54 protein-coding genes, 1 tRNA gene and 3 rRNA genes (1 of these 58 running past the window's edge) are annotated in these 57,671 nt (G+C 35.8%); 53 read left to right on the top strand and 5 right to left on the bottom strand.

Annotated features, from left to right (window positions below; translation table 11 throughout):
- Positions 1–448: 448 nt before the first annotated feature.
- From ahpC to alr, 15 genes are all read left to right on the top strand, one after another.
- Positions 449–1,012, top strand: coding sequence for an alkyl hydroperoxide reductase subunit C (ahpC, locus tag AACH31_RS10130; protein ID WP_161832663.1), 564 nt, complete (start codon positions 449–451; stop codon positions 1,010–1,012).
- Positions 1,013–1,251: 239 nt separating this feature from the next.
- Positions 1,252–1,617, top strand: coding sequence for a NusG domain II-containing protein (locus tag AACH31_RS10125; protein WP_161832664.1), 366 nt, complete (start codon positions 1,252–1,254; stop codon positions 1,615–1,617).
- A gap of 39 nt (positions 1,618–1,656) precedes the next feature.
- Positions 1,657–2,487: an energy-coupling factor transporter ATPase gene (locus tag AACH31_RS10120; RefSeq protein ID WP_161832665.1), complete on the top strand. Its 831-nt coding sequence runs from the start codon at positions 1,657–1,659 to the stop codon at positions 2,485–2,487.
- Positions 2,463–3,326 carry an energy-coupling factor ABC transporter ATP-binding protein gene (locus tag AACH31_RS10115; RefSeq protein WP_161832666.1) on the top strand — a complete coding sequence of 288 codons (864 nt, stop codon included), beginning with the start codon at positions 2,463–2,465 and terminating at the stop codon, positions 3,324–3,326. Before AACH31_RS10120 ends, AACH31_RS10115 begins: the two co-directional genes overlap by 25 nt.
- Before the next feature lie 3 nt (positions 3,327–3,329).
- Positions 3,330–4,118: an energy-coupling factor transporter transmembrane component T family protein gene (locus AACH31_RS10110; RefSeq protein WP_161832667.1), complete on the top strand. Its 789-nt coding sequence runs from the start codon at positions 3,330–3,332 to the stop codon at positions 4,116–4,118.
- An 11-nt stretch (positions 4,119–4,129) separates the two neighbouring features.
- Positions 4,130–4,897: a tRNA pseudouridine(38-40) synthase TruA gene (gene truA, locus AACH31_RS10105; RefSeq protein WP_161832668.1), complete on the top strand. Its 768-nt coding sequence runs from the start codon at positions 4,130–4,132 to the stop codon at positions 4,895–4,897.
- Positions 4,898–5,065: 168 nt separating this feature from the next.
- Positions 5,066–5,404, top strand: coding sequence for a YolD-like family protein (locus AACH31_RS10100; protein WP_161832669.1), 339 nt, complete (start codon positions 5,066–5,068; stop codon positions 5,402–5,404).
- A gap of 319 nt (positions 5,405–5,723) precedes the next feature.
- On the top strand, positions 5,724–6,353 hold the full coding sequence (tmk, locus tag AACH31_RS10095) for a dTMP kinase (RefSeq protein ID WP_161832670.1): 630 nt from the start codon (positions 5,724–5,726) through the stop codon (positions 6,351–6,353).
- 29 nt (positions 6,354–6,382) lie between these two features.
- Positions 6,383–7,381: a DNA polymerase III subunit delta' gene (gene holB / locus AACH31_RS10090; protein ID WP_161832671.1), complete on the top strand. Its 999-nt coding sequence runs from the start codon at positions 6,383–6,385 to the stop codon at positions 7,379–7,381.
- On the top strand, positions 7,366–8,226 hold the full coding sequence (locus AACH31_RS10085; RefSeq protein ID WP_161832672.1) for a PSP1 domain-containing protein: 861 nt from the start codon (positions 7,366–7,368) through the stop codon (positions 8,224–8,226). The genes holB and AACH31_RS10085 overlap by 16 nt, the downstream gene beginning before the upstream one ends.
- 118 nt (positions 8,227–8,344) lie before the next feature.
- Positions 8,345–9,133, top strand: coding sequence for a tRNA1(Val) (adenine(37)-N6)-methyltransferase (locus AACH31_RS10080; RefSeq protein WP_161832673.1), 789 nt, complete (start codon positions 8,345–8,347; stop codon positions 9,131–9,133).
- Between the two features lie 77 nt (positions 9,134–9,210).
- A complete protein-coding gene (gene cls, locus AACH31_RS10075) occupies positions 9,211–10,731 on the top strand; it encodes a cardiolipin synthase (RefSeq protein WP_262951088.1) in 1,521 nt (506 codons plus the stop codon).
- A 16-nt stretch (positions 10,732–10,747) separates the two neighbouring features.
- A complete protein-coding gene (locus AACH31_RS10070; protein ID WP_161832675.1) occupies positions 10,748–11,341 on the top strand; it encodes a zinc dependent phospholipase C family protein in 594 nt (197 codons plus the stop codon).
- 39 nt (positions 11,342–11,380) lie between these two features.
- The gene (rsmI, locus tag AACH31_RS10065) at positions 11,381–12,235 is read left to right on the top strand and encodes a 16S rRNA (cytidine(1402)-2'-O)-methyltransferase (protein WP_161832676.1); all 855 of its coding nucleotides are present in this window, start codon (positions 11,381–11,383) and stop codon (positions 12,233–12,235) included.
- A 28-nt stretch (positions 12,236–12,263) separates the two neighbouring features.
- A complete protein-coding gene (alr, locus tag AACH31_RS10060; protein WP_161832677.1) occupies positions 12,264–13,394 on the top strand; it encodes an alanine racemase in 1,131 nt (376 codons plus the stop codon).
- A gap of 463 nt (positions 13,395–13,857) precedes the next feature.
- Here the strand turns inward: alr and AACH31_RS10055 are convergent, their stop codons facing one another.
- Positions 13,858–14,262, bottom strand: a complete 405-nt coding sequence (locus AACH31_RS10055) for a hypothetical protein (RefSeq protein WP_161832678.1) — start codon at positions 14,260–14,262, stop codon at positions 13,858–13,860.
- A 280-nt stretch (positions 14,263–14,542) separates the two neighbouring features.
- Between AACH31_RS10055 and metG the strand changes: the two genes are divergently transcribed.
- From metG to AACH31_RS10020, 7 genes are all read left to right on the top strand, one after another.
- Positions 14,543–16,510, top strand: a complete 1,968-nt coding sequence (gene metG / locus AACH31_RS10050; RefSeq protein WP_338617578.1) for a methionine--tRNA ligase — start codon at positions 14,543–14,545, stop codon at positions 16,508–16,510.
- Positions 16,511–16,930: 420 nt separating this feature from the next.
- Positions 16,931–18,447, top strand: a 16S ribosomal RNA gene (locus AACH31_RS10045).
- A gap of 92 nt (positions 18,448–18,539) precedes the next feature.
- A 23S ribosomal RNA gene (locus tag AACH31_RS10040) occupies positions 18,540–21,434 on the top strand.
- A gap of 57 nt (positions 21,435–21,491) precedes the next feature.
- A 5S ribosomal RNA gene (gene rrf / locus AACH31_RS10035) occupies positions 21,492–21,600 on the top strand.
- The 16S, 23S and 5S rRNA genes sit together here with 1 tRNA gene alongside, the layout of an rRNA operon.
- A gap of 11 nt (positions 21,601–21,611) precedes the next feature.
- Positions 21,612–21,685, top strand: a tRNA-Gly gene (locus AACH31_RS10030).
- A gap of 317 nt (positions 21,686–22,002) precedes the next feature.
- The gene (locus AACH31_RS10025; RefSeq protein ID WP_262951221.1) at positions 22,003–22,770 is read left to right on the top strand and encodes a TatD family hydrolase; all 768 of its coding nucleotides are present in this window, start codon (positions 22,003–22,005) and stop codon (positions 22,768–22,770) included.
- 20 nt (positions 22,771–22,790) lie between these two features.
- Positions 22,791–23,969 (top strand): S1C family serine protease, encoded by a 1,179-nt coding sequence (locus tag AACH31_RS10020; RefSeq protein WP_161832850.1) that lies wholly within the window; start codon positions 22,791–22,793, stop codon positions 23,967–23,969.
- 480 nt (positions 23,970–24,449) lie between these two features.
- Here the strand turns inward: AACH31_RS10020 and AACH31_RS10015 are convergent, their stop codons facing one another.
- Complete coding sequence (locus tag AACH31_RS10015; protein WP_161832851.1) at positions 24,450–26,447, bottom strand: transglycosylase domain-containing protein; 1,998 nt, start codon at positions 26,445–26,447, stop codon at positions 24,450–24,452.
- Positions 26,448–26,583: 136 nt separating this feature from the next.
- Here AACH31_RS10015 and AACH31_RS10010 point away from each other — a divergent pair, with 136 nt between their 5' ends.
- Positions 26,584–27,357: a prepilin peptidase gene (locus AACH31_RS10010; protein ID WP_262951223.1), complete on the top strand. Its 774-nt coding sequence runs from the start codon at positions 26,584–26,586 to the stop codon at positions 27,355–27,357.
- 13 nt (positions 27,358–27,370) lie between these two features.
- Here the strand turns inward: AACH31_RS10010 and AACH31_RS10005 are convergent, their stop codons facing one another.
- The gene (locus AACH31_RS10005) at positions 27,371–27,775 is read right to left on the bottom strand and encodes an NUDIX hydrolase (protein WP_161832853.1); all 405 of its coding nucleotides are present in this window, start codon (positions 27,773–27,775) and stop codon (positions 27,371–27,373) included.
- A gap of 149 nt (positions 27,776–27,924) precedes the next feature.
- Here AACH31_RS10005 and ychF point away from each other — a divergent pair, with 149 nt between their 5' ends.
- From ychF to rpsR, 4 genes are all read left to right on the top strand, one after another.
- Positions 27,925–29,025, top strand: a complete 1,101-nt coding sequence (ychF, locus tag AACH31_RS10000; RefSeq protein ID WP_161832854.1) for a redox-regulated ATPase YchF — start codon at positions 27,925–27,927, stop codon at positions 29,023–29,025.
- Between the two features lie 316 nt (positions 29,026–29,341).
- Complete coding sequence (rpsF, locus tag AACH31_RS09995; protein ID WP_161832855.1) at positions 29,342–29,629, top strand: 30S ribosomal protein S6; 288 nt, start codon at positions 29,342–29,344, stop codon at positions 29,627–29,629.
- A gap of 31 nt (positions 29,630–29,660) precedes the next feature.
- Positions 29,661–30,236 carry a single-stranded DNA-binding protein gene (locus AACH31_RS09990; RefSeq protein ID WP_161832856.1) on the top strand — a complete coding sequence of 192 codons (576 nt, stop codon included), beginning with the start codon at positions 29,661–29,663 and terminating at the stop codon, positions 30,234–30,236.
- Positions 30,237–30,282: 46 nt separating this feature from the next.
- Complete coding sequence (gene rpsR, locus AACH31_RS09985) at positions 30,283–30,516, top strand: 30S ribosomal protein S18 (protein ID WP_006784586.1); 234 nt, start codon at positions 30,283–30,285, stop codon at positions 30,514–30,516.
- A 228-nt stretch (positions 30,517–30,744) separates the two neighbouring features.
- On the opposite strand, the gene AACH31_RS09980 is transcribed toward rpsR, so the two are convergent.
- Positions 30,745–30,912: a hypothetical protein gene (locus AACH31_RS09980; RefSeq protein ID WP_202618810.1), complete on the bottom strand. Its 168-nt coding sequence runs from the start codon at positions 30,910–30,912 to the stop codon at positions 30,745–30,747.
- 2,188 nt (positions 30,913–33,100) lie between these two features.
- Between AACH31_RS09980 and AACH31_RS09975 the strand changes: the two genes are divergently transcribed.
- The 25 genes from AACH31_RS09975 to AACH31_RS09855 all read left to right on the top strand — a co-directional run bounded on the left by AACH31_RS09975 (position 33,101) and on the right by AACH31_RS09855 (position 56,247).
- Positions 33,101–34,018 (top strand): YybS family protein, encoded by a 918-nt coding sequence (locus tag AACH31_RS09975; RefSeq protein ID WP_262950844.1) that lies wholly within the window; start codon positions 33,101–33,103, stop codon positions 34,016–34,018.
- 21 nt (positions 34,019–34,039) lie between these two features.
- Entirely contained in the window at positions 34,040–36,025 is a 1,986-nt protein-coding gene (locus tag AACH31_RS09970; protein WP_161832454.1) for a DHH family phosphoesterase, read from the top strand.
- A complete protein-coding gene (gene rplI, locus AACH31_RS09965; protein ID WP_161832453.1) occupies positions 36,022–36,465 on the top strand; it encodes a 50S ribosomal protein L9 in 444 nt (147 codons plus the stop codon). The genes AACH31_RS09970 and rplI overlap by 4 nt, the downstream gene beginning before the upstream one ends.
- Positions 36,466–36,512: 47 nt before the next feature.
- Positions 36,513–37,874, top strand: a complete 1,362-nt coding sequence (dnaB, locus tag AACH31_RS09960) for a replicative DNA helicase (RefSeq protein ID WP_161832452.1) — start codon at positions 36,513–36,515, stop codon at positions 37,872–37,874.
- Between the two features lie 102 nt (positions 37,875–37,976).
- Positions 37,977–39,041 carry a peptide chain release factor 1 gene (gene prfA / locus AACH31_RS09955; RefSeq protein ID WP_161832451.1) on the top strand — a complete coding sequence of 355 codons (1,065 nt, stop codon included), beginning with the start codon at positions 37,977–37,979 and terminating at the stop codon, positions 39,039–39,041.
- A 798-nt stretch (positions 39,042–39,839) separates the two neighbouring features.
- Positions 39,840–40,691: a peptide chain release factor N(5)-glutamine methyltransferase gene (gene prmC, locus AACH31_RS09950; protein WP_262950854.1), complete on the top strand. Its 852-nt coding sequence runs from the start codon at positions 39,840–39,842 to the stop codon at positions 40,689–40,691.
- Between the two features lie 97 nt (positions 40,692–40,788).
- The gene (locus tag AACH31_RS09945; RefSeq protein ID WP_262950852.1) at positions 40,789–41,394 is read left to right on the top strand and encodes an L-threonylcarbamoyladenylate synthase; all 606 of its coding nucleotides are present in this window, start codon (positions 40,789–40,791) and stop codon (positions 41,392–41,394) included.
- A gap of 76 nt (positions 41,395–41,470) precedes the next feature.
- A complete protein-coding gene (locus tag AACH31_RS09940; protein WP_161832448.1) occupies positions 41,471–42,166 on the top strand; it encodes a stage II sporulation protein R in 696 nt (231 codons plus the stop codon).
- Positions 42,167–42,279: 113 nt separating this feature from the next.
- Positions 42,280–42,708, top strand: coding sequence for a hypothetical protein (locus tag AACH31_RS09935; protein ID WP_161832447.1), 429 nt, complete (start codon positions 42,280–42,282; stop codon positions 42,706–42,708).
- A gap of 162 nt (positions 42,709–42,870) precedes the next feature.
- On the top strand, positions 42,871–43,311 hold the full coding sequence (rpiB, locus tag AACH31_RS09930; protein ID WP_161832446.1) for a ribose 5-phosphate isomerase B: 441 nt from the start codon (positions 42,871–42,873) through the stop codon (positions 43,309–43,311).
- 203 nt (positions 43,312–43,514) lie between these two features.
- Complete coding sequence (gene upp / locus AACH31_RS09925) at positions 43,515–44,144, top strand: uracil phosphoribosyltransferase (RefSeq protein ID WP_161832445.1); 630 nt, start codon at positions 43,515–43,517, stop codon at positions 44,142–44,144.
- A 29-nt stretch (positions 44,145–44,173) separates the two neighbouring features.
- Positions 44,174–44,377, top strand: coding sequence for an AtpZ/AtpI family protein (locus tag AACH31_RS09920; protein WP_237658963.1), 204 nt, complete (start codon positions 44,174–44,176; stop codon positions 44,375–44,377).
- The gene (locus AACH31_RS09915) at positions 44,374–44,778 is read left to right on the top strand and encodes a hypothetical protein (RefSeq protein ID WP_161832443.1); all 405 of its coding nucleotides are present in this window, start codon (positions 44,374–44,376) and stop codon (positions 44,776–44,778) included. Before AACH31_RS09920 ends, AACH31_RS09915 begins: the two co-directional genes overlap by 4 nt.
- A gap of 129 nt (positions 44,779–44,907) precedes the next feature.
- Positions 44,908–45,630, top strand: coding sequence for a F0F1 ATP synthase subunit A (gene atpB, locus AACH31_RS09910; protein ID WP_161832442.1), 723 nt, complete (start codon positions 44,908–44,910; stop codon positions 45,628–45,630).
- A 45-nt stretch (positions 45,631–45,675) separates the two neighbouring features.
- Positions 45,676–45,960 (top strand): ATP synthase F0 subunit C, encoded by a 285-nt coding sequence (gene atpE / locus AACH31_RS09905; RefSeq protein ID WP_161832441.1) that lies wholly within the window; start codon positions 45,676–45,678, stop codon positions 45,958–45,960.
- Between the two features lie 63 nt (positions 45,961–46,023).
- Complete coding sequence (atpF, locus tag AACH31_RS09900; protein WP_161832440.1) at positions 46,024–46,524, top strand: F0F1 ATP synthase subunit B; 501 nt, start codon at positions 46,024–46,026, stop codon at positions 46,522–46,524.
- On the top strand, positions 46,517–47,059 hold the full coding sequence (locus AACH31_RS09895; RefSeq protein ID WP_161832439.1) for a F0F1 ATP synthase subunit delta: 543 nt from the start codon (positions 46,517–46,519) through the stop codon (positions 47,057–47,059). The genes atpF and AACH31_RS09895 overlap by 8 nt, the downstream gene beginning before the upstream one ends.
- Positions 47,060–47,076: 17 nt before the next feature.
- A complete protein-coding gene (atpA, locus tag AACH31_RS09890) occupies positions 47,077–48,576 on the top strand; it encodes a F0F1 ATP synthase subunit alpha (protein WP_161832438.1) in 1,500 nt (499 codons plus the stop codon).
- Positions 48,577–48,596: 20 nt separating this feature from the next.
- Positions 48,597–49,454 carry an ATP synthase F1 subunit gamma gene (gene atpG / locus AACH31_RS09885; protein WP_161832437.1) on the top strand — a complete coding sequence of 286 codons (858 nt, stop codon included), beginning with the start codon at positions 48,597–48,599 and terminating at the stop codon, positions 49,452–49,454.
- A gap of 16 nt (positions 49,455–49,470) precedes the next feature.
- The gene (gene atpD / locus AACH31_RS09880) at positions 49,471–50,874 is read left to right on the top strand and encodes a F0F1 ATP synthase subunit beta (RefSeq protein WP_161832436.1); all 1,404 of its coding nucleotides are present in this window, start codon (positions 49,471–49,473) and stop codon (positions 50,872–50,874) included.
- Between the two features lie 14 nt (positions 50,875–50,888).
- Complete coding sequence (gene atpC / locus AACH31_RS09875) at positions 50,889–51,290, top strand: ATP synthase F1 subunit epsilon (RefSeq protein WP_161832435.1); 402 nt, start codon at positions 50,889–50,891, stop codon at positions 51,288–51,290.
- Between the two features lie 581 nt (positions 51,291–51,871).
- Positions 51,872–52,870, top strand: coding sequence for a stage II sporulation protein D (spoIID, locus tag AACH31_RS09870; protein WP_161832434.1), 999 nt, complete (start codon positions 51,872–51,874; stop codon positions 52,868–52,870).
- A 53-nt stretch (positions 52,871–52,923) separates the two neighbouring features.
- Entirely contained in the window at positions 52,924–53,646 is a 723-nt protein-coding gene (locus AACH31_RS09865) for a M23 family metallopeptidase (RefSeq protein ID WP_338617564.1), read from the top strand.
- 246 nt (positions 53,647–53,892) lie between these two features.
- On the top strand, positions 53,893–54,888 hold the full coding sequence (mreB, locus tag AACH31_RS09860; protein ID WP_161832432.1) for a rod shape-determining protein MreB: 996 nt from the start codon (positions 53,893–53,895) through the stop codon (positions 54,886–54,888).
- Positions 54,889–54,978: 90 nt separating this feature from the next.
- Positions 54,979–56,247 (top strand): replication-associated recombination protein A, encoded by a 1,269-nt coding sequence (locus tag AACH31_RS09855; protein WP_161832431.1) that lies wholly within the window; start codon positions 54,979–54,981, stop codon positions 56,245–56,247.
- A gap of 88 nt (positions 56,248–56,335) precedes the next feature.
- On the opposite strand, the gene AACH31_RS09850 is transcribed toward AACH31_RS09855, so the two are convergent.
- The gene (locus tag AACH31_RS09850; protein WP_161832430.1) at positions 56,336–56,971 is read right to left on the bottom strand and encodes a YigZ family protein; all 636 of its coding nucleotides are present in this window, start codon (positions 56,969–56,971) and stop codon (positions 56,336–56,338) included.
- Between the two features lie 372 nt (positions 56,972–57,343).
- On the opposite strand from AACH31_RS09850, the gene AACH31_RS09845 reads away from it, so the two are divergent.
- Positions 57,344–57,671: the 5' end (the start) of a DegV family protein gene (locus tag AACH31_RS09845; RefSeq protein WP_161832429.1), read on the top strand. The gene runs 539 nt beyond the window's last position; only the first 328 of its 867 coding nucleotides appear in the window; the start codon lies at positions 57,344–57,346; its stop codon lies beyond the right edge, outside the window.

The raw sequence follows: 57,671 nt of genomic DNA, 5'->3' as shown, positions 1-57,671 counted from the left end.
TTTTAAAACACTCAATAAAAGTTAGATTATTGTAAAAGTCTTTTCTAATCCTATACCAGTGTATAACCCAAAAGATCAGAATTGATTTATATCGTCTAGGGGGTCAGGATTATATGAAGATACAGTTCTGTTTCGGAATAATGTCTTTGATTAAATCACGCGTATTAGAATGCAAAGCTTTTTTCTTCTTGTAAGTCCTCTCAAAAATAAGGGTTAATTTTTATTTAATTAATTGAGGCGAGTATGATGCTAGTCATGAAAAGTAGTATATAATATATACATTTAAGTAATAATATGTAGGATTTCTTTTTTCATCACATTGTTATGATAAAATTTATTATATTACTTTGATTAACTTAAAATTTAATATTATTTGTATTGACTTTCTTTTATTTTAACTATATAATGATATTAGTAATTATTACTGATAATAAAGGAGGAAATAAGAATGTCTTTAATCAATACTCAAGTTAAAGAATTTGCAGTACAAGCATATCATAATGGGGAATTCAAAGAGGTAACTTCTGAATCAATTAAAGGAAAATGGTCAGTATTTTTCTTCTATCCAGCAGACTTTACATTTGTATGTCCAACTGAATTAGGAGATTTAGCAGATAGCTATGCTAAATTCCAAGAAATCGGATGTGAAATTTATTCAGTATCAACAGATACTCATTTCGTACATAAAGCATGGGCAGATGCTACAGAAACAATCGGTAAAATTAAATACCCTATGTTAGCTGACCCAACAGGAACTTTAACTCGTAACTTTGAAGTTATGATCGAAGAAGAAGGATTAGCATTACGTGGAAGCTTTGTAGTAAATCCAGAAGGTGTAATCAAAGCGTATGAAATCCATGACAATGGAATTGGACGTAACGCGGAAGAGTTATTACGTAAAGTTCAAGCTGCTCAATTCGTTGCTGAACATGGTGATCAAGTATGTCCTGCAAAATGGCAACCAGGTGCAGAAACATTAACTCCAAGCTTAGACTTAGTAGGTAAATTATAAGATATAATTTCAAAATAAAAAGAGAGCATTATGCTCTCTTTTTATTTTGAAAATTAATATATAATGAATAAGATGACTAAATTTTCTTGTTATACGTTAGTGTGTTTAAGTTTAGAGTTGATAAAGAGAATCGTAACATAATATATAATTACGATAATTTAATTTTTATTTTTATAACAATTGATACTTAATCTTGTTATAATGTTAGGTGTAATTATTTTATTTCGGAGGATGAATTTGTGAAACGTTTGGATATATATTTAATTATTGCAGTTGTTGCAATTACCAGTTTTTTGTTTATACAATTTACATTACAATCAGAGGATAATCAGGAAGTGATCATTTCCGTAAAGGGAGAAGAATATGGTCGTTTTAAGCTAGATGGCAAACACACTGTTTTAGATATTGAAACAGAATTGGGATATAATAAGGTCATTCTAGATGATAATGGAGTTCGTATTGAAGAGGCTGACTGTCCTGATCATGATTGTGTAGAAATTGGTTTTATTCATCGTTCGGGTCAAAGTATTATCTGTGCACCGCATCAATTAGTAATAGAGATTGTAGGGAGTAGCGATGCAGATTTAGATGGAATTTCGATTTAGGGACATATATCTTAACATGAATAAAGGGCGGTGTATTAGGTGAACAATGTTGTCAAATTAGAAAATGTATGTTTTGGTTATGAGGACGGCAATGAAGTATTAAAGAATTTTAATTTAACTATTAATGAGGGGGAGTTTGTTACTATTTTAGGCCATAATGGATCAGGTAAATCGACACTATCTAAATTATTGGTAGGATTACATGAGATTCAAGGGGGGAAAATAATAATTGATGGACAGCCCTTAACGGAAAGTAGTGTTTTTGATATTCGTCAAAAGGTTGGGATTGTTTTTCAAAACCCAGATAATCAATTTGTTGGTTGTACGGTCCGTGATGATATCGCATTTGGGTTAGAAAATAAATGTGTACCCTATGAGGAAATGGACAATTTGGTTAACAAATATGCTCAAGAGGTAGGTATGGGGGACTTTTTAAATTTTGAACCGCATTATTTGAGCGGGGGGGAAAAACAGAGGGTAGCTATTGCAGGGGTTTTAGCATTAGGGGCTAAAATTATTATTTTAGATGAAGCGACAGCAATGTTAGATCCTCAAGGACGTGAGGATATGATGAAATTGATTCACGAATTAGTAAAGAATCGTGATAAGACGATAATTATGATTACTCACTATTTAGACGAGGCTATTCATAGCGATCGGATCATTGTCATGAATGAAGGAAAAATAATTTTAGAAGGGAAACCTAAGGACGTATTTAAGGAAAAGGAACTATTAGAGTCGGTTAAGTTAGACGTTCCGTTTGCAGTAAAGGTATCTTATGAGTTAACAAAAAGGGGAGTTTTGAGCGAGATTGTTACAAGTGATGAGGAGTTGATGAATGAGTTATGCAAATTAAATTTGAATCTGTAAATCATATATACAATGCAAATACTCCTATGGAGCGTAGAGCGTTATATAATATTGAATTTGATGTACCTAAGGGACAATTTTTAGCTATTATTGGACATACAGGATCAGGAAAATCGACACTTATTCAACACATGAATGGGTTATTAAAACCTAGCAGTGGAAACATCAAGGTCGGGGATAAAGTTATTAAATCTGATGACAAGAATAGAGACTTAAGGGAAATAAGGCAGCATGTAGGTTTGGTTTTTCAGTTTCCAGAGTATCAGTTATTTGAAGAAACAATTGAACGGGATATTATATTTGGTCCGATGAACTATGGGGTATCTGAGGAAGAAGCTATACGACGTGCTCATGATGTTATACAGATGGTTGGACTAGATATAGAGATGTTAGGGAGGTCGCCGTTTAATTTGAGTGGCGGACAAATGCGGCGAGTGGCCATTGCTGGAATACTTGCCATGGATCCAGATATCCTAGTTCTAGATGAACCTACTGCTGGGCTTGATCCACGAGGGCAATTTGAGATAATGGAGATGTTTTATAAATTGAACAAAGAATATGGGAAAACAATTGTATTAGTTACCCATGATATGGATTTGGTTGCAAAATATGCGGAAGAGGTAATCGTTATGAATAAGGGGGTACTAACGATAAAAGGTACTCCAAAAAATGTTTTTAAACAAGTGGATTTATTAAGAACGTGTGGAATAACGTTACCTATTCCATCCCAAAATTATTATAAATTATTAGAGCGCTTGAATGTAGATGTAGATAATTTACCATTAACTGAAGAAGAGTTTATTGGACAAGTTGAAAGCTTGTTAGGTGGGGGGGAATAGTTGTTGAATAGTATTGTGATAGGGAGGTATTTCCCCGGATATTCATTGTGGCATAGACTAGATGCTCGTTCTAAAATTTTAGCTACTTCATTTTTCGTCCTTTCATGTTTTTTTACAGATAACTGGTTATTTATGATTTTATTGTGTGGTTTAGAGTTATTGGTCATGAGGTTAACAAAAATACCAATAAATTACTTTATTAAAAGTTTAAAACCAATTATTTTCTTTATTGTATTGACATTTTTTTTACAAGTATTTTTTAATCATCAAGGAAATGTTATATTTTCATTAGGGCCGCTTAAGATTTATGATAAAGGGTTGAATCTAGGTCTTTATATGAGTATAAGATTAATAATTGTAGTAATTATTTCAACTCTTTTAACTTTAACTACGCGACCGTCTGATTTAACCTTAGCCTTAGAATCATTATTTAAGCCGTTAGGAAGGATTGGAATTCCCGTAGCCGAAATTGCATTAATGATTTCGATTGCTTTAAGGTTTATCCCTACTTTATTTGAGGAGACACAAAAGATATTAAAAGCACAGGCATCACGAGGTGTAGATATTAGTGAAGGAAACTTTAAAGATAAAGTAATACAATTAATTTCTTTATTGGTACCCTTATTTATCTTATCGTTTAAACGAGCTGATGAATTGGCAAATGCTATGGAAGTGAGAGGGTATGTTCCGGGTCGTCCACGTACGAGCATTAATCAATTAAGATGGAGGATACCGGATACAATATTAATTTTAATTTCTATTGGTTTATTTTTAGGAGCAATTATTTTTTAAGGTGGAATTTTATGAAGAGAATTAAATGCACAGTATCTTATGATGGTACGTTATTTAATGGTTATCAGAGACAACCAGGACAAAGGACGGTACAAGGTGAGATTGAATCAGCTCTTAATAAGATCTGTAAACAATCAGTAACAATTCATAGTTCCGGAAGAACCGATGCAGGGGTTCATGCTTATGGACAAGTTTTTCATTTTGATAGTGATCTTAGCATGGATGGGGGGCGTTACGCTAAAGCGTTGAACTCGATTTTACCTGAAGATATTTATGTATTAGATAGTCAGGAGGTTCATCCAGATTTCCATTCTCGTTACCACGGTAAGGTAAAGGAGTATAGATATAAGATGTCTTTAAACGAATATAATCCGTTAAACCGTCATTATGTCTATTATCATCGCCGTCCACTAGATGTGGAGAGAATGAGAGAGGCCATGGGATATTTATTGGGAACACATGATTTTACTTCTTTTTGTGGAAATTTGGACGAGGTAAATAAAGAGCGAACAATTTATAAAGCAGAGCTATTAGATGATGAGGGTGAGCTAACCTTTATCTTTGTTGGTAATGGTTTTTTACGCTATATGATTCGTATTATGGTTGGGACAATGATTCAAGTTGGTGAGGGACGTAAACTTCCAAACGATATAAAACATATCCTAAGCATGAAGGATCGTCGTTTAGCTGGTCATACGGCAAAGCCACAGGGACTTTATTTACACCGTGTTGAGTATCCGGAGGAGGTTTTAGTTGTTCCGTCGAAAAAAATAGAATAAAAATTATCTAAGTAGAAAAATGTATGAGATGTCGATAAATAGGGTAAAATGAAAACATAAATATTAGGTCTTTGTTTGTTTATCAAAGAGTTTATGTTATAATTTATAGTAGATAGGGTGAGAAAAGGGGAGCAACGAGTTATTTGTTGAATTATACAGGAGGCAAATATGGCACTAAAATTCATAAATAAATTATTTAGTCGGCAAAATCATCCGACTCAAAGCATGATTCAACCGAACGATGCTTTAAATCTAGAGGATTTATCGAAATATATGCAAGTCATTACAAATAAAGAGACGACAGGATACAAGGGGTTAAGAAGAGCATTTGAGGAAAAATTACCTGTTCAATTGACAGTAGCTGATGATAATGGTGATTCATTTGAAGTTGCAGGAACGATTTCTCATTATGATGAGCATTACGAACAACTCTTGGTTATTACGGACTCTACATTAAAACGGGTAGTATTTAATCAAATTTTAGATGTTAAAATTTCAGAAGAATAGTTAGTGGTTATCCTTATTCGCTAACTATTCTAAAGATAAAAAAGGAGTTCATAGGTTACATGACTCTTTTTTTTTATCATTATAGGGGAGTAAAAGAAGAGAGGAAGACGCGAATGTTTATTCAAAAGGGGATTTAGGACTGTAAAAAGTAGGATTAAATGAAAAGGAAAATAAAGCGGTTACGACGAATATTAGATGGTTCATTAATTTTTTAATAAAAAGCGTTCATTTTAAGAAAGAGACAAATTTCTTTAAAATTATAGTCATCTATGAGATAATGTTGATTGATATTTATTCATTTAGAAAAGGAGCATAGACGATGAGCGGATTATTTATTACGTTAGAAGGCGGGGAAGGTGCCGGAAAGACTACAGTTGCATATTCAGTAATTGAAAAATTATCTTCGGTTGGAATCAAGGCTATTTATACACGCGAGCCTGGGGGAATTAAAATTGCTGAAAAAATTCGTGAGATTATTTTAGATCCTAATCATACGGAGATGGATTGTCGTACAGAGGCTTTACTTTACGCTGCTGCGCGTCGTCAACATCTGGTAGAAAAGGTTAAACCGGCAATGGAAAATGGATATGTTGTATTATGCGATCGTTTTGTGGATAGTTCTATTGTATATCAGGGGTATGCACGTGGAATAGGTATGGAAGAAGTACTTAAAATGAATGAGTTTGCAATTGAAGGGTTTATGCCTAATTTAACTATATTCTTTGATATTGAGCCAGAAGAAGGACTAAAACGTATTGCTAGAAACCATCAAAGAGAGGTTAATCGTTTGGATTTAGAAGACTTATCGTTTCACCGACTAGTTTATAATGGGTATAAAAAACGGGCGGTAATGGATTCGAATCGTATCGTATCAATAGATGCTACGCAGTCAGTTGATGAAGTATCCAATGAGGTATTTAATTTAATTATTGGACAGCTGAAAGATTAGATAAATTCACATGAAAAGGGATGGTCTCTGTGCATGGATGGGAAAGATTTTTAGAGGATCAATCAAAGATAACGCGTTTTATTGTTAATAGTTATCTAAAAAATCGTCTGGTACATGCATACATTTTAGAAGGGGCAAAAGGGATAGGAAAGTTGTCGTTCGCTAAAAATTTTGCTAAAATGTTATTATGTGAATCAGATGATAGAATTTGTGGTAGTTGTAGAAGCTGCCAATTGATTGAAAGCGAAAAACATGTGAATGTTTACATGATTCGTCCTGAGGGAAATAGTATAAAGAAGGAACAAATACAGGCTTTACAAGCTGAGTTTTCGAAGAAGGCTGCGGAAAATGCTCCTAAGGTATATATTATTGAAGATGCTGAAAAAATGTCCGTTAGTGCCGCGAATAGTTTATTGAAGTTTTTAGAGGAGCCGATGAAAAACACTTATGCGCTTTTATTAACGGAGAATAAGGAGATGCTCTTACCGACTATACGTTCGAGAGCCGTCGTTTTAACATTTACGCCAATGTCGCGCGAAAAATTGATTGAACAGTATAAATCTGTCGGAATTCACCAATACGCATCTATTTTGGCCTCGTTAACTCAAAGTTTGAATGAAGGGATTAGATGGTCCGAATCTGAACAATTCAGTTCTGTCGTTAGTCTTGTTCTAAAAACTGAAGAGTGCCTTTTAAAGATGAAGATGGATCCCTCGATTATATTGATTCAAAATCCAGAGATATTTAAGAATAGAGAATTTCAATTACTATATTTAAATCTTTTAATCATTTATTATAAGGATGTATTAAAAATCAAGCTAGGCAAGAATGATGACTTATCATTTGAAGCCTATAAGACATCCTTATGTGAGAGTTCCGAGGTAAACACGATAAGCGACTGTTTAAGAAAGATACAGATTATTTTAGATACAGAGAAACGATTAAGAGCAAATGCGAATGTAGTGCTTTGCTTTGATCAATTATTTTTGAGAATGAAGGGAGGAATTGAAGGATGCAATATGCCGTAGTAGGAGTACAGTTTAAACAAGTAGGAAAGAAATATTTTTTTGATCCTAATGGATTCTCTCCACAAAAAGGGGATTACGTATTGGTTGAGACTATCCGCGGAATGGAATTTGGAACAGTGGTGATTGAACCAAGGCTGGTTGATGAAGAGGATGTATTTTTACCTTTAAAACCTGTATTACGAATTGCAACCGAAGAGGATATTCAAAAACATAAACAGAATAAGGCGGATGAATCTTATGCGATGGAGGTTTGTAATCAATTGATTACAAAGAATAAGCTAGAAATGCAACTCTTAGGGTGCGAGTATACGTTTGATCGCACAAAGTTAATTTTTTATTTTACAGCTGAGGGAAGAGTCGACTTTAGACAATTAGTGAAGGATTTGGCCTATACATTTCGTTTGCGGATTGAACTTCGTCAAATTGGTGTGCGTGATGCCGCGAAAATGATTGGAGGACTAGGACCTTGTGGTCGTGTTTTATGTTGTACATCCTTTTTAGGTGAATTTGCGACGGTGACTATCAAAATGGCTAAAAATCAACAGTTATCGCTTAATCCATCTAAGATTTCAGGTATCTGCGGAAAACTTCTATGTTGCCTAAAGTATGAGAATGAAACTTATGTTGAATTAATGAAAAGATTACCTGATGTAGGAAATAGAGTTTTAACGGAGCTAGGCGAGGGACGAGTACGTTCTATTAATATGATTGCCGAAACTGTTATTGTGGAATATAAAGATACAATTAGAAAGCATGATGCATCAGAAATATTAAAAATATTAGATCGCAAAGTAAAGAAAGATGATCATAAAATTGATCCAGAATTAAAACAGTTAATGGATTAAGTTGGCTATGTAATGTAAGAAAAAGATTTAGATGAAGGGCTTATCGAGGGGGAAATTCTTCTATAGAATAGAGAATTTCCCTTTATAAGTATAATAAATATGTTGGAGGGTATTTAAGATGTCAGGTAAAGAGTACTTGTTAAAAGAAAATGAAGTTTTAAATGATTTATTAGGGTACGATGGTTTAAAGATTATCCAACATCCTGAAATGTTTAATTTTTCATTAGATTCGACCCTTTTAGGAAATTATGCCACATTAAATAAAAATGCTCATAAGGTTGTTGATTTGTGCACAGGTAATGCCCCGATTCCTTTATTTTTATCCCTTCGTAATTCAAACATTAAAATTATAGGGGTTGAAATTCAGGATGTTTCCCACGATTTAGCTAGTCGTAATGTGGCCGTTAACGGTTTAGAGAATCAAATTGAAATTATAAAAGGTGATTTAAAAGGGATTAATGAGAAAATCGGAAGATTTTCTTATGATGTTGTAACGTGTAATCCTCCTTATTTTAAGGTCAATCCCGATAGTAATTTGAATAAAAATGATTACTTAACTATTGCCCGTCATGAGGTATTAGCCACACTCGATGATGTAGTGAAGGAGGCCTCATTGTTGCTTAAACAAGGGGGGAGATTTGCAATGGTTCATCGCCCAGATAGATTGATTGATATTATAGAAACATTTAGAAAATATAAAATTGAACCCAAACGAATGAGATTAGTATATCCGCGTATTCATCGGGAAGCAAACGTACTTTTAATCGAGGGAATTAAAGGGGGAAAGGCCGGAAACCTTCGAATTGAAAATCCTTTATTCGTTTATGAAAATGAAACAAGTGTTAATTACAGTCAAGAAATTTTAGATTTATTTATGTTGGGTAAGAAAGAAGAGGCGTCTCAATAAAGGGCGCTTCTTTTTTATGGTAAAAAATTAGTTATAAACTCTTAATAGATGGATAAACTATCAGTAGGTGATAGAATGTGAAACGATCAATTGCATTAATAACTTTAGCCATAATAACATTTCTCGTTTACTGTTTAAGCTTTTACTATTCATCCGTTGTGGATAGCGTTGCGATTGCGACGGGGAGCCTGGTTTATATAGGGCTTTCTGTACTCTCTATATTAGTCTGGTTAATTATCTTTATTTATTCTGATTCAAAAAACAAACTTCCGTGGTTATTTGTAATCGCGTTATTTCCCGTGTTAGGTTTAATTCTATATATAATGGTCGGAAATGGATTTAGAGAGACTTATAGGTACCATCGACGAATGAAACAATTGGGGGATGACTACCTTAGTCCGGTTTGTGATTTTGACCATTCACAAGTTAAAACGGTGTTGAGCGATGAAGCTTGCAGACTTGTTAAACTAAATAAAATGACTGCTATAAATGATATTTCCTTTCGTTCTAAAACACGTATTCTTACAAATGGAGAGCAAAAATTTCCCGTTTTATTAGAGGCGATTAAAAATGCCCAACAGTTTATTTTCTTAGAATATTATATTTTTCATAGCGATGAGATGGGAATGCGTGTTGTTAATGCACTAATTGATAGAGCTCAGGCCGGGGTAGAGGTGAGAGTTTTAATTGATGCTATGGGTTCTTCAAAGAGAATGTCGCAGTCAACCATCTCGTTAATGAGACGGTCTGGAATTAAATTTGCAGAATTTGATCCTGTGTGGATCCCAATTTTATCGAATAAAATAAATCACCGGAATCATCGAAAAATATTAGTAGTTGATGGAAAGGTGGCAATTACTGGCGGAATTAACATTGGGGATGAATATATCCACCGTTCGGTTAAGTTTGGATTTTGGAGAGATACATCCATTTTAATAGAGGGAGAAGCAGTGCATGATTTTTCTGTTTTATTTGCAGGTGATTGGTTCTTTGCAACAGGGGAACGCCTAGAAGATGAACGTTATTTTTATTTTACTAAATGTGAGGAGGATGGCGGCGTCCAGGTCGTGGATTCTGGTCCAACATCAGCCATCGCACCCATAAAGCAAACTATTTTTCGGATGATTATGGATGCTAATCAAAGTATCTATATGATTACTCCCTATTTAATTCCTGACTTTGATGTCATTATGGCTTTAAAAAATGCTGCCTTATCGGGGATTGATGTCAGAATTATTGTTCCTGGAAGACCGGATAAGAAATTTGTCTATTATGCTACACAATCTTACTTTGAAGCATTGTTAGCTGTAGGGGTTCGTATTTATACTTATGATGGTGTATTTTGTCATGCTAAAGTCGTCATTGTAGATGGGAAAATAGCAACGGTTGGAACGGCTAATTTAGATATTAGAAGTTTTTATTTAAATTTCGAGGTGAATGTGATGCTATATGAAACGCAATCTATTCAATCTCTATTGAATGATTTTAATATTGACTTTTCTCGATCAACTGAAATAATTTATCAGGATTGGAAAAATAGATCGATTAAAGATCGGACGTTACAATCTTTAGCGCAGTTGTTTTCCGCAGTTATGTAGAAAGGATGAGGTTTAAATGATAGCAAATACCCATCGATTAATTGGAGAATTTCTGTATAATCAGTTATCTCCTACTAATCAAAATCATATTCATAAAGAATGGTTCATGTATGGAAATATTAAACCTGATATTAGTCAGAAATACTTAAGGATGAGCCATTATTATCGGGATAATAGGGAAATTATTTTTTCCATGCTCAATCATTTACTGACACATCCGGTTAGTGTGAAACATTTTTCTGAACATTTGGGGGTCATTATTCACTTTTTCTGTGATTACGCGTGTGTTTACCATGCAAACGACTATTTATATGAACATCATTCATTAGCAAAACATATAAAATACGAAGTTAAATTACACCGATATGCCAAAATTAAATTTCAAAAAATGGATCCCGTAAAAGCTATTCCTTTCAAGGATGTTCAAGAGATTCAGTACTATGTTTCTGAGTTAACTCGTGGTATGAATGAGGTTCCGTTAATAAGGAGTGTATCGCAAGATTTCGAAGATATGGTGGTACTTGCTTTATCAGTGATGCAATATGTGATAACACACTTTGAATTTAATAAATTACTCGTGACTGATTATCCAAAAAGGAGTAAAATTTAGTATAATAGAAAGTATTAATTAATAGATGGAGTGACTTATATGGAGATTCAAAAAAGCTTTAAACAAGAGGGTGCGAGTTTATACTTAGTAGCGACCCCTATTGGAAACTTAGGAGATATGACCCCTCGTTGTATTGAAACATTAAAATCTGTAGATTTAATTGCGGCAGAAGATACGAGACATACTAAAAAATTATGTCATGCTTTTGAAATTGAGACTCCTTTAACTAGTTATCATGAACATAATAAGGATTCGAAAGGCAACCAAATAATCGCATTACTCGAAGAGGGGAAAAATATAGCCCTGGTGAGTGATGCGGGATTGCCATGTATTTCGGATCCAGGTTATGAAATTGTTGCAGACGCGATTAAGGCAGGTTACGCTGTTGTTCCTATTCCTGGTGCAAATGCAGCCTTGTCCGCACTAATTGCTTCGGGTCTCGTTCCCCAACCCTTTCTTTTTTATGGGTTTTTAAACCGCGTTAAATCAAAGAAGAAAAAGGAATTAGAGGATTTAAAATATCAACCTTTTACAACAATCTATTACGAATCGCCACATCGTATTAAGGAAACTCTTCAAGTTATGTTAGAGATTCTTGGAAATCGACGTGTTGTGATTGCCCGAGAGTTAACTAAGCAGTATGAGGAGTTTATTCGTGGAACTATACAAGAAATTCTTGAGGTGGCGGATGAATTACGTGGCGAGATGGTTGTTATTGTTGAAGGAACGACCGAGAAGAAAGAAGAGGTTGTCTGGTGGCAAGATTTAGATATCATTGAGCACGTAAATTACTACATTGAACAGGGCCATAGTCCTAATGAAAGTATTAAACGTGTTGCTAAAGAACGTAAACTAGCAAAAAATGAAGTTTATCGTACATTTCATATAAATTAGTACAGTGATTAGGGGAGAGGTGAAGCGTATGCAAGAGTTTTATCGTGATACATGGGCGGAGATCGATTTAGACGCTATCGCTTATAATGTAAAACAAATTAAAAGAATACATCCGACAAAATCACTTTTTGTTGTTGTAAAGGCAAACGGATATGGTCACGGGGATGTAGAAGTGTCTAAAGTAGCAATAGAGGCAGGAGCAAATTGTCTAGCAGTTAGTGGATTAGATGAGGCATTACGTCTACGTCAATCAGGAATTGAAGTCCCAATCTTAGTCCTGGGAATGACTCGCCTAAAAGATGTTCCATTGGCAGCCCGCCATAATATCTCATTGACCGCTCATGATAAAATGTGGATTAACCAATTAGTACAATTGCCATTAAAGGAAAAGATTAAGGTTCATTTAAAAGTTGATAGTGGGATGCATCGGCTAGGGTTGATGGATAGTGATCAAGTTAAAGAATGTTATGAGGACCTTTGTCGAGCTTCAATGGTTGAGATTGAAGGTATATTTACGCATATGGCGACAGCGGATTGTGATAGCGAGTATTTAGATTACCAAATCCGTCAGTTTAGGCATCTCATCAAGGAATTAGATTTAACGGGTGTCAAATACGTTCATTTAGAAAATACTGCAACACTATTACAAAAAGAATTTCAATTTGATCACGGAATTCGTTTGGGTCTAGGGCTTTATGGTATTAATCCGGATGAAGACTTCATTCCAATTTCATTTGACCTAAAACCTGCCTTAAAATTATTTTCTAATGTTGTACAAGTAAAAAAAATTAAAAAGGGAGATAAGGTAGGCTATGGTGCGACCTATGAGGCTTCTGAGGACGAATGGATTGGTGTAGTTCCTATTGGATATGCCGATGGATGGATTAGACTACATCAGGGAAGAAATGTGATTGTTAATGGAGTTGAGTGCGAAATAGTTGGTCGGGTGTGTATGGACCAGATGATGATTCGTTTGCCGAATCCTATTCCAATGGGAACAGTTGTCACCCTAATTGGTGAAGGAATGCCTGTAGAGCGTGTCGCACGAGAAATTGGAACGATTAGTTATGAAATCTTATGTTTAATTAGTGATCGCGTTCCTCGAGTTTATAAGAAGGATGGTAAAATTATAGCCGTAAAAAAAATGAGATTTGAATAGAATCTATCGAAAAATTAGCTGTTCCCTATACACAACCAAAAGACAATGAAGTATAGAAGAAAGTTTTTTTATGGTCTTAAAATTTTGTCTTTTATGATTGAAACTCAGGATGGATATTGTGGCGGTTTAATCCGAGAGTGGCATTACATGAAATATAAAAGCATTGATCATTGTATATTTTAGTGGGGGATAATTTATGAAAAACGGGAAATAGGTAGATTAGAAGGGGTTATTAAGGATTTCATTTATCCATAAAAAAACTGACTTGTTAGATTGTTTGAATGACGAATCCATACAAGTCAGTTTTTTTTATGTAATAGTGAGCTTGAGTTTAAAAGAAAGACAACTATATCAGTTTTTATATGAATGATCATATTCCAATTATTTTATTTTTGGATAAGTTAATGAAAGAGGGGGATATTTTGAGTGTATCTAGATATCTTTCTTTTTTCATATAGTTATCTTACTTTAGTGATAAACGTTTATAGATTTGTGGCAAATTATTCAGAGTGGCATTAATTTTATAAGATGCATTTTCTTTATGGATATGAGCGGTTAATAAATTATCTTCAAAGTGATAATTTTCAATTTCATAACCCTCACAATGAATATCATAAAGAAGTTGGCTGAAGGGATAGTTTTTTAAATCCTTCTTATGAAAATAATAAATATAGGGCTGGTTGACGACGAGTCTTTCGGTACGTTTAAGTTGTTTGAGGTTGTGAATTGTATTTAGTCGGCGCTGAGCAATATATTTATTGGGGTAAAAAAGGGCAGCGGCAATCTCACTGCTGATGGGCAAATGTGCAAGACAATATTCAATGAGGGTAATATCTCTTTGGGTAAGTTGTCCTTTTACATTTTTCATATTAATTCCTCCCTAACAAGAAAAAGTGTACCAAATAACTTATGTCGAAGTGTAGTAAAACTATTTTTTCGTATGTATACTTAAAATAATATGTTAATGTATAGGAGGAATTCATGGAAAATTTACAAAAAATGCTAGTGATTTCTCGAATATTGGGGATTTATTTTTACGCATATAAAATTAATCTCATAGGGAATATTACTTATCCTTCACTTTAATGTCTAAATATGTTTGAAGTATGCTATAATATAGGCATTAAAAATTTAAAGAGGTGAAGTTAGTGAGTAAGCCGACATTTTATATTACAACACCAATTTATTATCCAAGCGGGAGATTTCATATCGGGACAGCCTATACAACTGTGGCTTCTGACGCAATGGCTCGCTATAAACGTGCCCGTGGATTTGACGTGCGTTTCTTAACGGGAATGGATGAACACGGACAAAAAATACAAGAAAAAGCAATGGAAGCGGGGAAAGATCCACAACTTTATGTAGATGAAATTGCTGATGCCGCTAAAAAATTATGGGAAATGATGGATATTACAAATGATGATTTTATCCGTACGACAGAAAAGCGTCATGAAGAAATTGTAGAGAAAATCTTTTCGATATTCATGGAAAATGGTGATATCTATAAAGGAAACTATGAGGGACTTTATTGTACACCATGTGAGGCCTACTTTACACCGACACAACTTGTAGATGGAAAGTGTCCAGACTGTGGACGTGAGGTGAAAGTTGTTAAGGAGGAATCATATTTCTTTAATATGCAAAAATATGCTCCTCGTTTAATGGAATATTACAATGAAAATCCAGACTTTATCTTACCAGAATCGCGTAAAAATGAAATGGTTAATAACTTTATTAAACCGGGATTACAAGATTTATCGGTATCACGTACTACATTTGATTGGGGGGTAAAAGTTCCAGGCGATCCAAAGCATGTAATATATGTTTGGGTGGATGCCCTATCAAACTATATTACTTCTCTGGGTTATGGTTCGGATAATGAAGAATTATTTAATAAATATTGGCCAGCCGATGTTCACGTAGTAGGTAAAGATATTGTTCGCTTCCATACAATTTATTGGCCTATCTTTTTAATGGCGTTAGGACTGCCATTACCGAAAAAAATCTTTGCTCATGGATTTATTATGATGAAAGACGGAAAAATGTCTAAATCAAAGGGTAATGTCGTTTATCCAGAAATGTTAATTGAACGATACGGTTTAGATGCTGTGCGTTATTTCTTATTACGTGAACTACCATTTGGTCAGGATGGTGTATTTTCACCAGAATCTTTTGTTGAGCGTGTTAACTTTGACTTAGCGAACGACTTAGGAAATTTATTAAATCGTACTGTTTCGATGATAAACAAGTATTTTGACGGGGTTATTCCAACGTACAAGGGACAAGTTGCTGAGTTTGATCAGACATTGGAAGAGTTCGTTAATACTACAGTAACAAAGGTAGAAGAAAATTTTGAGGAAATGCAATTTAGTGCGGTATTATCTGATATCTGGTCATTAGTAGCACGTACAAATAAATATATAGATGAAACTGCCCCGTGGGTATTAGCAAAGGAAGAGGCTAATACTGATAAATTAGCTTCTGTGATGCTTCATTTAGTGGAAAGTTTACGCCAGATTGCTATTATGATTGAACCATTTATGCCGCGTACAACTCCACAAATTTTTGCACAATTAGGAATTCATCAACAAGACGTTATGAATTGGAATAGTTTAAAGCAGTTTAATAAATTGTCAGAGGGAACAAAAGTTGTTTCTAAAGGGACACCGATTTTCCCACGTTTGGAGGTAGAAGTAGAAGTGGAATATATTAAAGAACAGATGTCAAAATCAGTTGCGACGAATACTGAAAAAGCAGCAGAGACAAAAAATGAACAACCTAAAGAAGAAAAGGCGCTAATTGGTATTGAAGATTTTACAAAAGTTGAGATTAAAATCGGACAAATTAAAGAATGTAAACAACATCCTAAAGCTGATCGTCTATTAGTTTCACAAATCGATTTAGGAACAGAGGTTCGTCAAATCGTTTCGGGAATTGCTGAACACTATAAACCGGAACAATTAGTAGGTCGTAAGGTATTGGTTGTAACAAATCTAAAACCTGTAAAACTTCGTGGTGAATTATCAGAGGGAATGGTTTTAGCCGCTTCAAATGATGGGTTATTAACATTACCTACGATTATGGATGAATTACCAAACGGGTCATTAGTTAAATAGGAATGAAAAAAGAATCTGTGCCTAAGGTATAGATTCTTTTTTTATATAAGAAATATAAGTATGGGGAGGGCCAACTCTTAAAACTATACTGATTAGGCGAATAGTTTAGAAAATTAATATAAAATATTTGACAATATTGTATTGGAGTGGTATTATAAATGAGTCGCCAAAAGGGCGATGGAAAAGAAAACAAAAAAAGTTAAAAAGTGTTTGACAGAAACGGTTGAACATGATAAACTAGAAAAGTCGCCAAGAGAGGCAGACAAGAAATCTTACAAAAAAGATAAAAAACATTTGACAGAAAAAGTCGAATGTGGTAAGATAAAGAAGTCGCCAAAAGGCGAGAGAAGTTCTTTGAAAACTAAACAGAACGTCAAGAATCATGAGCGAAAGAAATTTCGCAAGCTAAGGAAACAAACAATTATGGAGAGTTTGATCCTGGCTCAGGATGAACGCTGGCGGCGTGCCTAATACATGCAAGTCGAGCGAACCACTTCGGTGGGAAGCGGCGAACGGGTGAGTAACACGTAGGTGATCTGCCCATCAGACGGGGACAACGATTGGAAACGATCGCTAATACCGGATAGGACGAAAGTTTAAAGATGCTCCTGGCATCACTGATGGATGAGCCTGCGGCGCATTAGCTAGTTGGTGGGGTAAAGGCCTACCAAGGCGACGATGCGTAGCCGACCTGAGAGGGTGAACGGCCACACTGGGACTGAGACACGGCCCAGACTCCTACGGGAGGCAGCAGTAGGGAATCTTCGGCAATGGGCGAAAGCCTGACCGAGCAACGCCGCGTGAATGAAGAAGGCCTTCGGGTTGTAAAATTCTGTTATAAGGGAAGAAAGGTGATAGGAGGAAATGACTATCAATTGACGGTACCTTATGAGAAAGCCACGGCTAACTACGTGCCAGCAGCCGCGGTAATACGTAGGTGGCAAGCGTTATCCGGAATTATTGGGCGTAAAGAGCGCGCAGGTGGTTAATTAAGTCTGATGTGAAAGCCCACGGCTTAACCGTGGAGGGTCATTGGAAACTGGTTGACTTGAGTGCAGAAGAGGGAAGTGGAATTCCATGTGTAGCGGTGAAATGCGTAGAGATATGGAGGAACACCAGTGGCGAAGGCGGCTTCCTGGTCTGCAACTGACACTGAGGCGCGAAAGCGTGGGGAGCAAACAGGATTAGATACCCTGGTAGTCCACGCCGTAAACGATGAGTGCTAAGTGTTGGGGGTCGAACCTCAGTGCTGAAGTTAACGCATTAAGCACTCCGCCTGGGGAGTACGGTCGCAAGACTGAAACTCAAAGGAATTGACGGGGACCCGCACAAGCGGTGGAGCATGTGGTTTAATTCGAAGCAACGCGAAGAACCTTACCAGGTCTTGACATACCATTGACGCCTCTAGAGATAGAGGGTTTCCTTCGGGGACAATGGATACAGGTGGTGCATGGTTGTCGTCAGCTCGTGTCGTGAGATGTTGGGTTAAGTCCCGCAACGAGCGCAACCCCTGTCGTTAGTTGCCAGCAGTAAGATGGGGACTCTAACGAGACTGCCAGTGACAAACTGGAGGAAGGTGGGGATGACGTCAAATCATCATGCCCCTTATGACCTGGGCTACACACGTGCTACAATGGTTGGTACAAAGAGAAGCGAAGCGGTGACGTGGAGCAAACCTCATAAAGCCAATCTCAGTTCGGATTGTAGGCTGCAACTCGCCTACATGAAGTTGGAATCGCTAGTAATCGCGAATCAGAATGTCGCGGTGAATACGTTCCCGGGTCTTGTACACACCGCCCGTCACACCACGAGAGTTTACAACACCCGAAGTCAGTGGCCTAACCGCAAGGAGGGAGCTGCCTAAGGTGGGGTAGATGATTGGGGTGAAGTCGTAACAAGGTATCCCTACCGGAAGGTGGGGATGGATCACCTCCTTTCTATGGAGAAAGAGACGTTCTGTTTAGTTTTGGGAGAATTTCGATTTTCCTAGAATTGATCTTTGAAAACTAGATATCTTCTGAAGAAGAAAAGTTAAGTAATAAAGGGCGCACGGAGGATGCCTAGGCACTAGGAGTCGAAGAAGGACGCGACAAACGGCGAAACGCCTCGGGGAGCTGTAAGTAAGCAAAGAGCCGGGGATATCCGAATGGGGAAACCCGCTAGTGGTCATACGCTAGCACCGTATGGTGAATCAATAGCCATAGAGGAGACAGACCCAGGGAACTGAAACATCTAAGTACCTGGAGGAAAAGAAAGAAACATCGATTCCCCAAGTAGCGGCGAGCGAACAGGGAGGAGCCCAAACCGGAGTAATCCGGGGTAGAAGGACCTTCAGAAATGACTGAACATGATAGCCGAATGGTCTGGGAAGGCCAACCGGAGGGGGTGAGAGTCCCGTAGGTGAAATTGTGTGAAGCAGGGAAGGGATCCTGAGTACGGCGGGACACGAGAAATCCCGTCGGAAGCAACGAGGACCATCTCGTAAGGCTAAATACTACCTAGTGACCGATAGTGAACCAGTACCGTGAGGGAAAGGTGAAAAGAACCCCGGAAGGGGAGTGAAAGAGAACCTGAAACCGTGTGCCTACAACTAGTCAGAGCCCGTTAAAGGGTGATGGCGTGCCTTTTGTAGAATGAACCGGCGAGTTACGATATCGTGCAAGGTTAAGTTGAAGAGACGGAGCCGAAGCGAAAGCGAGTCTGAATAGGGCGAGGAGTACGATGTTGTAGACCCGAAACCGTGTGAGCTAGCCATGAGCAGGCTGAAGGTCAGGTAACACTGACTGGAGGGCCGAACCAGGGCACGTTGAAAAGTGCTTGGATGACTTGTGGCTAGGGGTGAAATTCCAATCGAACACGGATATAGCTGGTTCTCTCCGAAATAGCTTTAGGGCTAGCCTCGATAAGAGTCTACTGGAGGTAGAGCACTGAATGGGTGACTGGCCCCACCTCGGGGTACTGATCTCAATCAAACTCCGAATGCCAGATAGATATGATCGGGAGTCAGACTGTGGGTGATAAGGTCCATGGTCAAAAGGGAAAGAGCCCAGACCGCCAGCTGAGGCCTCCAAGTGTCCGTTAAGTGGAAAAGGATGTGGAGATGCACAGACAACTAGGAGGTTGGCTTAGAAGCAGCCATCCTTTAAAGAGTGCGTAATAGCTCACTAGTCGAGTGACTCTGCGCCGAAAATGTACCGGGGCTAAACGGACCGCCGAAGCTGCGGATTGACACGAAGTGTCAGTGGTAGGAGAGCGTTCTAACAGCGGAGAAGCAGTACCGGAAGGAGCTGTGGAGCGGTTAGAAGTGAGAATGCCGGTGTGAGTAGCGAAAGATAGGTGAGAATCCTATCCATCGAAAGCCTAAGGTTTCCAGGGGAAGGCTCGTCCGCCCTGGGTAAGTCGGGACCTAAGGTGAGGCCGAAAGGCGTAGCCGATGGACAACAGGTAGAGATTCCTGTACCACTTAATAAACTGAAGGAGTGACGGAGAAGGCTAAGTTGAGCGTGTGAATGGATTCACGTGTAAGCAGTGAGGTGGTCATGTAGGCAAATCCGCATGGCGAAACATTGAGCTGTGATGCCGAAAGCCCGAAAGGGTGAAGTCAGCTGATGTCACGCTTCCAAGAAAAGCTTCTAGGGATAATTTATTAGGTGCCCGTACCGATAACCGACACAGGTAGGCGAGGAGAGAATCCTAAGATGAGCGAGAGAACTCTTGTTAAGGAACTCGGCAAAATGACCCCGTAACTTCGGGAGAAGGGGTGCTTGTGAAAGCAAGCCGCAGTGAAAAGGCCCAGGCGACTGTTTATCAAAAACACAGGTCTCTGCTAAACCGCAAGGTGATGTATAGGGGCTGACGCCTGCCCGGTGCTGGAAGGTTAAGAGGAGAGGTTAGCGCAAGCGAAGCTTTGAATTGAAGCCCCAGTAAACGGTGGCCGTAACTATAACGGTCCTAAGGTAGCGAAATTCCTTGTCGGGTAAGTTCCGACCCGCACGAAAGGCGTAACGATCTGGGCGCTGTCTCAACAAGAGACTCGGTGAAATCATAGTACCTGTGAAGATGCAGGTTACCCGCGACAGGACGGAAAGACCCCGTGGAGCTTTACTGTAGCTTGATATTGAGCACTGGTGACACATGTACAGGATAGGTAGGAGACGAAGAGACCAGGACGCCAGTCTTGGAGGAGTCGCTGTTGGGATACTACCCTTGTGTTACTGGGGTTCTAACCCGTGGCCATGAGCTGGTCAGGGGACAGTGTCAGGTGGGCAGTTTGACTGGGGCGGTCGCCTCCCAAAGAGTAACGGAGGCGCCCAAAGGTTCCCTCAGAATGGTTGGAAATCATTCGAAGAGTGTAAAGGCAGAAGGGAGCTTGACTGCGAGACCAACAAGTCGAGCAGGGACGAAAGTCGGGCTTAGTGATCCGGCGGTACCGAATGGAAGGGCCGTCGCTCAACGGATAAAAGCTACCCCGGGGATAACAGGCTGATCTCCCCCAAGAGTTCACATCGACGGGGAGGTTTGGCACCTCGATGTCGGCTCATCGCATCCTGGGGCTGTAGTCGGTCCCAAGGGTTGGGCTGTTCGCCCATTAAAGCGGTACGCGAGCTGGGTTCAGAACGTCGTGAGACAGTTCGGTCCCTATCCGTCGTGGGCGTAGGAAATTTGAGAGGAGCTGTCCTTAGTACGAGAGGACCGGGATGGACACACCGCTGGTGTACCAGTTGTTCTGCCAGGAGCATAGCTGGGTAGCTACGTGTGGAAGGGATAAACGCTGAAAGCATCTAAGCGTGAAGCCCCCCTCAAGATGAGATTTCCCATTCGAAAGAAGTAAGATCCCTTGAAGACGACGAGGTAGATAGGTCAGGAGTGGAAGTTTGGTGACAGATGAAGCGGACTGATACTAATCGATCGAGGACTTAACTAATAAGGAAGTAAGCAGAAGATATCTAGTTTTGTGAGATTGATAAGATCTGACAGAAGGTCTAGTGATAAGGGCAAGGAGGGCACACCTGTTCCCATACCGAACACAGAAGTTAAGCTCCTTAGCGCCGAGGGTAGTACGCAAGTGCGAGAGTAGGACGTCGCTAGGCCATAAAAAAATGCGGGTGTAGTTTAATGGTAGAACTTCAGCCTTCCAAGCTGACTGTGAGAGTTCGATTCTCTTCACCCGCTCCAAATAGCCGATCAACATCCTTCGGGATGTTTTTTTTATTTATCAAGAATAAAGATATAAGTTGGCCTTATTTTTATTATTTTTGGAAAATATCTTAAGTGCTCCTGAGGCAGAAATTTTATGGAATACAAAATAACTGGAACTTATATGTATTTTTATCTTTATTTTCTAATAAAAAAATTAAGTTTTGGTATAATAAAAAGAGAACGTATTTTCTACAGTATTTATAAATACGTATCATAGAATGTCCGAAACTTTATCCTATGATAGAGTAGTGTAGAAAATATAAATTGTGATTTAGGAAGAAATAGGTGATACTGTGCTTTTTGATACTCATGTACATTTAAATGATAAAAAATATATGGATGATTTAGTGGAGGTAATTGATAGGGCCAAAAATGAAGGGGTAAAGTATATGTTGGTTGTTGGATATGATCAAGTTTCGAACCAACGTGCTATTGAGCTAGCAGAAAAGTATGAATTTATTTATGCTGCAGTGGGATGGCATCCAGTTGATGCAATTTATTTAACGGATGAATTATTTGACCAATTAAAGGAGCAGCTAAATCACTCTAAAGTAGTTGCTGTGGGTGAATGTGGTCTTGATTATCATTGGGATACTTCTCCTGTAGATATACAGAAAGAGGTGTTTGTGAAGCAAATTCAATTAGCTAAAGAGATAAATAAACCCCTAATTATTCATACTCGTGATTCAATACAGGATACTTATGATATTTTGAAAGAGAATAGTGTTGATGTAATAGGGGGTGTCATGCACTGTTATAGTGGTAGTATTGAAATGGCACGGAGCTTTATTAATCTAAATTTTAAAATATCTTTAGGTGGTCCTGTCACTTTTACAAATGGTAGAAGGGCACAAGAAGTTGCTACCCATATTCCACTAGAAGATTTATTAATCGAAACGGATGCTCCCTATTTAACTCCGCATCCATATAGGGGAACACGGAATGAGCCTGCATATGTCTCGATGGTTGCCAAAAAGATAGCAGAGCTTAAAAATATATCGGATGAGAAGGTCGCGAAACAAACAACCTTTAATGCATGCCAACTATTTAATATTGTTTAAATTTGAAAGGTGGATATAGAATGAAAAAAATTAATGTTGGAAAAGTTTCATATACCTGTGCAGTAATATTAATAACGGGGTTAATTACTGCATGGAGTGTCTTCTTTATAAATAATTATTATCAGGAAAAGTCGCTGAAGAATGGAAGTACCGCTGCGCTTGATAATTTAACAGAGTCAAATGGAAATTCTCAAGTTGTTCAAAACGTCGTTGAACGTCAGGTTGTTACACAGGAGGAGGCACGTATTGAGGCAATCAATAAGGTTTCTCCTGCTATTGTAGGGGTTGTAAATTTCGCTAATAATGCGACTCAAGGTGAGGGATCAGGAATTATTTACAAAAAGGATGGAAAAGATGCCTATATTGTAACTAATCAACACGTTATAGATAAGGGAGACTATTTTGAGGTTGTTTTTTCGAATGGGGAACATGCAGAAGCTACTCTAATTGGGGGAGATATTTATACGGATTTGGCAGTATTAAAGGTAAGTGATGCTAAGGTTGATACAGTCGCCGAGTTTGGCAATACTGAGGATTTAAAGGTAGGTCAAACTGTTATTGCAATTGGTAATCCACTAGGATTAGATTTTGCAGGATCTGCCACATCAGGGATTGTTTCAGGACAGGATCGTGTCATTGCCGTGGATTTAAATAATGATAAGGTTGACGACTGGGAAATGACAGTTTTACAAACAGATACTGCAATTAATCCAGGTAATAGTGGTGGGGCGCTCATTAACTTAGATGGAAAAATAGTAGGGATTAATTCAATGAAGATTGCGACAAGTTCTGTTGAAGGGATGTCATTTTCAATTCCTACATATGTTGCGATTCCTATCATTACAGATTTAGAAAATTACGGAGAGGTTCGTCGTCCACAATTAGGGGTATATATTCAAGAGATGGGAATGATTCCTGATCGTCTAAAAGAAATGCTTAAAATTCCAACAGATCAAAAAACCGGAGTTTTTATTTATGAAGTTTTTGAAGGTGGAATTGCTGAGAAAATGGGATTAAAAGCAGGTGATATTGTTACGGCTATTAATGGCGAGGAAGTAGAGGATACGATGGCCTTTAGAAAAAAATTATACCTTATGAGAGAGGGAGACAAACTAGAATTAACGGTTATTCAAGATGGAAAAACTACGACTTTATCGGCAACTGTTGCACCAGCCGATAAAGATAAGGTGTCTTCATAAATCAATACTCTTGTGACCTCTGACATTAAATCGGTTATTCCCTTTTGTCTAGTGTTTGAAATAATAGGGAATTAAAACTGATAGAGTACCTTCATTGTAGACAAAAGAAGAGAAGCAATACTATCGATGATGATAGAAATGTCTTAAAGTCTATGATGAAGGTACTTTTATTATATAGTTAAAAATGATTCATCCCAACTCTCCTTATTATACGGAATAAAGGTATTATGTCATTAAATTTTACCTCAATAAATCTGTTAAAGCAGAGGGGAGGCAATCAAGGGGGATGTATTAGTACTTGTTATATTCTAATTGAGGCCTACTATCGTTAATACATACAATGATGAGTGAATTTTCTTTTTATTAGCAATAGAATAACAAAGATTAAAAGGACTAAACACGATTTCCAACGTATTTAGTCCTTTTAATGTACTTCTCTGGGTATTTAATTTTTCCTAAATGCTTTTCGTACGATAAATACTACTGACTAACTGTAAGTGAACTTTTATGATAATGGTCCTCACATGAAATAGACGGGACATTATTCTTTTCATAATAAAGTGTTACTTTATTTTTGCATTCTTCCGACGCTAGATAACCCGTTGTAGGATCGATTTTGACAGCAACCACGTTTTTAGGTTTTTCAAACCATTCTGTTTGAGTGTTTTTTAACGAGTTTTCCATTACCTCAGACCATATATTTTTAGCATAGTGGTTAACTTCAACTCCATCCAACGTTCTACCCTGATCATATCCCGTCCATACTGTTGTTAAAAGTTCGGGAGTGTATCCAATCATCCAGGAATCGGTATTTGTCGATCCACTTTTACCTGCATATTGATGAGTTAAGTTTTGAATAATAGATAGACCGGTTATAGATAAATGATTATTTTGTTGTAAATTAAACATTCCGGTCATCATTTCATTCATAATATAAGTTTTAGTTTTATCCAGGATTTGCTTTTGTTCTGTCTTAGTATCAGAATAGACGAGAAATCCACGGTCATCCGTGATAGAGGTAATAAATTTTCTATTTACGGATTTTCCATTATTAGCGAATATACTGTAGGCTTCAGCCATCTCCATAATATTTACAGGTTCAACACCAAGAGCTGCAGAAGGAATACTAGGAATATTAGCTGAAATTCCAAATCGTTTAGTCGTTTTTGGAAGCACATCTAATCCAAGAAACGTATGAGTTTTTACGGCATAAATATTATCTGAAACAGCGAGAGCATTCGCCATTGGAATACTTTTATAAGCATATGAACTATTATAGTTATTTGGTGTATAGGAATCTTTTCCTCCGTTGTAGGTAAATGTTGTGGGTTCGTTCATAAATGTTGTCGACGGGTTAAATCCATACTCTAGGGCGGCATAATATAGAAAAGGTTTCATTAATGATCCTATCTGACGCTCACTATAGAGTGCACGATTATATTGTGATTCCTCATAATTATTTCCTCCAGATAAAGCCTTAACGTATCCGGTAGAAGGTTCCATAACAATAACGGCTGTCTGAACGTCTAAATCTTTTACATTTTGAACAATAGATTTATTTACTTGACTTTGTATTTCCTGATCCAGTGTAGTATAAATATTTAAGTTTCGGTAGGAACTCGTTTGGCCATCTAATAAGTGATCGACCTCGGCTAGAACAGCGTCGACGTAATAAGGGGCCTCATAGTCAACATCCCCAGGGATTTCACCAATTACAACGGGATCACTTTTTAGGGCATGTTCATAATCTTCCACGCTAATATAGTTTTCATCTAACATAGACTTTAAAACAATCTTTTGGCGGTTCGAAGAGTTTTCGGGGTTTTTAATGGGTGAATAATAGGTGGGTCCCTTTGGAATACCAACTAATATCGAGGCTTCGGCAAGTGATAATTCATTTGCATGTTTACCGAAGTAATAGAGTGATGCATCTTCTATACCGTAATTTCCATGCCCAAAGTTAATAGTATTTAAGTATCCTTCGAGTATAGTGTCCTTATCATATCCGAGTTCAAGACGAATGGTATAAAAGGCCTCTTTAATTTTTCTTGACCATGTTTTTTCAAAGCTTAAGTATAAGTTTCGTGCATATTGTTGAGTAATGGTTGAGGCGCCCTGCGCTCGCGTTCCTGTGGTAAGGTTAGTGATTACTGCTTTTGCCATACGAAGAGGGTCAAACCCAAAGTGATCGTAAAAGTTTCGGTCCTCCGTTGCTATAAAACCATTAATAACATAAGGTGAAATTTCATCGAGACTAACCCAATGTTGATCTTTGGGATATGTCTTCTCTAAGAAAACTTCTCCTTTTGAATCGTAGAATGTAATGGTTGTATTAACGTTAATGTCCGGTGCGGGGAGGTATTTGAAGTATTGGTATACGGTTAGACACATAATTGCAATTAATTCTAGGCAGATGACTGCGGTAACCTGAGTATATTTTGACTTAAAGAATGCAGATATTTTTTTTGATAATTTCATAAACTCACCTCCATTTTATTTTGTCCATCCTAAATAAAAATATTTACATAAATAGGAATAAATATACATTAATGTTTTTTTAAGTTAAAAAAGGAAATTACGTTCTGTTGACGTAATTTAATATAGGAGGTGTTTTATGAATTATAATATCTATGTTTTAACGTTTATCATCGGAACGATTTTAGGTTCTTTTTACCATGTTGTTGGATATAGAATGCCACTGCAATTAAATTGGATGAATTCACGTTCCTTTTGTCAACATTGTCACACTTCTTTGACCGGGTTTGATCTCGTTCCGGTAGTATCCTACATTTTTTTACGTGGAAGGTGTAGACACTGTCAACAATCTATTCCTTTTTTTCATCTTATTATAGAAATATTATCTGGATTATTATTTTTGTTACCACTACATCATTATGGAAGTTTAGGATTTTTTTCAGGAGAAATTTATATAGCATGGATATTTTTATCTTTATTAATAGTAATTACGGTGTCTGATTGTTATTTTCAATTAATTTTAGATAAGGTTTTGATTTTTTTCTTCATTCTACTCGTAGCCGGATATTCTTTTTTTTCAAGTTGTAATATTTTTTATAGATTAATAGAGGGGGGAGGGACTTTTTTAATTTTTTATGTAATTAGTATAGTTGGAAAATTCCTATTTAAAAAGGAGGCACTAGGAGGTGGAGATATTAAGTTATATGGGTTAGTTGGTTTAGTTTTAGGAATCAGGTGTACATTTATATCATTATTATTATCTACGATACTCGCACTAATTTATTGCTGTATATTTCGACGAGGCAATAATCGTACTCCCTTAACGTTTGGTCCCTTTATTGCTGCTTCGGCATATTTTTGTTTATTTCAGGGAGAAACATTTTTAGAAGTTTACATAAAATTATTTTATTAAAAAACCATCAGCATTAATTGATGGTTTTAACATTATCCAAATTTAAATGTGACATTGCATTTGCTAATGAGGGGGTTAAGGACTGAATAGATTCTTCATTTAAGGGAATCCATTCATAATAATCATGTTCTTCTGATAACTGTATTTCTTCTGTAAGAGGCTGGCATAAATAAATAATCCCCATTATTAAATAGTCCTGGTTAACAAAGTCCCATTGGTGTAATACGCTTATTGGTTTAATTAAAAGGGATGTTTCCTCTAATATTTCACGTTGAAGAGTTTCTTCTGCACTTTCGTTATTTTTCATTTTTCCGCCTGGTAAATCAAAGTACTCACACCGTGGACTAACTTTATGAAGAACTAAAAATTTTTTATCTTTAATAATTAATCCTTTAACAGAAAAGTGAATTTGCGCCATATATCCACAACCTTTCAGTAAATGTTAACTCAGTATATGTTTTCTATAATAAAAAGATGTCATAATATGAGATCATTTTGCTAAACTGATTAAAATAGTGTAAAATAATAACGATATGAATACGATTAATATAAAAGGATGTGGAAAAATTGGCATTAACAGCTGGAATCGTTGGTTTACCTAATGTTGGGAAATCAACTTTATTTAATGCAATAACTCAGGCAGGAATTGAAGCAGCTAATTACCCATTTGCGACAATTGACCCGAATGTGGGTGTGGTTGAGGTCCCAGATGAGCGTTTAAATAAACTTACTGAATTAGTGAGTCCTAAAAAAACAGTTCCAACTACATTTGAATTTACCGATATTGCTGGATTAGTCCGTGGAGCTAGTAATGGGGAAGGGTTAGGAAATAAATTTTTAGCTAATATCCGAGAAGTGGATGCTATTACACAAGTCGTTCGTTGTTTCGAGGACGGGAATATTATTCATGTTGAGGGATCAGTAGACCCAATTCGTGACGTAGAGGTAATTAACCTAGAGTTAATTTTAGCCGATATGGAACAGGTTGACCGTCGTTTAGGTCGCTTAGCGAAACAGGCTAAATCAGGTGATAAGGCAGCTAAGGCCGAACAAGCGGTATTAGAAAAGGTTAAAGCTGGATTTGATCAAGAGTTACCGGCACGTGCGTTAGAGTTAGATGCCGATGATATCCAAACAATTAAACATTTACAATTGCTAACGTTAAAACCAATTCTTTATGTTGCGAATGTAGGTGAAGAAGATTTAATGAGTGATGAGGATAACGAGCATGTAAAGGCATTACAAGAGTATGCCGCACGTGAAGGGGCTAAAGTCATCAAAGTTTGTGCGCGTATTGAGGAAGAGATTTCACAATTAGATGATGATGAAAAGTCAGCATTTTTAGAAGAATTAGGAATAAAAGAAAGTGGTTTGGACCAGTTAATTAGAGCCGCCTATGATTTGTTAGGATTAGCTACTTATTTTACTGCGGGTGTGCAGGAAGTTCGTGCATGGACGTTTATTAAAGGAATGACTGCTCCTCAATGTGCAGGGGTTATTCATAGTGATTTTGAACGTGGATTCATTCGAGCTGAAACAGTTTCATATGATGATTTAGTAAAATACGGTTCAGAGCAAGCGGCACGTGAGGCAGGACGATATCGATTAGAAGGAAAACAGTATATTGTTCAAGATGGTGACGTTATGTTATTCCGTTTTAACGTTTAAAAATATTTTGTTTATATTCGTGTATAAAAGAGAAATAAATATCTCATACTATTAATAGTTCATCATTAAATAGCATCTACGATAAAACAACATGAATTTAATGATGGGCTTTGTAAAATAGGCACTGCTTTAGAGTTGTGCTTATTTTTTTGATATTGATACGTATAAAACTAGTTTTATAAATATATTGCCGTATAATAAAATAATTTGTATTGCAATTAGTTTAAACTAGTGTTATAATTTATGACTGTGAGTAATATGACTATTACTCCTTGCCCGATAATGGGCCGTCTAGACCAAGAGGAGGTGCAATATAATGAGAAAATACGAAATTATGTATATCGTTCGTCCAAACTTAGAAGAGGAAGGGCGCAAAGCAGTAATCACAAACTTCCAAAACATGTTCACTAATATGGGTGCGGAAATCGTTGAAACAAAAGAGTGGGGTATGCGTGATTTAGCATATGCTATCGAAGATTTCACAAAAGGTTACTACGTTGTAATGACAGTTAATTCTTCAATCGAAGCGAAAAACGAATTTGATCGTTTAGCTGGAATTAGCGAAGATGTTATTCGTTACATCGCAATCAAAGAAGAAGCTTAAGATTATAAAGTACTAAGTGAGGGTGATATAAATGATTAATCGCGTTGTTTTAGTAGGGCGATTAACACGTGATCCAGAACTAAAGTATACGACTAATGGAATCGCTAATTTGCGATTTAGTATTGCGGTTAATCGTACTTTCACTAGTCAAAATGGAGAACGTCAAGCAGACTTCATTAATTGTGTAGCATGGCGAAGCCAAGCTGAGAATATGGCGAAGTTTTTACGTAAAGGTTCTTTAATTGGTGTTGAAGGACGTATAGAAACAGGTAGCTATCAAGCTCAGGATGGATCTATGCGGTACACAACAGATGTTGTGTGTGATAGCGTTCAATTCTTAGAACCTCGTTCGGCAACTGCTGATCGTGGAAACTTTGGAACTCAACCATCTCACGATTTTAGTGGAGGAAATCCATTTGGAGGTGGATATGGTGGAACACCATCATTCCCACAACAAGCACCAACACCTAATAATTATGGTGGAGGAAATCCATTTGGAGCCACTCAAAGTGTAGATCAAGGTTTTGCTAATCCAGGATCAAATTTTAATAGTGAGCCGGATTTTAGCTCAACAATTAATATTTCAGATGATGATTTACCATTTTAAAATAAATTATTAACTATTACTTTAAAAGATGTTAGGAGGAACTATCATGGCTCAATTCCGTCGTGGAGGACGTCGTCGTCGTAAAGTTTGCTATTTCACTACAAACAAAATTACGAAAATCGACTATAAAGATGTAGATTTATTAAAACGTTTTGTATCTGATCGTGGAAAAATCTTACCTCGTCGTGTAACAGGAACAAGCGCTAAATACCAACGTGAATTAACAGTTGCTATTAAACGTGCTCGTCACATGGCATTATTACCATTCTCTGCTGAATAGTAATAACACATTGTTTACAAATTGGCGCGGCATCGCGCCCTTTTTTATCACATACTAACCAACTAATCTTTATTAATTGCTAGATAATGTAAAAGAAATATATATTTCTTCTAGCAAGTCTCATTTTGAGATATTTACATTAGGGCCCAATTATTAAAAGAGATTGAAGTAAAAAGCCGCTTCCGTTAGGAAGTGGCTTTTTATAATTTAATAGGTGACGGTATAGTTTTATTTTTCGTTTTCTTCTGACTGACTAACAGACATCTGCTTACTTTGTTCTTCACATTTCATTGTAGATCGATCTAGTAAGTAAGTGTCCGTACAGCAACTCATATCTTCTGTTAAATGTACATCACTCAATAGTCGGAATGGATTATATGAATTTTTATTTTCCATAGCTAGTTCCCCCCTATAATAGGATATATATAATAAATTACGATATTTATTATATACCTAAAAAGATAAAAAAATAAGCTATTCTCCATAAAAATAAAAAATAGTTTATCTTCAGTTAAATACACATATCTTTCTTGTTTTATATCCTTGCTATAGGCATTAATTGCTGACTTGTGTGCATGTGATGATGAGTTGATTTGAAGATTTAATTTATGATGAATTTCGTGAGATGGTGTTAGATACCCAGAAGGAACATTTATGGTTAATATAAATAAAAAAGATGATTTTAGAATTTTACTGAAATCATCTTTTTTATTTAAATGGTGTTGATGATATTTTTAAAGGTTAGTTTATTAGAATATTTAATTCACACACTTAAAATTGTGATAGGCTTATACAGAGTTTTTTCTATAAATCTTTTGTGCTTTTCTATCATATGGATGTAAATTTTATGGTGTGTATAGGGGGAATGATAGTTAGAGAGTGGTTAGAGTTTGGTAAAGGGATTGGGATGAATGGATGTAAGTTTTATGATGTGGATAGAGAGAATGATAGTTAGAGAGTGGTTAGAGTTTGGTAAAGGGATTGGGATGAATGGATGTAAGTTTTATGATGTGGATAGAGGGAATGATAGTTAGAGAGTGGTTAGATTATAGTAAATGTCTTAGAGTAAATGAATGTAGGATTTATGGTGTGGATAGAGAGAATGATAGTTAGAGAGTGGTTAGAATTTGGTAAAGGGATTGGATGAATGGATGTAAGTTTTATGGTGTGGATAGAGAGAATGATAGTTAGAGAGTGGTTAGATTATAGTAAATGTCTTAGAGTAAATGAATGTAGGATTTATGGTGTGAATAGGGGGATTGATAGTTAGAGAGTGGTCAGATTATAGTAAATGTCTTAGAGTAAATGAATGTAGGATTTATGGTGTGAATAGGGGGATTGATAGTTAGAGAGTGGTTAGATTATAGTAAATGTCTTAGAGTAAATGAATGTAGGATTTATGATGTGGATAGAGGGAATGATAGTTAGAGAGTGGTCAGATTATAGTAAATGTCTTAGAGTAAATGAATGTAGGATTTATGGTGTGAATAGGGGGAATGATAGTTAGAGAGTGGTCAGATTATAGTAAATGTCTTAGAGTAAATGAATGTAGGATTTATGGTGTGAATAGGGGGATTGATAGTTAGAGAGTGGTTAGATTATAGTAAATGTCTTAGAGTAAATGAATGTAGGATTTATGGTGTGGATAGAGAGAATGATAGTTAGAGAGTGGTTAGAATTTGGTAAATGTCTTAGAGTAAATGAATGTAGGATTTATGGTGTGAATAGGGGGATTGATAGTTAGAGAGTGGTTAGATTATAGTAAATGTCTTAGAGTAAATGAATGTAGGATTTATGGTGTGGATAGAGGGAATGATAGTTAGAGAGTGGTTAGAGTTTGGTAAAGGGATTGGGATGAATGGATGTAAGTTTTATGATGTGGATAGAGGGAATGATAGTTAGAGAGTGGTCAGATTATAGTAAATGTCTTAGAGTAAATGAATGTAGGATTTATGGTGTGGATAGAGGGAATAATAGTTAGAGAGTGGTCAGATTATAGTAAATGTCTTAGAGTAAATGAATGTAGGATTTATGGTGTGGATAGGGGGAATGTAGTGGTTAGGGTATGTTGGATAGGTAGCTTTATGTGTAGTTTATTATAATTTTTTAATGTTTATTGTCATTGATAGTAGGCTATAATAATTAGAGTATGTTAGTCATTAAATATTCTATTTATTTAATCAAACGAATGGGTGTTAAATGTTATCTAGTAGGTTTGAATGGAGGATTGTTAAATTGATGATGTATAATTTAGAAGTTGTAGTAAATAAACTATAGATTAGCGTAGGAGGATATATTATTTAATTAATAAATTTTTTATATCGTTTGATTAAATTTTTATATGAAATATTTTTTTAGTAATGTATATAATGGTGAAATGGATGTTATTAAATTTGTTGAAATGAAGTCTTTTAAGAACCCTCATTTCAATAATATATTATTCAAGCGCGTATTTTTTGAATAAGTAAAATATAATGGTTTAGACAATTTTTACAAAATTTAATGATTTGAGAAGAGAATAGTAATTATCCTAAATTGTGGTATAATAGAGGAGGTAATTGGCATTTATGAAGGGAGTTTTTAGATGAAGATAAGGTCACTCACTAATGCCGCGGTTATGCTCTCTATGTATATGCTTTTATTTGTTTTATACAATATAGGAGTTTTTCCAACGATCATGTCAATTCTATTACCTATCCCTATTATTATCTACTCCGTAACTGTAGGCCGTATTCGGGATATATTGTTATTATTTATTGGATGTTTTTGTGGGACTTTTTTATTTGGTTCAATTTATGGTGTAATAACGACATTAAATTACGGGGTAATGGGGACCATTATTGGTATTGGTATGGTTAAAAGTTGGCCGTATTGGCAACGTATCTTGAATGCGGTAATTATTTCGGTTCTTTCATTCCCAATTACGATTTATTTTGTTAGTGGCTTAAATGTTAAAGAATCCGTCACGCAGATGACAGGAGAAATAGAGGTTATGATTCAATCTATAGCTAATACGTTACCTAGTGACTATACGGCTATTATAGAGGAGTTACAACGTTCTATAGATTTGATGGCGACACTATTTCCGACGATTGTAATTTTAATGGGGACGATGTCCGTTTTTTTGAGTGATACGGTTGCCATTTTGATTTTAAAAAAACTGGGTATTTCCCCTTTGAAATTTAAGAAACAGAATATACATAATATTCAGGTAGGACCTACATTAATTATAGTTTTAGTCATTGGTCAACTTATAAAAACTGTTTTATCTATCCCAACAGTAGATTATATTTTGATTAATGTTATGGCCATAATTAATATGTTATACGTTTTGCAGGGAATTATTGTTGTTCTATTATATTTTAAGTCTCGCTCTAAAATTGGACTAGGTATTCTTACAGTTATTCTAATGTTACTATTAGGGTTTTCCATATTTATTGAGATGTTAGGAATAATGGATGCCTTTTTCAACTATCGTGATAAATTGGTTTTAGAGAATTAGTTATTGAAATGAGGTGATATGGTGAAGAAATTGAGGAAGTGGCTAGATGAGTATCAAGATCATCTGGGATACATGGCGATTTCTACTGTGTTTTTAATATTGAGTGGGGGATATGCCTACTATCGATCAGATGTCATTTCGCTTATTATTTTCCTATACTTTGTAGGGGATATAATTTATCGATTGAACGCATATTTTCACTATAAGGAAAATGTGTTGAAAAGGATTGAGTCTATTTCATATCGAGTGAAACATGCTGGAGAAACTGCATTTAATCAATTACCAGTTGGAATTCTTCTATATGATGATGCCTATGAAGTTGTATGGTTTAATACCTATTTAAAACAGATTTTCAATCAGGATTTGCACGATAAGGGATTAACGCATCTGAGTGAACAGTTATATAATCGTGCTCTTAGTGACGACGAAAAATTTAGTGTAACTATCAATCAGGAAACATATCGCGTGTTACATATGAAAAATGAGAGGTTAATGTACTTTACGAATGATACTGAGTATACGACGCTTTCGCAAAAATATCAAAATGAACATCCTGTTATAGGAATGTTGGTTATGGATAATTATGATGAGGTTTTTCATAATTTGAATGAGCAAGAAAAGAGTGAGTTTCACGGAAAGATAGTTTCTATCATTATGCAGTGGGCCGATAAACATAAAATATATATTCGAGCAACGGCAACAGATCGATTTATATTAATGATGCCATCGGTTGTTTTGCAGCAATTGCGTGAAACGAAATTTACAATTATTGATAAAGTACGTGAAGCTGCTAAAGAGAAGGATGTAATGTTGACGATTAGTATTGGATTGGCAACGGGTTACGATAGTTTTTCGGAATTAGGTCAACAAGCTAATTATATGCTAGATTTAGCTTTAAGTCGGGGTGGAGACCAAGTAGCGATTAAGATTGCGACCGATGATAAGTTCTTATTCTATGGTGGAAAGACGAATCCAGTAGAAAAAAGAAACCGTGTCCGTGCTCGGGTTAACGCACAGGCGTATGAACGTTTGGTTCGAGATAGTGACCGTGTAATTATTATGGGGCACAGGTATCCAGATGTTGACGCAATCGGGGCAAGTATTGGATTGTTACGCATGGGAATTGCATCAAAAAAAGAAGCTTATATCGTTTTAAAATTAGAGGAGTTAGATAAGACAGCTAAAAACTTTGTGGATGAAATATTTAAAGATGAAAATCTTAAGAAGTATTTTATTTCAAGTGAGATGGCAATTGAATTAATGACGAAAAATACATTACTCGTTGTAGCAGATACGCAGGATCCTAAAATGGTTATAGAGCCAGCTTTACTGCCAAAAGCAAAGAAAATCGCGGTATTTGATCATCATCGACGAGGTGTAAATGTTATTGATTCGGTATTATCATTTGCAGAACCATATGCTTCTTCAACCGTTGAATTAGTTGTGGATATGTTTGATTACTATTCACAAAAAATTAAAATGACTCCATTAGAAGCATCCATTATGCTAGCGGGAATTATTGTGGATACGCGAAGATTTTCTTATCATACCGGGCGACGAACATATGAAACCGCCGCTATATTAAAACAAAAAGGTGCGGAAGAGAAGTTAGTGCAGCAGTTGTTAAGAACCCCGTTAGAAAATTATTATAGTAAGGCTCATTTAATCGAAAGAGCAGAAATATTTAAGGATGAATTTATTATTGCGTCGGCGGATGATGAATTGGTACTTGAAAAGGTTCAAATAGCGCAGACAGCAGATGAATTATTAAATGTTCAAAATATTAAAGCTTCATTTGTTATTTCACGTATTGACGAGCAACATATCGGTATAAGTGCACGATCGTTAGGAGATGTCAATGTTCAAGTTTTAATGGAGCAATTAGGTGGTGGTGGGCATTTAAATAATGCAGCAACCCAAATTCGAAGTAGTAGTACACAAGATGCAGTTTTATTATTAAAAGAAGTTATTGTAAAAGAAATAGAAGAAAGCGGTGAATCTCAATGAAAGTAATTATGTTAGAAGATGTAAAAGGTAAAGGTAAAAAAGGAGAAGTAAAAGATTTCCCGAATGGATTTGCGAACTTTTTAATTAAACAAAATAAAGCCATGGACGCAACTCCAGCTAATATGAATAAGTTAAAGCTTCAACAGGCGGAGGAAGAGAAACAAGCTGAGCTACGATTAGAAGAAGCTAAAAAGTTAAAAGTGGAATTAGAACAAAAGACTGTTATTGTGAAAGTGAAAGCTGGAGATCATGGTCGTGTCTTTGGATCAGTTAGCACAAAGGCGATTGCAGAAGAATTTCAAAAACAATTTGGGATTAAATTAGATAAACGTAAGATGGAGCTAGAAGAACCAATTCGCGGTCTTGGGATGGCACGTGTTCCTATTCATTTACATCCAGAGGTTGTTGCTACAATTTCTGTTCAAATTAAGGAGAAGTAAAGAAATCAAATATAATTGTATTATCTAGATAGAAAGTTGGTTATGTTGTGATAGAATCGTCAAATCGTCAAATGCCCCATAGTACTGATGCAGAGCAAGCAATACTTGGCGCTATGTTATTGGATGAAAAAGTGTGTGAGGATGTAAAGCTAAAATTACAACCAGATGATTTTTATCATCATCGCCATCGTATTATTTACGAGGCGATGCTCACATTACTTGAGCAAAATATAGGTGTAGACGTGACGACAGTAGCTGCATATTTGCAAGATCATAAGAGGATTTCAGAAATAGGTGGTGTGGAATACCTTTTAACGATTTATGAAAGTGTCGCGACTACTGCCCACACTGAGCATTATGTTGAAATGGTTTTAGAAAAATCAATTTCGAGATTAATTATTAATCGTGCTCAGGGATTAATTGAACAGGGATATGACCCTGAAACTTCAACTCAGGATTTAATTGATACAGCCGAACAACAATTTTCCGGACTTGCACGTTTAAATCAAGGATCAGATTTCAAGCAAATCGATAATGTTATTATTGACTTTATTAAGAATGTAGAACGTTTATCCCAATCTACTGGGGAAGTTACTGGGTTAACAACGGGGTTTACAGCTTTAGATCATATGACGTCCGGGTTACAAAATAATGACTTAATTATTGTTGCTGCTCGTCCAGCGATGGGAAAAACGGCGTTTGCCTTGAATATTGCTCAAAACGTCGCAAAATTAAATCATATTAATGTTGCTATTTTTAGTCTGGAGATGGGAGCCGATCAATTAGTTTCCCGTTTAGTAAGTGCTGAGGGTAGAATTGAGGCTCACCGTTTAAAAACGGGTAATTTAGAGGGGGCCGATTGGCGATCTTTGAAAATCGCAACGGATGTATTAAGTAATTTAGGAATTTATATTGATGATACACCAGGTATACGTGTGGGTGAGTTACGTGCTAAATGCCGTCAATTACATCAACAAAGAGGACTTGGCCTAGTTATGATTGATTATTTACAGCTTTTATCAGGAAGTAAGTCAAGCGGAGGTAATCGACAACAGGAAGTCTCAGAAATTTCACGTATGTTAAAGGAAATGGCTCGTGAACTCAAGATTCCTGTCATTGCTTTATCCCAATTATCACGTCAGGTCGAAAATAGGGAAGATAAAAGACCAATGATGTCAGACTTAAGGGAATCTGGAAGTATCGAGCAGGATGCAGATATTGTTACTTTCCTATATCGTGAGGATTATTATAAGAAAGATCCTGAGTTGAATGATAATATCGTAGAGGTTATCTTTGCTAAACACCGTAGTGGTGCTGTGGGAACTGTGAAACTAGCCTTTAGAAAAGAAATAAGTCGTTTTGAAAATCTAGTTAATGTTCCAGATTCACCAAATATTCCTAATGTTTAGAGTTTTAATACCCATATATCGTATCTTTATATAAAACACATTTTGACGACAGGTGGTACTTATATTATAATTAGGAATGAATAATTAGAGGAGGATTTGACTATGTTTGAACGTTTAGAGGCAATCTTAGAGCGTTATGAAAAAATTAACGAGATGATGGCTGATCCTGCAATCGTTACTGATATTAAGAAGTTAACTGAGTTATCAAAAGAACAACGTGGACTTGAAGAGACAGTTAATGTATATACTGAATATAAAGAAATTGCAGCTTCAATTGAAGATTTAAAAGAAATGGTTAAAGATTCAGACCCTGAAATTAGTGAAATGGCTGAGTTAGAATTAGAAGAATTAAAACCAAAAATTCCTGCATTAGAGGAACGTTTAGAAATTTTATTAATTCCTAAAGATCCAAATGATGAAAAGAACGTAATTGTAGAAATTCGAGGAGCTGCTGGAGGAGATGAGGCTAATATCTTCGCGGCAGACTTATATCGTATGTATACAAAATATTCAGAGTTAAAAGGTTGGAAAATCCAGGTGATGAATGTTGATTATTCAGAATCTGGAGGAATGTCGCAAGTTGAATTTATGATTTCGGGTGAAAGTGTCTACTCTCATATGAAATATGAATCAGGTGCTCATCGTGTTCAACGTGTTCCTGCAACAGAATCTCAAGGAAGAATTCATACCTCAACAGCAACTGTTTTAGTTATGCCAGAAGCTGAGGATGTGGATATCGAGGTAAGTATGAATGATATTCGTGTAGATACATTCTGTTCATCAGGACCTGGTGGGCAATCTGTAAATACGACAAAATCGGCTGTACGATTAACTCACGTGCCTACTGGAATTGTTGTTTCATGTCAGGATGGAAAATCTCAACATGAAAATAAGGCAAATGCCTTAAAAGTTTTAAAAGCACGTATTTATGATTCTATTTTACAGGAGCGCCTTGAGGCCGAGGGTGAAGAACGTCGTTCTAAAATTGGTACAGGTGAACGTTCGGAAAAAATTAGAACATATAACTATCCACAAAATCGTGTCACAGATCACCGCATTGGATTTACAATCCAACAGCTTGATCGAGTAATGGAAGGAAAGTTAGAGCCTGTTATTGAAGCATTAATTACCGAAGAACAAAAGCGTAAATTAGCTGCACAAGATTAATTAAAACCATGGGAATAAACCGTGGCTAACTTAACTTTTTTGAATGATAATAAAGGCGAGGTTTACATCATTGATGTCGACCTCGCTTTTAAATTTAGAAGGGATAGTTTATTGTTGTGCGTGGGGAGATAAGTGTGGGATGGAACTAATACTCAGTTTAAACGTGCAGAAAAAAAAGCGCCCGGGGGAGGGGCGCTTTTTAAATTTAATCTAACTATAAAAGGGGGGACTTTTATAGTTAAAAGGAGGATAATCATATAATGGGGGAATTATATGATTATCTTTCTCCCGAGTCTCTCAAGGGGGGGATGAGAGTAGGCTCCGAAAAAGTCTTTGCCATACTGGGGAGAAAATAAAGTATTAAAATACTTTGGGAGAGAATTATAAGGAGAGAGTATGAAAAATAAAACTTTAAAAATTGGGGAGAGAAATGAGTAATGAAATAAAGTTTTATATGGGGGGAAGAGTATGCCCGTAAGTTTCTCGTCTTACGGACAATAATATTATGAACAGCTATTGAGATTCTTAAACACCTTTTTTAAAAAAAATTAAATATTTATATGAAATTTGATTTTAGTATCATTTTATATAAAGAGTTAGCTTGTTATCTTGCTCCATCTAACATTAATATATGTAGAAATTGATAAGGTGTGACAGGAGTTTAATAGTTTAAAACAGATTAGTACCATAATAAAATTCCTGGATTGGTAGAGAATTTTAGTAATAAAGATAATTTTTATTTGCATGTTATATTATTTTAGAGTAAAATGAGGTTGATTTTAAGAAGACGGTGATAATATGAAAACAATGCGTGAACTTTTAAACTGGGGAGAAAAATTCGCCCTTGAAAATGGAAAAGAAGACTCAGCAGTTAAATTGCTATTAATGGATGCTACGCAAAAGGAAAGTTATGAAATTTTAGCAGATATGAATATGGTTGTTCCACAGGAACAAGTTGAAAAATTTGAACATGATGTGCATCTATATGTAGAGGATAATATCCCAGTTCAACATATTATGGGATATGAGACTTTCTTTGGTCATAAATTTATTGTAAATGACGACGTTTTAATTCCACGTTTTGAAACAGAGGAATTAGTTGCAAATGTACTATCTACGTATGATGATGTTTTTAATGGATCAAAGGTTAAAGTGGTAGATGTAGGAACAGGAAGTGGTGCGATTGGGGTAACACTAGCTGTTGAAGAGCCTAATATGGAAGTGACCGTGACTGAGTTGTCGGAAGCCGCTTTAGAGGTTGCTAAACAAAATGCCAATCAATTAGGGGCGAATGTTACTTTTTACCAAGGAGATATGTTACAGCCATTGATTGAACGTGGATTAAAATTTGATATTTTGGTTTCTAATCCGCCATATATTCCATTAACTGAAGAGGTTGATCCTTTTGTAAAAGATAATGAACCACATTTAGCATTATTCGGCGGAGAAGACGGTTTAAAGTTTTATCGTCAAATTTTAAGGGATGCCCATAAGGTGGTTAATGAGAAAAATATTATTGCTTTTGAACATGCATATAATCATAAAGAAGCTATGGCTCAATTAATTAAAGAGCACTTTCCACATTCTAAATTTGAAACTTTAAAGGATTTGAATGGGAAAGATCGAATGACGATTATTATTAATAACTAAATTAAGAAGATTATAAGAAAGGCTCCTATTTATTAGGGGGTCTTTTTTAAAAAATTCTAAGGTAGAACAAATTATAATATAAGGAGTCCTTTCTAGTATGATTTATCATTATCATGAACTTAGTGATGCGTTAGCTCGTGTGACGCAAGAAGATATTATTGTTTTTCCAACCGATACAGTCTATGGAATAGGGGCCAGTATCTATTCTCCCCAAGCCATTCAAGAAATTTTTGAAATAAAACAACGTCCAACGGATAAATCGTTAATTGTCTTATGCGCGAATAAAAAACAATTGGAGGAAATTGTAGGTCCTCTATCAAGTGATATTGAAGGATTAGTTGATAGGTTTTTACCGGGGGCGTTGACGCTAGTTTTAAATTGTTGTAAGTCATTATGTAAAGAAATTACTCGCGGGAAACAGACGATAGGCGTTAGAATTCCCAACCATCCGGTATCAATACAGTTATTAAACCAATTAGGTCCTTTGGCGACAACCAGTGCTAACGTATCAGGTGAACCTAGTCCTACAAAAGTTGAAAAAAGTAATCCTATTATGAATCAGGTTCCTTATGTTTTTGATATAGGTGAGACAGAGGCGGGGGTCCCTTCGACCATTTTAGATTGCACCACCTCCGAATATAAAATATTGAGAGAGGGAGCTATTCCGGCAGAAGATATTTATAAATTTTTAAATAAAAAATAAAAAAATATGAAATTACACGTATAATTTTTAAAATATCGTCCATAATGAGTTATCAGTGAAAGGGACGGTGTTTAATATGAATCAAAAAACAACAATTATTGTGGTATTAACATTAATTATGATGGTAACAGTATATCAGATTGGTAAGGCTGAACCTCAAGGAAATAATGCACAGGTAGTCGTAAATGATACAGCTATTCGTATCCGTATTATTCCTAATTCAAATAGATATGAGGATCAACAGGCTAAAAAAATGGTTCGTTATGCAATGGACGAGTATTTAGCATCAAATAAGGCGTCATTTGAAACAGTAGAATCAACACGTGAATTTATTACAAGTAATATTGGACAAATAGAAGCGACAGTTTCTCATGTATTAGATACGATTAACTATGAGAATGGGTTTGAAGTTAGTTATGGTGCGCACTTATTTCCTGAAAAGCAATATAACGGTGAAACTTATGAACAAGGATACTATGAAAGTTTAGTTATTACTATCGGAGAAGGTCGAGGTAATAACTGGTGGTGCTTTATGAATCCGGATTTATGTTTAGGTCCAAATGCAGTATCGAATGAATCAGAAGATCAAAGTAATTGGAATAATCAATATAATGCAATGGAAACGACGCAAGAAGCGTTCCAAGAAAAAAAATTCAAATCGTATATTTCTGAGGTTTTTGATAATTTCTTTGGTGATAAAGAAACTGAAAGTTATGTTTCGGCGGAAGATACAAAAAAGGAAAATTGGTATTTATACGAGGACGAGTATTAATTTTTAGTGATTCATAATTAAAACCGTCCTACCTTTAAATCATATAAATACACCTATATAAGCATATTCCCTCTTTATTAAGCATAGGATGTTTAGTAAAGGGGGATTTTTTTATGGTAACTAACACAATAATAAAACGTTATGAACAAACAGACTACAATCAAGTAATAGATTTTATTAAAGAAGTAACAGATTTAGAAGAGGTTAATTCACATATTCTTGAACAGTCCATTTTAATTAAAGATGATAATAAGGTTTGGGGAATGGTTTCATTCGAGGATTTTAACAACATTGGAATTATTCGCTATTTCATTTATAATCAACAAGTTATTCCAGATCTGTTAGTTAATATGTTTTTTGAATTATATCATTCAGCTAAAGATAAAAATGTAAATCAATTGGTAGCTATTGCTTCTCATCCTTACGCTACTCAATTATTTTCATTGTTAGGATTTGGTGAGATGAAAAGAACGGCTCCCTTAAAGATACCTGGAATTCCGGAGTCTGATGATGTGAAATTGATGACTATAAAATTTGAATAATACGATAAAAAGATGTATAAGAAGGAACAAAAAAAGTCCCTTCTTATTTTTTTTGTTAATTCGGTGGCGGGATAAATTTTTAATAAAACTTAACCTTATTTTTAAAAATATGATATAATTGAGAATATAGAATTATTTTACAGAATAAAAGGAGCATTACTTATGAAGGTAGCTATTGCATGTGATCACGGTGGATTTAATTTAAAGCAAGACATCTTAGAATTATTAAAGGGAATGAATGTTGAATTTGAAGATTTTGGTTGCTATGATGAATGTGCTGTGGATTATCCAGATTATGCCTTTAAAGTATCGGAAGCCGTAGCAGCCGGACAGTTTGATCGCGGAATTTTAATCTGTGGGACCGGTATTGGAATTAGTATTGCAGCTAATAAGGTCAAAGGGATTCGTTGTGCATTAGTCCATGATTTATTTTCGGCTAAGGCGACAAGAGAACACAATGATTCAAATGTACTAGCCATGGGAGGCCGCGTGATTGGTCCAGGATTAGCGAGAGAGATTGTATCGGTTTGGTTAACAACTGATTTTATGGGTGCACATCATACAGCACGTCTTAAAAAAATCTCTGATTACGAAAACGTCTAAGAAATCCTGTACTAAGGATTTCTTTTTTATATTTCTTTTTTAATACTTTAGGGTAGACTATCCTAGTTTATTTATGATGAAGAGATATAAACGTTATTTCCTTGAATTGCTTGAGGTATCTCTTGGAATAATCTGTTGAAAACGGATTAAAAAAGTTGTAGAATTACTTATTATTGAAATATGAAAAATGAGAGGTGAACCGTGTGATTAAAGTTAATATTTTAGATCACCCATTAATTCAACACAAATTAACTCAAATTCGCCAGAAAGATACACCGACAACTCAATTTCGTCAAATGATTAACGAGATTGGTGGGTTAATGGTGTATGAAATTACGCGTGATTTGCCATTGGAGCAAGTTGAAATTGAAACACCTGTAGCTACAACAAAGGCCAATGTCATTGCTGGTAAGAAAATGGTTGTTGTTCCTATTCTACGAGCTGGTTTAGGAATGGTGGACGGAATTTTAAAAATGATTCCTTCAGCGCGTATTGGACACATCGGGATTTTTCGTGATGAAGAAACGTTGCAACCGGTAGAGTATTTTGCTAAGTTTCCGGATGAGTTAGATCAACGTGATATCTTTATTGTCGACCCAATGTTAGCTACAGGAGGTTCAGCAATTGCTGCTATTAACTCTATTAAGCAACGAGGGGCTAAAAATATTAAATTAGTATGTTTAGTTGGGGCTCCAGAAGGAGTTAAAGCGGTAAATGAAGCACATCCAGATGTAACGATTTATTTGGCTTCTTTAGATGAGAAACTAAATGATAAGGGATATATTGTTCCAGGTCTTGGAGATGCTGGCGACCGTATTTTTGGGACTAAATAATGAGTCAGCCATCTAAGGTTGTTAGAGCTATGAAGTGGATGTCACTTCTATCTCAAGTAGGTATTACAATGATTGCTAATATTTTTGTAGGACTATTTATTGGAAAATATCTAGATAAATGGTTGGGGACATCTCCATTATTCTTACTCGTATTAGTATTTGTTGGCGTATTTAGTGGAATTAAAAGTGTCTACTTGTTAATAATTAAAATGGATAAGAGGGATAAAACTTGAGTCAGTTACAAAATGATCCAATCCGAGTTATACCTAAACGCGTAATTCAATTAGCATTTTTGTTTACATTTTTAATCGCTGTTGTTTCAATGATATTCAATATGCCGATGATTAATGTATTAATTGGTTATTGGGTGGGCGTAATAGCTAACTTAATTAATTTTAGACTAATTGTTGTTGGCGCTAAAAATGCCTTAGACCAACAGGAAAGTGGTGTAAGAAAAACAATGCAAATGAACTTGCTAGTTCGTTTAATTATTTACGCTGGAACTCTCGTAAGTATTGTCCTATTACTAGGTACTGAAGCATTTATTGCAGGAATTATTGGAGTTTCTATGGTAAGATTTGCGATTCAAACTGATGGTTTCTTTACGTTTGGTTATGGAAAAAACGGAAAGTAATCATTGTTGAATATATAGTTAGTGTAGTCCTACATTATGGATTATATTAACCCCCGATAGTTCATATCGGCCAGATTAGAAGATGGAATCACCTTCTTAAAAAATATTTCTCGCGAAAGGAGGGTAAGAATGAATCCACTACTAATGAAGATTGCAATTGGAGAAAGTGATGGGACGGGGTTGTTTAAAATATTCAATCCGGGAACAGAAATGAAGTCCATTGTAAATCCGACCGTATTCAATTCGGTTGTTTTAGTATTAGTTTTATCGGTATTCTTTATCATTTGCGGAAATGCAGTGAAAAAGGCCGATCCGACTAAGCCTTCTAAAGGTATCGTATTGTTACTAGAATTATTAGTAACAGGTATTGAGGGTCTAGTGGAACAAACGATGGGGTTAAAACATCTAAATTTTGCTCCATTTATAGGAACATTGGCAGCCTATCTTGTTTGTGCCAACCTATTAGGATTGTTGGGGCTTAGTGCACCTACATCTGATTACAATGTGACATTGGCGTTAGCCGTTATCACGATTGTTGTTATGATAGGGTCAGGAATTAAGGCAAAGGGAATTGGAGGATATCTATACGATACATACCTTGGAGATTTTCCATTTTTATTACCTTTGAACATTACTGGTGAGCTCGCAAAACCAATTTCATTATCATTCCGTTTATTCGGAAATATCTTGAGTGGTGGTATCATTATGTCGCTTATTTATCAGGCACTTGGATGGTTCTCGCCATTAATTGCACCTGCGTTACATGGATACTTTGATGTATTCTCGGGTGTGATTCAAACATTAATCTTCATCATGTTAACTATGATTTGGTCACAAGGAGCAATGGAATAGTTAATAATAAAAAAACAAAAAAGTTAAATTAGGAGGAATTTAATTATGTTTTTAGAAACAGTTGCATCTTCAATTTCAAATGAGGCGTTTGTATTAGGTATGTCAGCAGTAGGTGCTGGATTAGCAGTATGTTCAGGGATCGGGACAGGTATTGGACAAGGTAATGCAGCGGGACAAGCGGCTGCAGCAGTTGGACGTCAACCAGAAGCTAAAGGTGATGTAATGCAAATGATGATTTTAGGTCAAGCGATTGCCGAAACATCAGCAATTTACGGATTCGTTGTAGCGATCATCTTATTATTCATTAATCCACTTGTTAATATGTTATAATTCACCTAAAACCTATTTGATAGAATTGTATACTATACATAGATAAGAAAGGGGGCAACCGACTTGCAAATCTATATCATGCCAGACTTAGTCAATTTTACGTTGCAAATAGTATCAACGTTACTTTTATTCCTGGTGATTAAATATTTTGCATGGGCTCCTATGAAGGAATTCTTACGTAAACGTCAAGAATTAGTTTCTCAAGAGATCAACCGTGCAGAAATGCTAAAATCAGATGCGATTGCCTTAAAGAAATCAGCTGAGGCTCAGGTGCAAGTTGCACGTGAAGAAGCGCGTGAAATTGTTGAAAACTCTAAAAAACAGGCACAACACATGCATGATGAAATTGTGTCAAATGCTCGTAAAGAAGCTCAACAAAAATTATCTAAGGCAGCTGCTGATATTGAACAGGAACGTAAAGCAGTATATTCGAAAATTCGTTCAGATATCGTTGAATTAGCGGTATCTTCAGCTGAAAAAATGATTGAAAAAGAAATTGATGCAGATGTTCATAATGAATTATTTGATCAGTTCGTTGCTAAAGTGGGTGGAAGTCATGAGTAAAATCGCTTCCACTTATGCACATGCATTATTTGATGCTGCGGGTGATGATAAAGTATTAGAAGATATTAAACAAGATTTTGGTGTCATTTGTTCACTTATGAAAGAACAACCACAATTTATGGAAATTTTAACACTTCCTAAATTATCAAAGGATGATAAAAAGAACTTGATAAAAAATGTTTTTTCAAAAGATGCATCACAAATTTTAGTTAATTTTTTAATGGTTTTAATTGATAAGGACCGTATTAGTTTATTAAATGAAATAATGGTTGCTTATAATCAATTAGTAAATCAACACCTAGGAATTTTGGAAGGAACTGTCTATAGTGCAGTTGATTTAAGTAAGGAGCAACTGACGCGCCTTACCTATACCTTTACAAAAAAATTAAATAAAAAAATTAAACTTAATGTTGTAATCGACCCAACTTTGCTTGGGGGATATAAAGTTAGTTTAGGTGACGTTGTATACGATAACTCAATTAAATTACAATTGAAAAACTTAAAAAATAACTTATTAAATGTTGAGTTAAAATAGAATAGAGGTGAGCATTGGTGGCCATCAGACCAGAAGAAATTAGTGCAATTTTGCGCGATCAAATTAAAAATTATGAGCAAGTATTAGATATAACTGAAACTGGTACAGTTTTAACGGTAGGGGACGGAATCGCTCGTGTTCATGGCCTACAAAATGTTATGTCTGGTGAAATTATTGAATTTGCCTCAGGTGCCGTTGGAATGGCGCAAAACCTTGAAGAGGATAACGTAGGGGTTATCATTTTAGGAGAATATCGTTCAATTAGCGAAGGTGACGAAGTTAAACGTACTGGACGTATCATGTCAGTTCCTGTAGGGGATGCCTTAATTGGTCGTGTTGTTGACGCTTTAGGAAATCCAATCGATGGTCTTGGACCAATCGAAACAACTAAATTCCGTCCAACTGAAGTTAAGGCTACAGGGGTAATGGCGCGTAAATCGGTTCACGAACCACTCCAAACAGGGATTAAGGCAATTGATGCCCTTGTTCCTATCGGTCGTGGACAACGTGAGTTAATTATCGGTGACCGTCAGACAGGGAAAACGGCAATTGCGGTTGATACGATTTTAAATCAAAAGGGACAAGATGTTATTTGTATTTATGTAGCAATTGGTCAAAAGGAATCTACTGTTAACTCTGTTGTAGAGACATTAAAAAAACATGATGCTATGAATTATACAATTGTTGTTTCTGCAGCTGCATCTTCACCATCTCCAATGCTATACATTGCACCATATTCAGGTGTAACAATGGCAGAAGAATTTATGTATCAAGGAAAACACGTTTTAATTATTTATGATGATTTATCAAAACAAGCAGCTGCTTATCGTGAATTATCATTATTATTACGTCGTCCACCAGGTCGTGAGGCATATCCAGGGGATGTATTCTACTTACATTCACGTTTATTAGAGCGTGCAGCGAAGTTAAATGATGAGCTTGGTGCAGGTTCGATTACAGCCTTACCATTTATTGAAACTAAGGCTGGAGATTTATCGGCATATGTTGCAACCAATGTAATTTCAATTACAGATGGGCAAATTTTCTTAAAATCAGATTATTTCCATTCTGGAATTCGTCCGGCTATTGATGCAGGGTTATCAGTTTCGCGTGTAGGGGGATCAGCCCAAATTAAAGCGATGAAAAAAGTTGCCGGAACGTTACGTCTTGATTTAGCGTCTTATCGTGAATTAGAGTCATTTGCTCAGTTTGGATCAGACTTAGATGATGCAACTCGTGCTAGATTAGCTCGTGGTGAAAGAACTGTTGAAGTTTTAAAACAGGGGGTGCATCAACCAATCCCTGTGGAAAAACAAGTATGCATTATTTATGCGTTGGTTAACGGATTCTTAGATAGTATCGAAGTTTCTGATATTGGTCGTTTCGAGAAAGAATTCTATACATTCTTAGACAATGAACGTCCACAAATTTTATCACATATTAGAGATACAAAGGATTTACCTGACACTGATTTATTAAACGAAGCACTTGAGAGCTTTAAAGCCGTTTTTAATTAATAGAAGGGCGGTGGATAAGTATGGCTCAATCAATGCGTGATATAAAAGATAAGATTACTTCGACTCAAAGTACGAGTCAAATTACTAAAGCCATGCAAATGGTATCAGCTGCAAAGTTAACAAAATCCGAAGCAAAAACAAAAAATTATCATCATTATATGGAGACACTTGAGGACATTGTTAGAAATATTTCTAGTACGTCAACAATGAGTCATCATCCCTTTTTTAAACCAAAGTGTGAAAAAAAATGTACCGGCTACCTGATTATTACCTCTGACCGTGGATTAGCCGGGGGATATAATGGGAATGTTCTTAAGCTTATGCAGCAAGAAATTAACTCTCATGCGAACAATGAATATAAACTTTATATGATTGGGAGCAAGGGATTCGATTATGCAAAACGCTCTGATCTAAAGATTGAAAATCAATTTGTATTTGTACCAGATGATATCGTATATCAAGATATAAAACCAGTTGTGGATAAAGTGATTGGTGATTATATGGACGGTGTTCTTAGCGAGGTTGTTATTATTTATAATAACTATTTATCGAAAATCTCACAGGAACCTGCCAAAAAACAAATACTTCCATTGGCTCCAAAAGACACTGAAAAGACAAGAGCTCAATACTCATTTGAACCAAATGAAGAGGAAGTTATCAACGCTATTTTACCAAAATATCTCGAGGGAACAATTTATGGAATAGCGATTACAGCTAAGCTTTCGGAGCATGCATCTCGAATGAATGCAATGCAAAATGCAACCGATAATGCATTAGAAATTATTACGGATTTACAGTTAGTTTATAATAGAGCAAGGCAAGCAGCAATTACGCAAGAGATTACTGAAATTGTTGGTGGAGCTTCAGCCTTAGAATAAAAGGAGGTCATCATAAATGGCAACAGGTCATATTGTAGCCGTCATCGGACCGGTAGTAGATGTAAAGTTTGATTTAGAACATCTTCCTGCTATTTACAATGCCTTAACTGTTGATTATGAAGTTGGTGGGGAACGTAAATCATTAACACTTGAAGTTGCAGTGCAGCTTGGTGATGGGGTTGTACGTACCGTCGCAATGGACGCAACAGATGGGTTAGTTCGTGGATTAGAAGTTGTTGATACAGGAAATGCAATCAGTGTTCCAGTTGGAGAGGCCACATTGGGACGTATTTTTAACGTATTAGGACAACCAGTAGATAATAAGGGAGAAGTGCCAGCAGGTACACCACATGAGGGAATTCATAAAGAAGCTCCTAAATTTGACGAGTTATCAACAACAGTTGAAATTCTTGAAACTGGTATTAAGGTAGTAGACTTATTAGCACCATATATTAAAGGTGGAAAAATTGGTTTATTCGGAGGAGCCGGAGTAGGAAAAACGGTATTAATCCAAGAATTAATCAATAACGTAGCCCAAGAACATGGTGGGATTTCAGTATTTGCTGGAGTAGGAGAACGTACTCGTGAGGGGAATGACCTATACCATGAAATGACGGAATCTGGAGTAATTAATAAAACGGCCATGGTTTTTGGACAGATGAATGAACCACCTGGTGCACGTTTACGTGTAGCATTAACAGGATTAACAATGGCTGAGTATTTCCGTGATGAAATGAAACAAGACGTATTATTATTTATTGATAATATTTTCCGTTTTACTCAAGCTGGTTCTGAGGTTTCGGCGTTACTTGGACGTATGCCTTCAGCCGTAGGTTATCAACCAACATTGGCAACTGAAATGGGGCAACTTCAGGAACGTATTACCTCTACAAAACAAGGATCGATTACTTCAATTCAAGCGGTATATGTACCAGCGGATGACTATACCGATCCAGCACCAGCGACAACCTTTGCTCACTTAGATGCAACAACTAACCTTGAGCGTCGTATTGCTGCAATGGGGATTTACCCTGCCGTGGACCCGTTAGCATCATCATCGCGTGCATTATCACCAGATATTGTAGGTCAAGAACATTATGATGTTGCACGTCGTGTTCAGATGATGTTACAACGATATCGTGAATTACAAGATATCATTGCCATCTTAGGTATGGATGAATTAAGCGACGAGGATAAAAAAATCGTGCACCGCGCACGCCGTGTACAATTATTCTTATCGCAAAGTTTCCATGTTGCGGAACAATTTACAGGACTTAAAGGATCTTATGTTCCTGTTGCTGAGACGGTTCGTGCATTTAAAGAAATTCTTGATGGAAAACACGATGATTTACCAGAGGAAGCATTCCGTTTAGTTGGTACAATCGAGCAAGCTATCGAAAAAGCTAATAAGATGAAATAGTGTGAGGTGGTACTATGTCAGTGATGACTATTCGCGTGGTAACACCAGATAAGCTTGTATTCGATGGAGAAGCGGAGCGCGTTTTTGCCCGAGGAATTGATGGTGACTTTGCTGTTTTATATAACCATATTCCGATGATGACACCGCTAGGAGTCGGTGAATTACGCATCGAGATGAACGGTGAGTCTTCATATGTTGCCATTGATAGTGGTATTTTTGAAATTTCAAATAACCATATTAATGTATTATCAAATGATGCAATGATGGCAGAAGATATTGACGTTGCACGTGCTAAGATGGAATTAGAGCGTAAGGAACGTCAAAAACAAAATGCAAAGAGCCGTGAAGATTTAATTAAATCTGAAATGGAAATCGTGAAACTTCTCAACCAAATACGAGTTGGTGAAAAAAAATAATCTTAAAAGGGAGGCCTTAGGCCTCCCTTTTAACTCAATTTCGATTTTTTATTTTGTTTAACTAAAGAAAATAGTTACAGTTATAGGATAATTTAAATTACTACCTATGGAATTCAAATATCCACAATTCGAAGATAATCCAAGGTATTCATTCTTGTATAAGGAGTAATCTACGCTCCAAAGATTTATCTTATCAAGTAAATAAGAAATTGAAAAAATAATATATAAGTTTAATTCCGTTAATAAAATGATTGATGAACCGAATATAATAATCAGACTATGAGGGAGGAGTATAATGAATTTTCAAGCATACTTTATGATTATTTGGTATATTTTAATGCTACCCATCGTATTTAAATTAATATTGTCATTACGTTTAGAGTCTTTATTTAAAAGAGGGAGTGATAGATACACAATTGTCCTTTTATATTTAATTATAACAGTTAGTCTTAGTAAGCTTTTTTTAGACTATTTTACAGATATATTTTATCTATTGAAACAAATATTTTAATTAATGGTATATTATTCTATCTTATGCATACATTTGAAAAGGGTGTATTTTATAAAAGATAGGTGATATTATGAAAAAAATTATTATAGGATTCGTGGCCTTTATTTTAACATTAATTTGTATTCCATTTTCATTTCAAATGATTCACCAATTAAATAACGATGGTGGCGGGAAAGTTACTGAGGCCATGGACTCCTCATCGAAGGATAATAATGAAGGGGTTAAGGAAAATATGATTGCCACTAATAAAGAGGAGAATAAGGGCGAGCAAGTGGTAACGGTTTTTAGAGAATCTAAAAATGAGGAAATAGATATTCCCTTAGAAACCTATCTAATAGGTGTTGTTTCGGGGGAGATGCCAGCTTTATACAATATTGAGGCCCTTAAAGCCCAGGCTGTTGCCGCTAGAACTTATACAATTCAGTTATTAGAATCACAGGATCGTATACATGATACAGTGAAACACCAAGTATATTTAGATACGGAACAACTTAAGGAAAAATGGCAGGATAAATTTGATGAGTATTATAATAAGGTATCGCAAGCCGTATCAGAAACTGCCGGACAGGTAATTACTTATGAGGATCAGTTAATCAAACCATTTTATTTTTCTATCAGTAATGGTTTTACTGAAAATGCGGAAGATTATTGGTCTACGGCCTATCCTTATTTAAAAAGTGTTAACAGTGAATGGGATAAGACCGCACCTAATTATGAGGTAGAAACCGAATTTACAATTCAGGAACTTAGAAATAAATTTAATAATAATAACTTAAAGCAAGATAGTTTTGTTATTCTTAATAAAACGGCCGGACAAAATATTAACGAGATTTTAGTAGGCGATAAGGTGTATTCTGGTCGAGAGTTTCGAGAAATTCTAGGATTACGTTCTGCAGATTTTAAAATTAAATTTAGTAATAATAAAGTCATTATTACGACATTTGGGTATGGACATGGTGTCGGAATGAGTCAATATGGCGCAAATGAATTAGCAAAGCAGGGGAAAAAGTACGATGATATCCTAAAATATTATTACCAAAATGTTAAAATAACGGAAAATTTTAACTAGAATTGAATAAGATTTACCAAAAGTGATCATCATAACGGTGAGGTGATGATCATATGAAAACAAAAGAAAGAATGACAAAGTTAAAAAACAAAAAATTATTTAAGAAGATTGATCCAATTAGCTTCGCACTTGTAGTATTACTAGGAGCATCTGCTACATTTGCAGGCGTGCAATTATGGTTAACAGGAATTAATGGGGATCAAACAGTCTCTAATCCTGCTAATGGGAATCAAGAAACAGTAGGTACAAAAGGTGATGAAACAACTGCAGTAAATAAAACAACTGATGCTAAAACAGTTGCGTTATTACAGGAAACAGTTAAATCTCCTTTAGAGGGAAAAAATGTAGAAGTAGCAAAATCGTATTACGATCAGGAAGCTGATACAAAAGAGCAAATGAAAAGTTTATTTAGTTATACAGTAGGTGAAACTAAATATACTCATGAGTCTAAAGGTGTAAGTTTAAAAAATTCTAATAATAAAGAAGTGGACATTTTATCAGCTTTATCTGGGAAAGTTTTAACTGTAAAAGATGAGGTATTAAAAGGAACAGTAGTAACAGTTGAACATGAAAACGGAGTTAAAACTATCTACACTGGCGTTTACGATGTAACTGTAAAAGCTGGTGATGATATTGAACAAGGTGATGTAATTGGTAAGACAGGTACATCACAATTAGAGCCAGATTCAGGAAATGTTGTTCACTTTGAAGTGATGAAAGATAATAATAAACTTAATCCTGAAGATGTGATTAATACTAAATTAGGTGATTTATAAAACTCTCTTTAATAGCTGGAGTTATTAAATAATAAAATTTAATTCATAAGAATAGTAGTATAGATTTTTATGGATTAACCATAATAAAAAATACACTAATGTAATTTAGTGTATTTTTTTGTTGAAAAATATTTTTTTCAACTGGAAAAGATATGGTCGTACCTATATAATTGTGATAAAATATAAAATAGTGATGAATTATTTAGACATACTAATACTGAAAAATTAGTTTGGAGGAAGGAAAGTATGCTATTTTCAAAAGATATTGGAATTGACTTGGGTACTGCTAACGTATTAATATATGAAAAAGGTAAAGGAATTGTTTTAGAGGAACCATCAGTTGTTTCAATGGATGCACAAACGGGACGTATGATTGCGGCCGGTGAAGAGGCACGTCAAATGCTTGGGCGTACACCTGGAAAAATTGAGGTTGTCCGACCAATGAAAGACGGAGTTATTGCAGACATTGCAGCAACAGAGATGATGTTAAAACATTTTATCAATTCATTGAATATTAAAGGAGTGCTTTCACAGCCGCGAATTATGATTTGTTGTCCAACTAATATTACATTAGTGGAAAAAAACGCCATTAGAGAAGCCGCAGAAAAATGTGGGGCGCGTGAGGTTTTCATTGAGGAAGAACCTAAGATTGCAGCTTTAGGTGCTGGAATGGATATCTCAAAACCATCAGGAAACATGGTTATTGACGTTGGTGGTGGAACAGCGGATATCGCCGTATTATCATTAGGGGATATTGTTACGTCTGCATCTATTAAAATTGCAGGTAACCGATTTGATCAAGACATTGTGGATTATATTAAAACAAATTATAAGCTATTAATTGGGGATCGAACGGCTGAAGAGATTAAGATAAGTGTAGCGACAGTTTATCCAGAGGGACGTGAAGAAGAGTTAGAAGTTCGTGGACGTGATTTAGTATCAGGGTTACCACGTACAATAACAATTTCATCAACGGAAGTTGAAGAATCATTACGTGAATCGGTTCGCATTATCGTACATGCTGCTAAAAACGTACTTGAACAAACACCTCCTGAACTATCAGCGGATATTATGAATAAAGGGATTGTATTAACCGGTGGTGGAGCATTGTTACATGGATTAGATCGTCTATTAGCAGATGAATTACATGTACCGGTCTTTGTAGCTGATAATCCTTTACATTGTGTTGTTGTGGGAACCGGAATTATGCTTGATCATATTGATAAAATTCGTCGTCGTTAAATGAAAAAAGCTTCAGACCTTTGTCTGAGGCTTTTTTTCAAAGGGGAATAGCTATGTTAATTATACTAGTTGATACGGGTAGGTGAAGTAATGAAACCATTGGCAGATTTAATTCGACCCCAAACATTAGATGAGGTAGTAGGACAACAACATTTAATTGGGGAAAATCAAATACTAAGAAAACTGATTGAGGTTAATCATATTCCTAATCTAATATTTTATGGACCTAGTGGAACGGGAAAAACGACTGTTGCTAATATAATTGCGAAGATATCTAAAAAGAAGATTTATAAGTTAAATGCAACGGATGCTAAAACAGAGGATATTAGAAATATTATTAAAGATTTAGATACATTAGATGGAATGAATGGGATTCTTTTATATCTAGATGAAATTCAGAATTTTAATAAGAAACAACAGCAAACGTTATTAAAATATATTGAAAATGGGCAAATTACTTTAATTGCTAGTACAACCGAAAATCCTTATTTTACTATTTTTAGCGCCATTCTAAGTCGATCGACTATTTTGGAATTTAAACCATTAACCCCTCAAGAAATTGAAGAGGGATTAAAACGTGCGATTCAATTAGTAGAGGATGAATTTTTTATTTATCCTTTTGAGTGTGATGATGAGGCCATTAAATATATTGCAAACCTCTGTAATGGAGATCTCAGAAAGGGGTTAAATGCATTAGAGATTGCATTGTACCCTAATTGTAAAACTGAGGGATTCATATTGAATTTAGATTTAGTTAAGAAAAGTACTGTTACAGCAGGATTTTCCTATGATCGGTTTGGTGATCAACATTACGATACACTTAGCGCTTTTCAAAAATCAATTCGTGGGAGTGATGCTGATGCAGCTATCCACTATCTAGCGCGTCTTATTCAGGTAGGAGATTTACTGTCTATCTGTCGCCGTCTTTTAGTTATTGCAGCTGAGGATATTGGTTTGGCTTATCCACAGGCGATAAGTATAGTAAAAAGTTGTACAGATGCAGCATTACAATTGGGGTTTCCCGAAGCCCGTATTCCATTAGCGCAGGCAGTTATTTTACTTTCAAATAGCCCTAAATCAAATTCTGCTGTTGTCGCCATTGATAAGGCCCTATCGGACTTAAAAAGGGGAAATATAGGCAGTATCCCGAATCATTTAAGAGATAGTCATTATGCGGGGGCGGAAGACCTAGGATATGGTATAAACTATAAATATCCTCACGATTATCCTAATCATTATGTGAAACAACAGTACCTACCTACATCTATCAAACATGTTAAATATTATCACCCGGCAGTCAATAAAGTTGAACAAGGATTTATGGCATATCAAAACTATGTTCAAGGTAAAAAAAATTAATAAAAAAAAACCATAAACAACGAGTAGTTATACTTTCCTCATCAGGTTATAAAGAGGATAGAGGTACATCTTGTTTATGGTTTTTGTTTTAAGGTTGATAAGGGATTTCTTTGAAGGAAACTTCGCCTGCAACAATTGTTGCTTTACCATGTGTAATATCGACTATCCAAGACGTAAATTGTTCTTCACTATCTATATCGATTAAAACTTCTAAGGATATTTTATCGGTATAGTGAACTTGGCTTAGGAGATAGTTACTCCCTTCTAAACGGTTTTGGAGTGTCCCAAGGAGATTATAGTCAGTGTTAATAAACATTGTTTTCATTGTTTTTCTTTCAACAAGACCTAGTGTCTTTATTGTTTCAGAAACTGATTTTCCATAAGTTCTAATTAGACCACCGGCGCCTAGTTTCACTCCACCAAAATAGCGAGTCACTACAACGGCACAATTTTTAAGATTTTGCTTTCGTAATACCTCAAGCATCGGGATACCTGCAGTACCGCTCGGTTCACCATCATCATTTGAACGTTGAATTTCGTTAAAGTCACCAATCTGGTAAGCGGAACAATTGTGAGTAGCATTCCAATGATCTTTTTTAATTTTTTTAATAAACTCTACTGCTTCCTGATCAGTATAAACACGTTTAACATGACAAATAAAACGTGATTTTTCAACAATAATTTCATGTTGTCCGTCATGTGCAATCATTAAATAATGTTCCAATATATCACCTCAATTAGTTTGCTTTAATTATAACATAAAAGAGATTCTTTAATAAAAGATAAGGGTTAAAAATTAGACATTGGTGAATAAGCCCTAGGAAAGGGGGAAAAGTATGAAGGATATTTTATTAAAAATGTGATCTTATTAGAATGACAAGAAATTTCCCATTCATTAAATCCTTGATTAAAATAGATTAATAACAATCGTATTCTTTTTATTAGAATGAATGTACTGCTACAGTTGACTTTTTCTGTTTTTTCATTAAAATTAAAGAAAAGATTTGAATATAAAACTAAACATTGTGAAAGTCATTTCTTTAAGGGAATATTGTTTATGGTATAATAATGAAAAGATATAATAAAGAGGTGGATTATGAAAGTAGCTATTGTAACAGACAGTCTTACAAATTTAACGGCGGCCGATTTGCAACGTTACCCAAATGTCTATTATGGATATTTAAACGTAATTGTTAATGATAAGGCATATGCCGAACAAAAGGAAATAAATAATAAAAAATTATTTCAAATGATTGATGAAGGGGCAACTTATTCAACGTCTCAACCTGCTCCTGAAGAATTTGTCCAATTGTATACAAAATTACTTAAGGAATACGACTATATTTTAGGGTTATTCTGCACAAATAATGTCAGCGGGACTGTGAATTCTGCAAGAATTGCTAGTACAATGGTCGAGGGGGCGC

The organism is Turicibacter faecis, from assembly GCF_037076425.1.
Classification (GTDB): Bacteria; Bacillota_I; Bacilli_A; order MOL361; family Turicibacteraceae; genus Turicibacter; species Turicibacter faecis.
The sequence above is the reverse complement of the archived record's forward strand: the minus strand, read 5'-3'. Positions and strand labels throughout refer to the sequence as shown.

What these genes read in the sequence shown, in the direction of transcription:
- AACH31_RS10020 (WP_161832850.1), top strand. Translation starts at nt 22,791, where the DNA reads ATGAAAAAAATTAATGTTGGAAAAGTTTCATATACCTGTGCAGTAATA.
- tmk (WP_161832670.1), top strand. Translation starts at nt 5,724, where the DNA reads ATGAGCGGATTATTTATTACGTTAGAAGGCGGGGAAGGTGCCGGAAAG.
- alr (WP_161832677.1), top strand. Translation starts at nt 12,264, where the DNA reads ATGCAAGAGTTTTATCGTGATACATGGGCGGAGATCGATTTAGACGCT.
- AACH31_RS10005 (WP_161832853.1), bottom strand. Translation starts at nt 27,775, where the DNA reads ATGGCGCAAATTCACTTTTCTGTTAAAGGATTAATTATTAAAGATAAA.
- truA (WP_161832668.1), top strand. Translation starts at nt 4,130, where the DNA reads ATGAAGAGAATTAAATGCACAGTATCTTATGATGGTACGTTATTTAAT.
- rpsR (WP_006784586.1), top strand. Translation starts at nt 30,283, where the DNA reads ATGGCTCAATTCCGTCGTGGAGGACGTCGTCGTCGTAAAGTTTGCTAT.
- AACH31_RS10015 (WP_161832851.1), bottom strand. Translation starts at nt 26,447, where the DNA reads ATGAAATTATCAAAAAAAATATCTGCATTCTTTAAGTCAAAATATACT.
- spoIID (WP_161832434.1), top strand. Translation starts at nt 51,872, where the DNA reads ATGAAAAAAATTATTATAGGATTCGTGGCCTTTATTTTAACATTAATT.
- mreB (WP_161832432.1), top strand. Translation starts at nt 53,893, where the DNA reads ATGCTATTTTCAAAAGATATTGGAATTGACTTGGGTACTGCTAACGTA.
- AACH31_RS09980 (WP_202618810.1), bottom strand. Translation starts at nt 30,912, where the DNA reads ATGGAAAATAAAAATTCATATAATCCATTCCGACTATTGAGTGATGTA.
- AACH31_RS09975 (WP_262950844.1), top strand. Translation starts at nt 33,101, where the DNA reads ATGAAGATAAGGTCACTCACTAATGCCGCGGTTATGCTCTCTATGTAT.
- prfA (WP_161832451.1), top strand. Translation starts at nt 37,977, where the DNA reads ATGTTTGAACGTTTAGAGGCAATCTTAGAGCGTTATGAAAAAATTAAC.
- AACH31_RS10100 (WP_161832669.1), top strand. Translation starts at nt 5,066, where the DNA reads ATGGCACTAAAATTCATAAATAAATTATTTAGTCGGCAAAATCATCCG.
- AACH31_RS09990 (WP_161832856.1), top strand. Translation starts at nt 29,661, where the DNA reads ATGATTAATCGCGTTGTTTTAGTAGGGCGATTAACACGTGATCCAGAA.
- prmC (WP_262950854.1), top strand. Translation starts at nt 39,840, where the DNA reads ATGAAAACAATGCGTGAACTTTTAAACTGGGGAGAAAAATTCGCCCTT.
- rplI (WP_161832453.1), top strand. Translation starts at nt 36,022, where the DNA reads ATGAAAGTAATTATGTTAGAAGATGTAAAAGGTAAAGGTAAAAAAGGA.
- rsmI (WP_161832676.1), top strand. Translation starts at nt 11,381, where the DNA reads ATGGAGATTCAAAAAAGCTTTAAACAAGAGGGTGCGAGTTTATACTTA.
- AACH31_RS10055 (WP_161832678.1), bottom strand. Translation starts at nt 14,262, where the DNA reads ATGAAAAATGTAAAAGGACAACTTACCCAAAGAGATATTACCCTCATT.
- AACH31_RS10010 (WP_262951223.1), top strand. Translation starts at nt 26,584, where the DNA reads ATGAATTATAATATCTATGTTTTAACGTTTATCATCGGAACGATTTTA.
- AACH31_RS09945 (WP_262950852.1), top strand. Translation starts at nt 40,789, where the DNA reads ATGATTTATCATTATCATGAACTTAGTGATGCGTTAGCTCGTGTGACG.
- atpB (WP_161832442.1), top strand. Translation starts at nt 44,908, where the DNA reads ATGAATCCACTACTAATGAAGATTGCAATTGGAGAAAGTGATGGGACG.
- AACH31_RS09920 (WP_237658963.1), top strand. Translation starts at nt 44,174, where the DNA reads ATGAAGTGGATGTCACTTCTATCTCAAGTAGGTATTACAATGATTGCT.
- AACH31_RS09865 (WP_338617564.1), top strand. Translation starts at nt 52,924, where the DNA reads ATGAAAACAAAAGAAAGAATGACAAAGTTAAAAAACAAAAAATTATTT.
- AACH31_RS10070 (WP_161832675.1), top strand. Translation starts at nt 10,748, where the DNA reads ATGATAGCAAATACCCATCGATTAATTGGAGAATTTCTGTATAATCAG.
- AACH31_RS09855 (WP_161832431.1), top strand. Translation starts at nt 54,979, where the DNA reads ATGAAACCATTGGCAGATTTAATTCGACCCCAAACATTAGATGAGGTA.
- AACH31_RS09935 (WP_161832447.1), top strand. Translation starts at nt 42,280, where the DNA reads ATGGTAACTAACACAATAATAAAACGTTATGAACAAACAGACTACAAT.
- atpC (WP_161832435.1), top strand. Translation starts at nt 50,889, where the DNA reads ATGTCAGTGATGACTATTCGCGTGGTAACACCAGATAAGCTTGTATTC.
- AACH31_RS09940 (WP_161832448.1), top strand. Translation starts at nt 41,471, where the DNA reads ATGAATCAAAAAACAACAATTATTGTGGTATTAACATTAATTATGATG.
- AACH31_RS09895 (WP_161832439.1), top strand. Translation starts at nt 46,517, where the DNA reads ATGAGTAAAATCGCTTCCACTTATGCACATGCATTATTTGATGCTGCG.
- AACH31_RS10115 (WP_161832666.1), top strand. Translation starts at nt 2,463, where the DNA reads ATGCAAATTAAATTTGAATCTGTAAATCATATATACAATGCAAATACT.
- AACH31_RS10085 (WP_161832672.1), top strand. Translation starts at nt 7,366, where the DNA reads ATGCAATATGCCGTAGTAGGAGTACAGTTTAAACAAGTAGGAAAGAAA.
- atpE (WP_161832441.1), top strand. Translation starts at nt 45,676, where the DNA reads ATGTTTTTAGAAACAGTTGCATCTTCAATTTCAAATGAGGCGTTTGTA.
- rpiB (WP_161832446.1), top strand. Translation starts at nt 42,871, where the DNA reads ATGAAGGTAGCTATTGCATGTGATCACGGTGGATTTAATTTAAAGCAA.
- atpG (WP_161832437.1), top strand. Translation starts at nt 48,597, where the DNA reads ATGGCTCAATCAATGCGTGATATAAAAGATAAGATTACTTCGACTCAA.
- atpD (WP_161832436.1), top strand. Translation starts at nt 49,471, where the DNA reads ATGGCAACAGGTCATATTGTAGCCGTCATCGGACCGGTAGTAGATGTA.
- rpsF (WP_161832855.1), top strand. Translation starts at nt 29,342, where the DNA reads ATGAGAAAATACGAAATTATGTATATCGTTCGTCCAAACTTAGAAGAG.
- AACH31_RS10080 (WP_161832673.1), top strand. Translation starts at nt 8,345, where the DNA reads ATGTCAGGTAAAGAGTACTTGTTAAAAGAAAATGAAGTTTTAAATGAT.
- ahpC (WP_161832663.1), top strand. Translation starts at nt 449, where the DNA reads ATGTCTTTAATCAATACTCAAGTTAAAGAATTTGCAGTACAAGCATAT.